General features: G+C 67.1%; 52 protein-coding genes and 6 pseudogenes (2 of these 58 running past the window's edge). 39 read left to right on the top strand and 19 right to left on the bottom strand.

Annotated elements, in window-relative coordinates; translation table 11 throughout:
* The 4 genes from OG241_RS09565 to OG241_RS09550 form a co-directional block, all read right to left on the bottom strand.
* Positions 1-946 carry the 5' portion of a hypothetical protein gene (locus tag OG241_RS09565; protein WP_405775403.1) on the bottom strand. It extends 29 nt beyond the left edge of the window, so the window shows 946 of its 975 coding nt (coding positions 1-946); the start codon lies at positions 944-946; the stop codon falls past the left edge of the window.
* A 317-nt stretch (positions 947-1,263) separates the two neighbouring features.
* Positions 1,264-2,577, bottom strand: coding sequence for an SMODS domain-containing nucleotidyltransferase (locus tag OG241_RS09560; protein WP_405775405.1), 1,314 nt, complete (start codon positions 2,575-2,577; stop codon positions 1,264-1,266).
* Between the two features lie 2 nt (positions 2,578-2,579).
* Positions 2,580-3,155 carry an SLATT domain-containing protein gene (locus OG241_RS09555; RefSeq protein WP_371658331.1) on the bottom strand — a complete coding sequence of 192 codons (576 nt, stop codon included), beginning with the start codon at positions 3,153-3,155 and terminating at the stop codon, positions 2,580-2,582.
* A 905-nt stretch (positions 3,156-4,060) separates the two neighbouring features.
* Positions 4,061-4,237 carry a hypothetical protein gene (locus OG241_RS09550; protein WP_405775407.1) on the bottom strand — a complete coding sequence of 59 codons (177 nt, stop codon included), beginning with the start codon at positions 4,235-4,237 and terminating at the stop codon, positions 4,061-4,063.
* A 239-nt stretch (positions 4,238-4,476) separates the two neighbouring features.
* On the opposite strand from OG241_RS09550, the gene OG241_RS09545 reads away from it, so the two are divergent.
* On the top strand, positions 4,477-5,574 hold the full coding sequence (locus OG241_RS09545; RefSeq protein ID WP_405775409.1) for an ImmA/IrrE family metallo-endopeptidase: 1,098 nt from the start codon (positions 4,477-4,479) through the stop codon (positions 5,572-5,574).
* An 11-nt stretch (positions 5,575-5,585) separates the two neighbouring features.
* The gene (locus OG241_RS09540) at positions 5,586-6,779 is read left to right on the top strand and encodes a hypothetical protein (protein WP_405775411.1); all 1,194 of its coding nucleotides are present in this window, start codon (positions 5,586-5,588) and stop codon (positions 6,777-6,779) included.
* Here the strand turns inward: OG241_RS09540 and OG241_RS09535 are convergent.
* The 3 genes from OG241_RS09535 to OG241_RS09525 all read right to left on the bottom strand — a co-directional run bounded on the left by OG241_RS09535 (position 6,764) and on the right by OG241_RS09525 (position 8,514).
* Positions 6,764-7,378: a hypothetical protein gene (locus OG241_RS09535; protein ID WP_405814767.1), complete on the bottom strand. Its 615-nt coding sequence runs from the start codon at positions 7,376-7,378 to the stop codon at positions 6,764-6,766. The genes OG241_RS09540 and OG241_RS09535 overlap by 16 nt on opposite strands.
* Positions 7,379-7,876: 498 nt before the next feature.
* On the bottom strand, positions 7,877-8,266 hold the full coding sequence (locus OG241_RS09530) for a hypothetical protein (protein ID WP_319097559.1): 390 nt from the start codon (positions 8,264-8,266) through the stop codon (positions 7,877-7,879).
* Entirely contained in the window at positions 8,263-8,514 is a 252-nt protein-coding gene (locus OG241_RS09525; protein WP_037756696.1) for a hypothetical protein, read from the bottom strand. Before OG241_RS09525 ends, OG241_RS09530 begins: the two co-directional genes overlap by 4 nt.
* Before the next feature lie 423 nt (positions 8,515-8,937).
* Here OG241_RS09525 and OG241_RS09520 point away from each other — a divergent pair, with 423 nt between their 5' ends.
* Both OG241_RS09520 and OG241_RS09515 read left to right on the top strand, forming a co-directional pair.
* On the top strand, positions 8,938-9,945 hold the full coding sequence (locus OG241_RS09520) for a hypothetical protein (RefSeq protein WP_405775415.1): 1,008 nt from the start codon (positions 8,938-8,940) through the stop codon (positions 9,943-9,945).
* Positions 9,946-10,100: 155 nt separating this feature from the next.
* Entirely contained in the window at positions 10,101-11,285 is a 1,185-nt protein-coding gene (locus OG241_RS09515; RefSeq protein WP_405775417.1) for a hypothetical protein, read from the top strand.
* 124 nt (positions 11,286-11,409) lie between these two features.
* Here OG241_RS09515 and OG241_RS09510 read toward each other — a convergent pair whose 3' ends face one another.
* Positions 11,410-11,976 (bottom strand): ImmA/IrrE family metallo-endopeptidase, encoded by a 567-nt coding sequence (locus OG241_RS09510; RefSeq protein WP_405775419.1) that lies wholly within the window; start codon positions 11,974-11,976, stop codon positions 11,410-11,412.
* A gap of 57 nt (positions 11,977-12,033) precedes the next feature.
* Between OG241_RS09510 and OG241_RS09505 the strand changes: the two genes are divergently transcribed.
* Together OG241_RS09505 and OG241_RS09500 are read left to right on the top strand one after the other, a co-directional pair.
* Complete coding sequence (locus tag OG241_RS09505; protein ID WP_405775421.1) at positions 12,034-13,119, top strand: integrase core domain-containing protein; 1,086 nt, start codon at positions 12,034-12,036, stop codon at positions 13,117-13,119.
* 668 nt (positions 13,120-13,787) lie between these two features.
* On the top strand, positions 13,788-14,576 hold the full coding sequence (locus tag OG241_RS09500) for an SDR family NAD(P)-dependent oxidoreductase (RefSeq protein WP_405775423.1): 789 nt from the start codon (positions 13,788-13,790) through the stop codon (positions 14,574-14,576).
* Between the two features lie 64 nt (positions 14,577-14,640).
* Here the strand turns inward: OG241_RS09500 and OG241_RS09495 are convergent.
* Positions 14,641-15,012, bottom strand: a pseudogene (locus OG241_RS09495) (transketolase-like TK C-terminal-containing protein); the annotation flags it as partial.
* Between the two features lie 284 nt (positions 15,013-15,296).
* Between OG241_RS09495 and OG241_RS09490 the strand changes: the two are divergent.
* On the top strand, positions 15,297-15,557 hold the full coding sequence (locus tag OG241_RS09490) for a transposase family protein (RefSeq protein WP_405814765.1): 261 nt from the start codon (positions 15,297-15,299) through the stop codon (positions 15,555-15,557).
* Positions 15,558-15,829: 272 nt separating this feature from the next.
* Complete coding sequence (locus tag OG241_RS09485) at positions 15,830-16,504, top strand: transposase (RefSeq protein WP_405775425.1); 675 nt, start codon at positions 15,830-15,832, stop codon at positions 16,502-16,504.
* 7 nt (positions 16,505-16,511) lie between these two features.
* Here the strand turns inward: OG241_RS09485 and OG241_RS09480 are convergent, their stop codons facing one another.
* Positions 16,512-17,774, bottom strand: a complete 1,263-nt coding sequence (locus OG241_RS09480) for an ISL3 family transposase (protein WP_405775427.1) — start codon at positions 17,772-17,774, stop codon at positions 16,512-16,514.
* Positions 17,775-19,044: 1,270 nt separating this feature from the next.
* Here OG241_RS09480 and OG241_RS09475 point away from each other — a divergent pair.
* The gene (locus tag OG241_RS09475) at positions 19,045-20,025 is read left to right on the top strand and encodes a ParB/RepB/Spo0J family partition protein (RefSeq protein ID WP_405775429.1); all 981 of its coding nucleotides are present in this window, start codon (positions 19,045-19,047) and stop codon (positions 20,023-20,025) included.
* 48 nt (positions 20,026-20,073) lie between these two features.
* Here the strand turns inward: OG241_RS09475 and OG241_RS09470 are convergent, their stop codons facing one another.
* A complete protein-coding gene (locus tag OG241_RS09470) occupies positions 20,074-21,495 on the bottom strand; it encodes an MATE family efflux transporter (protein WP_405775431.1) in 1,422 nt (473 codons plus the stop codon).
* A gap of 361 nt (positions 21,496-21,856) precedes the next feature.
* Between OG241_RS09470 and OG241_RS09465 the strand changes: the two genes are divergently transcribed.
* The 7 genes from OG241_RS09465 to OG241_RS09435 are packed head-to-tail and all read left to right on the top strand — an operon-like array spanning position 21,857 to position 28,687.
* Positions 21,857-23,053, top strand: a complete 1,197-nt coding sequence (locus tag OG241_RS09465) for a radical SAM protein (RefSeq protein WP_405775433.1) — start codon at positions 21,857-21,859, stop codon at positions 23,051-23,053.
* Between the two features lie 2 nt (positions 23,054-23,055).
* Positions 23,056-23,292, top strand: coding sequence for an acyl carrier protein (locus OG241_RS09460; protein ID WP_405775435.1), 237 nt, complete (start codon positions 23,056-23,058; stop codon positions 23,290-23,292).
* Positions 23,293-23,307: 15 nt separating this feature from the next.
* Positions 23,308-24,636, top strand: a complete 1,329-nt coding sequence (locus OG241_RS09455) for a hypothetical protein (protein ID WP_405775437.1) — start codon at positions 23,308-23,310, stop codon at positions 24,634-24,636.
* Positions 24,637-24,674: 38 nt separating this feature from the next.
* Positions 24,675-25,763 (top strand): SPASM domain-containing protein, encoded by a 1,089-nt coding sequence (locus OG241_RS09450; protein ID WP_405775439.1) that lies wholly within the window; start codon positions 24,675-24,677, stop codon positions 25,761-25,763.
* A 22-nt stretch (positions 25,764-25,785) separates the two neighbouring features.
* Complete coding sequence (locus OG241_RS09445; protein WP_405775441.1) at positions 25,786-26,862, top strand: hypothetical protein; 1,077 nt, start codon at positions 25,786-25,788, stop codon at positions 26,860-26,862.
* A gap of 52 nt (positions 26,863-26,914) precedes the next feature.
* Positions 26,915-28,261 (top strand): hypothetical protein, encoded by a 1,347-nt coding sequence (locus tag OG241_RS09440; protein ID WP_405775443.1) that lies wholly within the window; start codon positions 26,915-26,917, stop codon positions 28,259-28,261.
* A 45-nt stretch (positions 28,262-28,306) separates the two neighbouring features.
* Positions 28,307-28,687: a phosphomannose isomerase type II C-terminal cupin domain gene (locus tag OG241_RS09435; RefSeq protein WP_405775444.1), complete on the top strand. Its 381-nt coding sequence runs from the start codon at positions 28,307-28,309 to the stop codon at positions 28,685-28,687.
* Here the strand turns inward: OG241_RS09435 and OG241_RS09430 are convergent.
* Positions 28,657-29,748 carry a MupA/Atu3671 family FMN-dependent luciferase-like monooxygenase gene (locus OG241_RS09430; RefSeq protein WP_405775446.1) on the bottom strand — a complete coding sequence of 364 codons (1,092 nt, stop codon included), beginning with the start codon at positions 29,746-29,748 and terminating at the stop codon, positions 28,657-28,659. The two genes, OG241_RS09435 and OG241_RS09430, sit on opposite strands and share 31 nt — an antisense overlap.
* Before the next feature lie 187 nt (positions 29,749-29,935).
* On the opposite strand from OG241_RS09430, the gene OG241_RS09425 reads away from it, so the two are divergent.
* The 3 genes from OG241_RS09425 to OG241_RS09415 all read left to right on the top strand — a co-directional run bounded on the left by OG241_RS09425 (position 29,936) and on the right by OG241_RS09415 (position 32,532).
* Positions 29,936-30,916: a phosphotransferase family protein gene (locus OG241_RS09425; RefSeq protein WP_405775448.1), complete on the top strand. Its 981-nt coding sequence runs from the start codon at positions 29,936-29,938 to the stop codon at positions 30,914-30,916.
* A gap of 242 nt (positions 30,917-31,158) precedes the next feature.
* Positions 31,159-31,308, top strand: a complete 150-nt coding sequence (locus tag OG241_RS09420; RefSeq protein WP_405775450.1) for a hypothetical protein — start codon at positions 31,159-31,161, stop codon at positions 31,306-31,308.
* A gap of 102 nt (positions 31,309-31,410) precedes the next feature.
* Positions 31,411-32,532, top strand: coding sequence for an IS630 family transposase (locus OG241_RS09415; RefSeq protein ID WP_405775452.1), 1,122 nt, complete (start codon positions 31,411-31,413; stop codon positions 32,530-32,532).
* Positions 32,533-32,653: 121 nt separating this feature from the next.
* On the opposite strand, the gene OG241_RS09410 is transcribed toward OG241_RS09415, so the two are convergent.
* The 3 genes from OG241_RS09410 to OG241_RS09400 form a co-directional block, all read right to left on the bottom strand.
* A complete protein-coding gene (locus OG241_RS09410; protein WP_405775454.1) occupies positions 32,654-33,085 on the bottom strand; it encodes an O-methyltransferase in 432 nt (143 codons plus the stop codon).
* Between the two features lie 199 nt (positions 33,086-33,284).
* Positions 33,285-35,009, bottom strand: a complete 1,725-nt coding sequence (locus tag OG241_RS09405; protein WP_405814764.1) for an IS1182 family transposase — start codon at positions 35,007-35,009, stop codon at positions 33,285-33,287.
* A 209-nt stretch (positions 35,010-35,218) separates the two neighbouring features.
* On the bottom strand, positions 35,219-35,590 hold the full coding sequence (locus tag OG241_RS09400; RefSeq protein ID WP_403699037.1) for a VOC family protein: 372 nt from the start codon (positions 35,588-35,590) through the stop codon (positions 35,219-35,221).
* 498 nt (positions 35,591-36,088) lie between these two features.
* On the opposite strand from OG241_RS09400, the pseudogene OG241_RS09395 reads away from it, so the two are divergent.
* Positions 36,089-36,756: pseudogene (locus OG241_RS09395) on the top strand (response regulator).
* A gap of 332 nt (positions 36,757-37,088) precedes the next feature.
* Positions 37,089-37,244 (top strand): hypothetical protein, encoded by a 156-nt coding sequence (locus tag OG241_RS09390; RefSeq protein WP_405775456.1) that lies wholly within the window; start codon positions 37,089-37,091, stop codon positions 37,242-37,244.
* Positions 37,245-37,367: 123 nt separating this feature from the next.
* On the opposite strand, the gene OG241_RS09385 is transcribed toward OG241_RS09390, so the two are convergent.
* On the bottom strand, positions 37,368-38,267 hold the full coding sequence (locus OG241_RS09385; RefSeq protein ID WP_405775458.1) for a hypothetical protein: 900 nt from the start codon (positions 38,265-38,267) through the stop codon (positions 37,368-37,370).
* A 315-nt stretch (positions 38,268-38,582) separates the two neighbouring features.
* Between OG241_RS09385 and OG241_RS09380 the strand changes: the two are divergent.
* The 3 genes and pseudogenes from OG241_RS09380 to OG241_RS09370 form a co-directional block, all read left to right on the top strand.
* A pseudogene (locus OG241_RS09380) lies at positions 38,583-38,985 on the top strand (IS701 family transposase); the annotation flags it as partial.
* 558 nt (positions 38,986-39,543) lie between these two features.
* On the top strand, positions 39,544-40,254 hold the full coding sequence (locus OG241_RS09375; RefSeq protein ID WP_405775460.1) for an HAD family hydrolase: 711 nt from the start codon (positions 39,544-39,546) through the stop codon (positions 40,252-40,254).
* A gap of 264 nt (positions 40,255-40,518) precedes the next feature.
* A pseudogene (locus tag OG241_RS09370) lies at positions 40,519-40,563 on the top strand (hypothetical protein); the annotation flags it as partial.
* A gap of 59 nt (positions 40,564-40,622) precedes the next feature.
* Here OG241_RS09370 and OG241_RS09365 read toward each other — a convergent pair.
* A pseudogene (locus tag OG241_RS09365) lies at positions 40,623-40,973 on the bottom strand (helix-turn-helix domain-containing protein); the annotation flags it as partial.
* Between the two features lie 47 nt (positions 40,974-41,020).
* On the opposite strand from OG241_RS09365, the gene OG241_RS09360 reads away from it, so the two are divergent.
* The 12 genes and pseudogenes from OG241_RS09360 (at position 41,021) to OG241_RS09305 (ending at position 54,119) form a co-directional block, all read left to right on the top strand.
* Positions 41,021-41,917 (top strand): aminoglycoside phosphotransferase family protein, encoded by an 897-nt coding sequence (locus tag OG241_RS09360; RefSeq protein ID WP_405775462.1) that lies wholly within the window; start codon positions 41,021-41,023, stop codon positions 41,915-41,917.
* Between the two features lie 260 nt (positions 41,918-42,177).
* A pseudogene (locus OG241_RS09355) lies at positions 42,178-43,430 on the top strand (IS1380 family transposase).
* Between the two features lie 469 nt (positions 43,431-43,899).
* Complete coding sequence (locus tag OG241_RS09350; RefSeq protein WP_405775464.1) at positions 43,900-45,174, top strand: hypothetical protein; 1,275 nt, start codon at positions 43,900-43,902, stop codon at positions 45,172-45,174.
* Positions 45,175-45,285: 111 nt separating this feature from the next.
* A complete protein-coding gene (locus OG241_RS09345; RefSeq protein WP_405775466.1) occupies positions 45,286-46,284 on the top strand; it encodes a glycosyltransferase family 2 protein in 999 nt (332 codons plus the stop codon).
* Between the two features lie 26 nt (positions 46,285-46,310).
* On the top strand, positions 46,311-46,679 hold the full coding sequence (locus OG241_RS09340) for a phosphomannose isomerase type II C-terminal cupin domain (protein ID WP_405775468.1): 369 nt from the start codon (positions 46,311-46,313) through the stop codon (positions 46,677-46,679).
* A 15-nt stretch (positions 46,680-46,694) separates the two neighbouring features.
* On the top strand, positions 46,695-48,767 hold the full coding sequence (gene tkt / locus OG241_RS09335; protein WP_405775470.1) for a transketolase: 2,073 nt from the start codon (positions 46,695-46,697) through the stop codon (positions 48,765-48,767).
* Between the two features lie 93 nt (positions 48,768-48,860).
* The gene (locus tag OG241_RS09330) at positions 48,861-49,139 is read left to right on the top strand and encodes a LuxR C-terminal-related transcriptional regulator (RefSeq protein ID WP_405775472.1); all 279 of its coding nucleotides are present in this window, start codon (positions 48,861-48,863) and stop codon (positions 49,137-49,139) included.
* A 63-nt stretch (positions 49,140-49,202) separates the two neighbouring features.
* Positions 49,203-50,015 (top strand): ketosynthase, encoded by an 813-nt coding sequence (locus OG241_RS09325; protein WP_405775474.1) that lies wholly within the window; start codon positions 49,203-49,205, stop codon positions 50,013-50,015.
* 28 nt (positions 50,016-50,043) lie between these two features.
* Positions 50,044-50,322 (top strand): hypothetical protein, encoded by a 279-nt coding sequence (locus tag OG241_RS09320; RefSeq protein ID WP_405775476.1) that lies wholly within the window; start codon positions 50,044-50,046, stop codon positions 50,320-50,322.
* Between the two features lie 41 nt (positions 50,323-50,363).
* Positions 50,364-51,722 (top strand): class I adenylate-forming enzyme family protein, encoded by a 1,359-nt coding sequence (locus tag OG241_RS09315; protein WP_405775478.1) that lies wholly within the window; start codon positions 50,364-50,366, stop codon positions 51,720-51,722.
* Positions 51,703-53,775 (top strand): aminodeoxychorismate synthase component I, encoded by a 2,073-nt coding sequence (gene pabB / locus OG241_RS09310; RefSeq protein WP_405775480.1) that lies wholly within the window; start codon positions 51,703-51,705, stop codon positions 53,773-53,775. Before OG241_RS09315 ends, pabB begins: the two co-directional genes overlap by 20 nt.
* A gap of 128 nt (positions 53,776-53,903) precedes the next feature.
* Positions 53,904-54,119, top strand: coding sequence for a hypothetical protein (locus OG241_RS09305; protein ID WP_405777753.1), 216 nt, complete (start codon positions 53,904-53,906; stop codon positions 54,117-54,119).
* A gap of 230 nt (positions 54,120-54,349) precedes the next feature.
* Here the strand turns inward: OG241_RS09305 and OG241_RS09300 are convergent, their stop codons facing one another.
* Positions 54,350-54,721 carry an SDR family NAD(P)-dependent oxidoreductase gene (locus OG241_RS09300; RefSeq protein ID WP_405814763.1) on the bottom strand — a complete coding sequence of 124 codons (372 nt, stop codon included), beginning with the start codon at positions 54,719-54,721 and terminating at the stop codon, positions 54,350-54,352.
* Between the two features lie 138 nt (positions 54,722-54,859).
* Here OG241_RS09300 and OG241_RS09295 point away from each other — a divergent pair, with 138 nt between their 5' ends.
* A complete protein-coding gene (locus OG241_RS09295) occupies positions 54,860-56,017 on the top strand; it encodes a beta-ketoacyl-[acyl-carrier-protein] synthase family protein (RefSeq protein WP_405775484.1) in 1,158 nt (385 codons plus the stop codon).
* A 19-nt stretch (positions 56,018-56,036) separates the two neighbouring features.
* On the opposite strand, the gene OG241_RS09290 is transcribed toward OG241_RS09295, so the two are convergent.
* A complete protein-coding gene (locus tag OG241_RS09290) occupies positions 56,037-56,945 on the bottom strand; it encodes a hypothetical protein (protein WP_405775486.1) in 909 nt (302 codons plus the stop codon).
* Positions 56,946-57,251: 306 nt separating this feature from the next.
* Between OG241_RS09290 and OG241_RS09285 the strand changes: the two genes are divergently transcribed.
* Entirely contained in the window at positions 57,252-57,515 is a 264-nt protein-coding gene (locus OG241_RS09285) for a hypothetical protein (RefSeq protein WP_405775488.1), read from the top strand.
* A 5-nt stretch (positions 57,516-57,520) separates the two neighbouring features.
* Positions 57,521-57,671, top strand: the start of a protein-coding gene (locus OG241_RS09280) for a class I SAM-dependent methyltransferase (protein WP_405775490.1). Its footprint extends 656 nt past the window's final position; 151 of the gene's 807 nt are visible here — the first part of the coding sequence; its start codon is at positions 57,521-57,523; its stop codon lies beyond the right edge, outside the window.

The following is a 57,671-nucleotide window of genomic DNA, read 5'->3' as shown; positions in this document are numbered from 1 at the left end:
GCGCAGCCAGCACACGAGTCGGATCGTCGATCAGATCGAACAGGCCGCTGGTCCGCCGCGCCCACTCCTCTGGATCCTCTCCCTCCGCGAACGCCACGGCCGACGCGAACTGGTCCTGAAGGTTGGCCGGCAGTCTGCTGGCCAGGAACGCACCGAGCTTTCGGCCCAGGACGGCTTGCGACGAAGATGGCCGCATGAAGCGGGCCAGCTTGCCGGTTGCTGGGACGACGGTGCCGCACACGCCCTCGAGAGCCGCAACGGAATCGCGCACCCAGCCGCCGTCCCAGGTGTCGGAGAGCGGAACAGCGATCCGTTGAACGCTGGCGATCGCGTCCCTCCCCAGCGCGAGCGAGAGCCCTCCCGGATCCTCGTGGTAGTTCAGATAGCGGGCGACGTCGACGCCTGGCGGGCAGACCTCGTCGAGCACGACGTCGCCGACAAAGTTGCCGGGGTCGACGAGCCACCCCACCTGCACCACGACGGATGGCTCCAGACGGATCCGGTACAGATAGAACTGGCTGTGGTCGTCGGCCTGGTCGTGGATCCGACGCAGCATGTTGTGGACAGCAGCCTCGTACGTGCCGATGTGGAGCGCCTTCGCCCGCTGGCGTGCGGCCCAGGCGGCGACGAGCCTGTCGCCGCCCATCATCATGCGGGTCTCGGGCGTGAGGACGGCGGCCGGATCGAAGTACCTCGTCGGCCAGTCCGGCTGCGTGCTCGTGTGGTACCAGGAGAACTGCGCGACCCTGTCGTCGTCGAGCGCCGGGTCGCCGGGATCGACCGTCACCCGGGGCGCGTCCTCGTGCTCGCACGTCAGGCCGCAGCCGGGGCACTTCTCTCCGCCCTGCTCCCATCGGTCGATCCAGTCCAGGTCGACGACGAGGCGACGGCCGCAGCCGCCGCACAGCATCTGCCGCTCGCGCGAGAAGTCGATCCGCCGTTCCACGGCACCATTCTCCGGAAGCGTCCGACGGAGAACCAGCCTCAGCCGAGGTCTCGAAGCTGCCGGAACTCCGCTTCTGCGGTATCTGCTTCGCCGCGGAGCAGGCCGACGATCTGCTCTGCGAACCTGCTGGGATCCTCGGAGCGCAGCGCAGCGAACGCCGTACCACTTGCCCGCGAAGGCCATCTCGGCGTTGAGCAGGGACTCGGGCATGGCAGCGAGAGAACTGCTCATGCTGCAACCCTACGGGGGGATGCGCCTGATGCGACGAGACCCCGGCAGATTCGGCGGGGCCTCGTCGCGCTCCGAGGATCCGTTCCCTACAAGACGTTCGCCGTCTTGACGCTCGTGTTGCTGACCGGCACGTCGATCCGGTCCCGAGCGACGACGACCCCGTCCTTGACGACGTAGCACTCGACGACGTGCTCGCCCTTGAAGTCCGAGTGTTCGATGCGGACCCCGCGCTTGCTCGAGTCGACGATCTGGCCGCGGATCTTGTCCCGCTGCTCGGCTTCCGGACCACGATTGAGCACCTTCCACTTCAGCGTGTAGGGCTCCTCGACCGAGCAGTGGGTGACCACGAACCTTAGGCTCTTGTCGGCCTTGAGCAAGATCCCGCCGCGACGCATCGTGCGGAGCCAGGTCGGACGCCATCCGGCCTGCGTGACCTCGCAATCGATGGACACGGTCTCGGAGACGTCGACCGGGAACTCGTCCTCGATGAACTCCTCGGTGTCCCTGAACGACCGGGACGACTCGCTCGCGCTCTTCGCCAGCGGCACCGAGGTCCCGAACACCTCGCGCCACTTCTTGTTGGCGGACGTCTTGCCTTCGTCCGCGATCGCCTCAAGGCATCGGTTGTACGCCTTCTTCGCCCTCGGCTGGAACTTGGCCTTGACGTGGACCCGCTGCCGGCTGCCCAGCGCCAGGTAGTACTCCTGCTCCGGCTGATCTTTGAGAAATTCGAAGAAGTCGCGAACCATGAGGTCGAACGAGCCTGTGTCCGCTGCATCGTAGTCGTCGGTCTGGTCGAAGAAGTTGTAGACGAGGGTGTCGATGTGCAGGCCGCCCATGTTTACGCCGTTCGCGTTCTTCCATGCCCGTACCATCCGGGCGAGGTGGCGCATGTTCGTCGAGGTGCGGTCGTTGCACTCCTTGGTCGCGGCGATCTCCTCGCGCGGCTTGGTGACCTTCCAGCCCTCAGCCTTCGTGTCCGGGTAGTCGAAGCTGCCGTCGGCGTTCTCGAATGCCGGCTGGACCTCGAACTTGAAGGCGTTGGAAGTGAACCGCACTCGGACGACGCACTGGTCGACGCGGATCTCAGTGTTCTTGTACCGCGCCTTGAGGTCGCCGCGGACCCTCTCGAGAATCCTCCGCGGGCCGGTGTCCCCGTCGTAGCTCGACCGGATCCCGGGCGGGAGGATGAAGATCATGTCGAGGTCGGACACTCCCTTGATCGCGGTGTGCCGACCGAACGATCCGACCATCAGCTTGTAGTCGGTGCAGCCGTCCTTGTCGCGGAAGTCCTTGTTGAGCGCCTTCGTGATCTCGTCCCGGCGCGAGGCGACCGTCGTGGCCGTCTCCCCGACCTTCAGGTTCTTGAGCAGTGTTTCGAAGATCTCTGAGGTCTTCATCGTCATGCCTCGCCTTCGCCGAGCCGGAGCGCCTCCGGGAGGAAGAGGTCGATCTCGCGCGAGGTGAACGTCATCTCCTCGTTGTTCTGCAGCCCGCCCTGGGCGCGCGCGAACGCCCTGCTGCTCGTCCTGGGCGCGTCGGCATAGGCGTCGCGCGCGGCCTGCTGCAGCTCGTCCCGCCGCTCTCGGCCCTCCGCGTTGGAGACGGTGCCGGACATCAGGTCTGCGATGAGGGAGATGTAGGACTCCCGGACGTCCCACAGCCGAGAGGCGATGCCGCGGTGGGCCTCGGACTCCTCCTCGAACTTGAAGGTCTGCGCCCCAAGGCTCATCCAGCTGACCAGGAGCGCGATAGAAGAGGTCGTGAGGCTCGTCAGCACTGCGTTGCCGAGTAGGCCGACCACCGCGGCGAGGAAGGTGCCCGAGCTGATCGCGGTGAGAGCAATGAGGACGCCCTGCTGCCACCGGTGCTTGGTGAAGCAGATGTCCGCCTGCTTCTCATGGGTCTTGTGGCTGTAGACCACGCGCCCGAAGGCCTCTCGCATCTGCGCCAGAAGGTACGGGTCGCGGTCGGGCACCGCTTCGCCTTCGCGTGTCAATTCGTTCCCACTCGGTCGAGGACTCCTGGACATGCGCCTGAACGTCAGGTGCACATCTTCTGAGTATGGCGGCGACCACTGACACTCCGACCGACTCGAGCTACCTCCCGTTCAGGCCTCGCTCGATCCGGCCCGCCCCACGGCCCTCTCCTGCTTCGCGCGAGTAGCGGAGAGCGCTGGACACGATGCCGCGGAGCCACTCGCCCTCCTTCTTCGCGACGGCCCCGCGAAGCTGCTGGCTCCAGGCCCGGGCGAGAGCAAGGCTTAGAGCAACTGGTGCTGATCCGAGCGGACCAGGGCTGGCCCCGGTACCTCGCCGGCGCCTGTGCCGCGTGCGCGTTGGTGATTCCGTAGGCGGCGACCATCCCGAAGCCCCCTGCGTCGTGCGACGGTACGGCCCGCGAGTCGCCGGCGGCCGAACGTTGACCTCGATCACGCGGGGACCGCTCGCCGTCAGCCGCAGCTCGACGTGAAGCACCCCCAACTCAGGCCCAGAACACGGACCTCGGCGGCCACGACCCCTTCAACAGACCGCTCGACCTACGCGGCATCGCTTGCCCGACTGCCCGCTGCGCCTGGTCGGCCTTCCGCTGGCGCGGTCCTCCGCTGTTTCGCGTCGGGGACTGGATGCACTCGTGTGAGGCTGTCAGGGGTTTCGGCGATCAGCAGCGTTGTCGTGTCCGGCCGGTGGCAGCAGAGCGTCTCCCCAGGGGCGCCACCGGAACCCGGGGATGCTCATCACGAGACGCCGACGTATCAACCGGGTAGGAGGGCCGGGTGGCCGGCCCTCCTACCCGGTTGGTGCTCCGTCAGAAGAGCAGATCAGGCTCGACTTCTGAGAAGTATCAGGCGGTGATCCGGCGGTTGAGGGCGTCGCCGACGAGTCAGATCGGCCGGCGTCTGGTTGCTGGGGAGGCGCGGATCGCTGCGGGGCCGGGCCAGAGCTGGTGGTCGAGTGCGTCCTCCAGTCGTGTCAGGGTGCCGATGTCCGGCAGGACGTGGCTGTTGAGGACGCGGGCGATGGTGGCAACAAGGACAGCGGTGCCGTCGCCTGACAGCAATACGACCAGAACGGTCCGCCGTACGCGGGGGAGCCCCTGCTGCTCTCCAAGGTCGTCAGTCGAAGGGGCCTTGGCATGCCCGAGTGTGCCGCTGAGACGAAGTGCCGAGCTGGACTGGCAGACCGTCGGGCGGATTGCCCCGGGACAGGGCCGGTGGCGCACCGCACTAGATTTCGAGTGAGGAATATTTCGTGGTGCTATTCTGAGGTCTGATGCGAGGCTTCGAGGAGGTGTGAAGGATGGCCGATGTGCAGGCGAACCCTGGGATGCTCATGCTGTTGCGTGAGTCCCGCGGGATGACACAGGCGGAGGTCTCCACCGCCATGACGAAGGCCTCGGGGCCGGAACCGACGGTGGTCTCACAGGGATACGTGAGTCGTGCCGAGTCGGGCCGCCTGACGGTCACGGACGACCGCCTGGAGTGGTACGCGGCCGCTCTGGGCTACCCGTCCGGCCTGCTGTGCCTTGACCCGCAAGTGGGTGGGGTCGGCGTGGGGCTGGTCCACCACCGCAAGAAGGCCGCGCTCGCAGTCTCCGCGCTGCGGCGGGTGCATGCACAACTGGCTCTGACGCGTGTGCAGGTCCAGGAGATCGCCGCGGCTGCCGAGAAACCGCTCGAAGAGCACCGGTTCTTCCGCGTGAAGCTCTCCGCCCGCACGACCGCGAAGGATGCGGCGCGGCAGGTGCGCAAAGCCTGGGTGCTTCCGGCCGGCCCGATCCCCGACATGATCTCGGTCGTGGAGGCGGCCGGAGCGGTGGTGGCCGTCCGCGACCTCGGCGGCGACCTGCTCGATGCGGTCAGTCAGTGGGACGGCGTCGGCGCCCCGCTGCTCCTCGTCAACGACCTGGCGCCGGGGGATCGTTGCCGGTTCAGCGTTGCCCACGAACTGGGGCACCTCGTCATGCATGCGGAACCCGGCGCCGGTTCCCAGCAGGAGAAGCAGGCCGACGCCTTCGCGGCGGAGCTACTGATGCCCGCCGCAGACATCCGGGGCGCCTTCGCGGGCAGGGTGGACCTGCCGAAGCTGATGGAGTTGAAGCGGATCTGGCGGGTGTCGATGAGCGCACTACTGCGCCGGGCGCTCGATCTGGGCGCGCTGACCGAATGGCAGCACCGCACGGTCATCATCGAGATGTCCGCGCTCGGCTATCGCATGGCCGAGCCCGTAGAGATTCCCCGTGAGCAGCCCCGGGCCGTGCCCGCGCTCGTGCGCACCCTGTTCGACGAGCACGGTCTCACCCTCGAATCGGCGGCGGCCTGCGCACATTTGCTGCCCGAGGACTTTCAGCACCTGTATGTCGAAGGATCCCGCACCACGCCTCTGCCACCGTACTGAAGGAGCTGTCCATGACCGAGCCTTCCGCCGTCCCGCGTCCGCACCTCCCTTCAGCTGCGCATCTCCCCTTCTTCGGCCTGGCGGCTCTGCGCGGCCGGATGCTGATCCAGACCCGCCCCGAACGGGTCGGCCAGGTCCAGGAGCACCTCGCTTCCGCCTCCAGTGGGCTGATTCTGAGCGGGGGCAATGCCACGGCGAAGGCGCTGCAGCTGCGGGATGAGGGATACAGCGGGGTGCTGCTCGCCGACCCGGCCCTCTACGAGAAGACCGCCGCGACCGAAGACGCTCCCTTCCCGCAGACGGAGCCGGACGGCTTCTTCCTCAACGACCCCCTTGAGCGGTCTCTGGAGCAGCAACGTGCCGCGGGCGTCACGGCGCCACTCACGCCGACCGGCTACATCCAGGCCGAGGACTCGGATGCGCTCAGGGCCGCGGTCACCCGTATGACCGAACTCGACGATCCAGGCGTGACCTTCGTGGTGCCGATCGACGTGACCTGGCTGAGGAACGAGGAGTCCCTGCACCAGTTGATCGACTATTTGCAGGACGTCAATGGGCCGAAGGCGATCATCCTGGGCGGGCAGATGGACCCGTTGGCCCGGTATGCGAAGTCGGTACACCACCTCCGGCAGTTGATCACACAGGTACCGGACACCGCACTGCTGCGTACCGATCTCGCCGCCTTCGGAGCCCTGGCAGCCGGAGCAGCCTTCACCGCATTTGGTGCCACCAGCTCACTGCGGCACACCATCGTCCCCGGTGAGAAGGCCCAGACCGGGAAGAAGTCCGGCGGCCCCGGCTCGCCGCACGTCCTGCACCCCGAGCTCATGGACTTCTACCTTGGCGAGACGCTGGCGAAGAAGTACGCCGCAGCCGCCGCGCCGATCTGCGAGTGCTACGCCTGCGGACACAAGGCGCTCGACACGTTCACCAGCAACCAGTCCCCGCTCCCGGCAGAAGCCGCGGCGCACAACATCGCTGTACTCATGGGATGGCTGCGCGACCTCTGCGCGACGCCGCCGGGCATCGCGCGCCAGCGCTGGTGGTACGACCGCTGCCGCATCGCCGTCGACCGGTACCCGCTGCTCAACGCCGCCCTCGAACAGCCCAAGGCGTTCCGGGCACCCAAGCAGCTCGAATGTTGGGCCCTTGCCGACCCCGGCCCTGTCCCGGCCGAGCCCTCACCCGCTCAGCGCACCCGCTGATACAGCTCCTCGACGAACGCCCAGGCCGCCGCAGTGTGCCGCTGCGGCCGGTAGGCCCGGGACTCCAGCACCATCTCCACCCCGTCGCCCGACGGGACGAAGACGCCGATACCGTAGAAGTCCGCCTCCGCCAGTGATTCCTCCAGGCGTGCCGGGCGCCGGTCGAGCAGCATGGCCCTTCGGCAGAACGGGGCGAACCGGCCGGCCCGCTCCAGCCCCTGCCGCCAGCCGGACGCCCGCACGACGGCCAGATCGATCTGCAGCGGCCGCACCGCCCGCCGCGTCACCACCTTGCGGTCACGGTCCGCAGCCCCGGCCGGCAAGGCACGTACAGCACGACGTTCCCGCTGATCGAGTGAGGCCAGCGGCACAGGCAGACCCACCGGAAGGGCCAGAAGGGCTTCCAGCGGGGGCAGCTTGTCCAGGCGCGCCGCGGAAACCTCACGACGGCGCACGTCCTCGGCAGAGTCCACGCGGTAGAAGAACAGCGCCTCCGTCCCCAACACCGGGACCACCACAGACTGCCCGTCCCGCCCCAGCAGTGCCGCGGAAGCAGTCTGCACCGAACCGCCGGTCACGGAACTCGCCAAGGTCATCATGGGCTCCACCCTGTCTCATCGGGCGCCGTCCGAAAACAGCACCCCCGCCATTCATCCAACCCGGTCGGCTCCGGCTGCCTCTGCCAAACAGCCCAAGAGGTCCGCCAGACACCGCCACAGGTCGGCATCGTCACTGCGCCGATACCACTGACGCCGCTCGCCGGGCTCCCGCGGAACACGCACAACCAGACCCGCGTCCACCAGAGCCTGTACCGGCGCCTGGTACACGCTGGGCGCAACACTTCGCGAGACCGCGAGATCCCCCAGACAGACCCCTCGGGAATCCGACATCGCCAGCGCCAGCAGCACCTCGGCCCGATAACGATTCCCGAAGAGCTTTGCCGAGACCTCACGCAACCGTTCGGGCGCGCTTTGAACCATGATTCATGATTCGCGAATCATAAAGCAGATGTCAACCACTCTGATGAATTCCGTGCACTGGGGGAAGCGCTGGGATCACATCCACTGGTGAAGTCCGCCCCGACCCGGGCGGACCGCTCAGGGAGTGAGGTCGAGCACCCGGACGTCGGCCCCGTCCCAGGCCTTGGGCTGGACGGTGGCGACGCGTGCCCCATCCAGGCGTTCGGGGCCGGGCATGGCCACATGGTGGGTGTGGCACCAGCCCAGGGGCCGCTCGTGGCCCGAGGCGGCCAGGACGGCGGCGAGATCGAGTGGATGAAAGACCACCTGGTCGAGCATGCCGAGGTGGCCGGCGAGTCCGGTGCGTACCCGGTCCGCTTCGGCGAGTGCGGCCAGCGCGACGTGGACGCGCCAGGCCCCGGTCTCGGCGGCCTGGTACAGAAGGCGGGAGGCCAGGACGTTGCCCGAGCCCAGAGCGAGCAGCGCGCTGTCGTCGAGGACTACATCGACAGGGGCGACAGGGTTCACGCGGCGCTGCCGAGCCGGCGCGTGAGCTCATCGTCCGCTGCGCGGTCCTGCTCGGGATCCGGGGCGTAGCCGGAGAGCGTGTGCAGGACTTCGAGGGTCTTCGCGACCTGCTCGTCCCGCTCGCTCTGCGTGAGGGTGTGGGTGGCGAATTCGCCGACGAGTCCCGCGATCGTGGTGTCCTTCTCGGCGGCCAGGATCGCCAGCCTGTCCCGGATGCTGCTCTCGACCTTGATCGTTGTGTGCGCCATGCCCGACAGAATACATCGGGTATACCCGCCCGGGCGAGGCGATTGAGGTAGCTGCTTGCGCCTCCTCGGCCGGGGGCCGAGGGGGCAGCCGGTAGGTGTGTTTTCGCCAGCGAGAGCTCGGTAAGGAGTCGGTGGGGCGCACTGTTCGCTGGCGTATGTGCCGACCTGTGAAGTCGTGAAATCCGTTCCGGGATGCAACCCTGTCCGTTTTGTGCGCCCGGGAGGGAAGTCCTCTGACCTGCGGCGACGGAGTTTTCTACAAGCCTCGCGGATGGTCGCCCGACCCGCTGCCTTACCCGGCCAGGACCGGCGAGAGTCATGGGCGAGTGCCCGCTCTGGACCGGCCGCGCAGCGCCCGACCCGCAACCTCTGATCTGTCTCAAGTCCCCACCTCCTACCGGATGGTGATCCGACGATGAGGCCATGTCGCTCACACATCAGATGACCGCAGGGGTACGTATCCACTGGCGGCTGGTCATCCTCCCCGTCGGATTCGTCCTCAACGTCTGGGGAAACACCCTCTTTGACACCTCACCCGACGGCACCAACAGGGCTGTCAGCCTCCTCCTGTTCACCGTCGGACTGTTCCTCGCCCTGTACGGATGCCGGTTCTGGCGGAGCGGAGCAGAAAAGTGGTACGCCCTCCAGCGGGTGAGTCGCTGGATGTCCGGGAAGCGGAACGACACAGCGTGGCAGCATCGCTGGTGGCGCGTGAAAGTGACCGTGTGGGGCGTGGGCGTGTGCGGTGTCGTCCTGTACGCGGTGCGGCTGGTCAACGGTGTCGCCCAGCATCCGGACCAGGTGACCGAGCATGCAGCCTCCGCCATGACGTTCATGTACGTGTGGGGTCTTCTCCCGATGTGGACGCAGGCGGTCGAACCGAAAGGCGCTTCCACACAGCAGTTGCTGGAGGACACCGGCAGGCGTATCGGACGGGCAGCGATCGGCCGGACCGTCGCCAACACCGCCGGCATCTACTTCGCCGGAGCCGTCGTCTACATGCTGGTTTTCCCCAGTCGGCCCGCGCTGCTGGTACCTGCCGCAGTGACGCTCGGCGCAGCCATGATCGCGACGGGGCATAAGACCTGGACCAGGTTGCGCAAGCTGTCCACACAACTGCAGACGCACATCCAGACCTTGGAACGGGACCTGGCGATGATTCCCTCCAGCCAGGACGCAACCCGCGAGAAGCAGGACGCGGCGCGCCGGAGCTGGGACGCCGTGCAGCGGGACCTGTGGACGTCTGTTGACACCGGCTATGGCATCTTCGGCATCCCGTTCGTGCCTCGCGAGACGGTTCGTGACCTCGGGGTCCGCACGGAGCAGGCGATCGAGGCGCTGGAACACGACCAGGACGCGGCGCGGGACGTGCTGATCGATCTTGCCACGATCAAGGAGGCGTGCAGTGACCGGATCGACTCCGTGGCGTGAATCGGCCAGAAGACAGACGGACCTCCCCGACGGCTAACGGGATGTGCCCCGTGCGCTCGCGTGGCAGGCGGGGAGATCACGTCGCAGACAGCCACCACACTGCAGGGATGTGAAAGGGACGGGAACGTCGGGAAGTCGGTCGCTAGGGTCGCTGTATGAGCCTGCACGACGCGGACGGTTCCTGGCTGCCCGACCACCAACTCCACGTGGTGGAGACACTGGCCCACGTCGACCACACGATCGAGCGGCTGCTGCGCCTGACGCACGACTACACGGAACGCGGGACGATCACATTCGCCGAAGTGAGTAACGGTGACCGTGTGGATGTCGTGGTCCGGGAGGTCGCCCCGCTCCCGCAGGCGATTCCCCGGCTCGTGGCCGATGCCCTCACCCAGCTGCGCGCCGCGCTGGAACACACCCTGTATGCCGAGGTCGAGGCCGCTCTCGGACGCCCCCTGACGGAAGAGGAGGCGAAGGGCGTAGAGATGCCGGCCGTGTGTGACGTCGCCGCCCTCACCCGGTGGTTCGGCGACCGCAGGCGACGGCAGCTTCCGCCGCTGAACGCCGGCACGCCGCTTGCGCAGCGTATCGAGCGGCTGCAGCCGCTCCAGCGCCCTACTCCCGACGAGCATCCGCTGCGGCTCCTGGCCGTGTACACCAACGTGGCCAAGCACCGCGCCCCCGCTGTCGCGGCGACCCGGCTCGGCGCCGTGCACCCCGACGATCCGCACAGTGACCTGACTGTCGCCCTTCCCCTCAAGCACGGGCCCCAGCCGGGCGACGGGCTGCCCTTGCGGGAAGGAGACATCCTCGCTAGCGCGCCGCGCGGCGCCCGCATCCCCTTCTCCGTATGGCCGACGGTGTCCCTGCAACGGCCACACACCGGTGTGTGGGCCATCGCCGCCGACGAGTTGAAGCTTCTCGAAGAGTGGGTTCGCACCGTGGCCATCCCCGTTCTGGTCACCGGACGTCACGACGTGAGCCCGCTGCCGCCGCAACTCGACATCACCGTCGGACACCGGGACGTACGCGACGCCCTGGCGACGGCGGGCCGCACACCTGCGGTCGTCCGGAGCCGGGACAGGATCGCAGCCATCACCGGCCGCGACGGTCTCGCCGATTTCCTGACTTTCTTCCCGGAACGGCCAGAGGCGGAATCAGTCCGGGCATGGCTCGACTCGCTGGACGACACACAGGTCATCGAGCACGTCCTGCACCTGCGCACTGTAAGCGGCCGGCCACGTGAACTGGTCGAGGCGGGAAGCGAATTGGTCAGCGAAGCCCGCAGGTACAAGGAACACATCGGGAAGCCGTCCCGCACGAGTGGGGCAGGTGCGTAGGGCAAGGCATCCAGGCTGCCGGTACGACCTCGGCGCACGGGTCTGGCACCGGGCCCGCAAGGCCCGGTGCGGCGGGCCGCCTGCCGATTCCTCGCGATTCGCCGGAAGCGCGGGGGAGCGCGGGTCACGTAGCCGAGGCGGTCTGCAGGCTCTCCACGATCTGGGGCGGGAGGACGGAGCGGGCGGGGGCACTGGCGGTGGAGGCGAGGTAGGCCAGAAGCCGCGTGGGCTGCTCCGGCCGGCCGAGGGGGACCGGCTCGACGCGGCGCCACCCGCGGGCGGAGGCCGCTTTGATGGCGTTGAGATAGACGTTCTCGCTCATGCGTCCGAGCGTCCGCGCCCTCATGAGCAGGGCGGCGAGCGAGACCTGCCAGTGCTGTTTGAGATGGAACAGGGCCGGCCAGTCCACCGTGGTCGGCAGCTGGTCGTGGATGTCGTCGGCGGGCATGAGGAAGGCCGCCGCGAACTGGTGAGCCTGCGTCTCGACCTCTTTGACACCCCAGATCTGCTCGCCGTGCAGGACGAGGTGGGCGAGTTCGTGCGCGCCGTCGAACCGGGAGCGGGCGCGGTCGTTCTTGTTGTTGCCCAGGACGACGACAGGGTGGTCGGGAAACGGCAGCGAGAAGGCGTCCACATCGCGGTTGTCCAAAGGCAGCCGGGTCACGGCAACCTGTGCCGTTCGGAAACTCATCGCTGCTGCTCGGAGGCGGTCTGGCGCGGCATCGCGGTCTGCTGGAACCCTGCCTGGGTGATCGTTTCACTGGTCTATCGGGTGGTACGCAAGCTGCTCGCGGTCCCGGCGGTGCTGCTGCGCCGGGACATGGCCAAGGACGCGGAATTGCTGGTGTTGCGCCACGAGAATGCGGTGCTGCGCAGACAGCTATCGGCACCGGTGCGGTACGAGCCGGCGGATCGGCTGTGGTTCGCGGCACTGTCCTCACTGATCCCGCGGCGCCGGTGGGCGCAGGTGCTCCCGGTGACGCCCGCGACGCTGTTGGCGTGGCACCGCAGGCTGATCGCCCGGAAGTGGGACTACAGCAAGCGCCGGACCCGGTCTGGCAGACCGTCGACGGCGAGAGCGGTGAAGGCGCTGGTGGTGCGGCTGGCCATGGAGAATCCGCGGTGGGGCTGCCGACGGATCCAGGGCGAACTCATCCGGCTCGGACACCCGGTCGGCTCGACGACGGTCTGGGAAATCCTCACAGCGGCGGGCATCGATCCAGCCCCGCGCCGGGGAGGCCCGACGTGGCGCGAGTTCCTGACCGCGCAGGCCGAGTCCATCATCGCCTGCGACTTCCTATACGTCGACCTGATCGACCTGCGCCGCGTGTACGCGCTGGTGTTCCTCGAGCACGACACACGCCGACTGCACATCGCCGGCGTGACAGCCCATCCCACCGGGCCCTGGGCGGTACAACAGGCGAGAAACCTCGCCATCGAGTTAGGTGTGCGGGTGGACTCGCTGCGCTTCCTGATTCGCGACCGGGACGCGAAGTACACCGAGTCCTTCGACGCAGTCTTCGCGGCCGACGACATCGAGGTCGTGCCGACAGCGCCTCGAACGCCCCGGATGAACGCGCACTGCGAACGGGTCATCGGAACCCTGCGGCGCGAGGTCCTCGACCACCTGCTCATATGGAACGAAACCCATGCCCGACAGATCCTCGACGCCTACGCCCAGCACTACAACCGTCATCGCCCACACCAGGCCCGGGCACAGCTCCCTCCCCTCGCCCACGAACACCCGAAGCCCATGAGCGCTCCGACTACTCACCGGCTCCTGCACACCCGAATACTCGGCGGCGTGATCAACGAGTACAGATACGCCGCCTGACCAGCAGCGACGAGTTTCCGAACGGCACAGGGTCCGTCGTCACCAAGGCGGAGTACGGACGGATTCAGCGTTTCGCCCGGCTGTGGCGGGCACTCGGTTGGACCGTCCCCGAGACGGACCAGGCACTGGCCGGACTGGGCACCGGCGACGGCCCCGCGAAGGAAGATCCGGACGAGACCGAGGACGGCGACAAGACCGGCTCGACCGCATGGGATCTCGAGGACGATTGCGGATGCTCGACCGGAGGATGCGGCGAGCACGACGCCGGATGCCCGCCGTTCCCCGGACGGGCCCGGATCGGCACGGGCTTCCCGCACACGGCGTGACCCTCACGACAGAGACCGCAGCAACGTGTTGATTCTTTACGGGCCCTAACTACCCGGCCTTGGGGAAACTTCAAGGAACGGCTGCACCCCGGCGCCCAACTCCTCATCACCAGCCGCCGCAGCCTCCGTCTGGCAAAGCACCGGCCCTCATGCAAGATAGAGGTCAGTCCCTGTGCACCGCGAGGATACGATGACAGTATCGGCCAGGCGATGTTCTCCACCCTCAGGCGGCGTCGCCGAATCCGATAAGCGCAGAGCCGAGTTGTACGCGCGGGAATGTGCAATCGCCAATTTCGGTCGCGGATTCGGAATGCCGTCGGGCAGTCAGGATGGGTTGGTTTCATGTCACTTCCACCACCGTCTCCGCAGGGAACCGCGCTGATCACCGGAGCGTCATCGGGCATCGGCGCGGCCATGGCGCGCGCGCTCGCGGCGCGTGGTTACGGCACCACTTTGGTGGCGCGCGACGGGAACAGGTTGCGGCGCACTGCGGATGAGCTGCGCGAGCACGGTGCCCGTGTCGAGACCATCGAAGCCGATCTCACCAGTCGGACGGACAGAGCAGAGCTTGAAGCGCGCGTCGGACGGGCCGGGCTTACCGTCGACATCCTGGTCAACGCCGCCGGCGCGGCCACCCGCGGCAGCATCGCGGAGTGCGACCTCAACGCAGAGCTCGGACACATGGAGCTGAACGTGGTCAGCGTCGTGGATCTGTGCCGCACGTTCGTCGACGGAATGATCGCCCGGAAATCCGGCGCGATTCTCAACATAGCCTCGACGGCGGCATTCAAGCCGATGGGTGGACAGGGCACTTACGCGGCATCGAAGGCGTTCGTGCTGTCCTTCACCCGCACGCTCAAGCTCGAACTCTGGGAATCCCCGGTGACCGTGACAGCGCTGTGCCCCGGCCCGGTTCCCACCGATTTCGACCGGCGTGCGGGATTCACCGACGAGGAGATCTCGGCGATTCCGGCGATCATGTGGAAATCCGCCGACGATGTGGCGGCCGTCGCGGTGGACGCGCTGGAGCGCGGAGCGGAACTGTGCATCCCGGGCCGGGCGAACGTGGTCGACGCGACGATGTCGCTGCTGAAGGCGAAGCAGCAGGCGTCGCAGGCGGTCAGTCGGTGATCCGCCCCGGTGGCCAGGAGTGCCCAGGCCGGGGGTCTCGGAGGGCTCCGCCCTGCCGAGTCGATCAGGGGCCGGCGTGCGACTCCGCTCTCGCGAGGCTGGTTCGGGCGGCGGCCACAACCCGATCCACGGTGAGGCCGAACTTCTCGTAGAGGACTTCGTAGGGCGCGCTGGCACCGTAGTGCGGCAGGGCGACGATCTCCCCGTGCTCGCCGACGAATTCACGCCAGCCGAGGGCGATCCCGGCTTCCACCGACACACGTGCCCCGACCTCCGGCGGCAGGACGCAGCGGCGGTAGGCCGGGGCCTGCTCGACGAACCACTCCACGCAGGGCATCGACACCACACGGGTCGCGATCTCCTCCGCTTCGAGCAGTTCGGCCGCCCGAACCACGAGCTGCACCTCGGATCCGGTGCCGATCAGAATGACCCGGGGCGTCGGAGCCGAGGATTCGGGGTCTTCAAAGTTGAGCGGGCGGAGGTGTCCGCGGGCTCGGCGGGTGGTGACGCAGCGTGTGCGTAGCCGCTGGTTCTCGGCGTTGCGGAAGCCAAACGCGGCTCGTGCGACGAGCTTGATCACGCGGTTGATGCCCTTGTCGACGTACGGCCTTAGCTGGCCCTGGCAAGATTTCCGTGAAGCTGGGGTGTGCCACCGTGCGCCGGTGACGCTCCGTCACAGGGCGTGGCATTGTCGGCGAGTGTGATGACCTGGTACGGATCGTGTCTCCGCACCTCGATGCGGTGCGGGTGGAACAGGTGTGGGTGGCGGGCGGCGTGGTGCGTATCGCGGCCTGCACCCGGGAGTTGACGGTCGCGTGTCCGGACTGCGGCCGCGGTTCCGCGCGGACGCACAGTCGCTATAGCCGCACGCTGGCCGATGTCGCTGTCGGCGGCCGCCCGGTCGTTATCGGGCTGTCGGTACGGCGACTGTTCTGTGACGGCCCGGGCTGTGGTCGGCGGACGTTCGTTGAGCAGGTGTAGGGGCTGACGGTGCGCTATCAGCGCCGCAGTCCGCTGCTGCAGCACCTGGTGCAGATGGCCGGGGGCGCGTCGGGGACACTGCCGCGGCACACCGCAGCTGCCTGCCCGCAGCAGTTCCCGATCCTGAAGCGGCATCGCCGCCACCGAGCCCAACGGCATCGTCCGACCAGGCCGACACCCGTGCCCGCCGCCACGCGAAGAACCTCTTTGATGCGGTGCACGCGGTGACCGACACCGGCATCTCACTTCACGCTGCAGCCCACCGGCTGGGCTTGAACAGGCGAACAGTGGGCAAATACGCGCGAGCCGCCACTTGGCAGGAGTGCGTACGCCGCACGCCTTCCCGCCGGCCCACCAGCCTCGATCCGTACCTGGAGTACCTGCGGCAGCGGTGGGAGGAGGGCGAGCACACCGCGACGGTGCTGCACCAGGAGATCGTCGCCAAGGGTTACCGGGGCCACTATCAACGAGTCAAGATGGCCATCGCGCCGCTGCGCCAGGGGCTGCCGATCGACACACCGCGCGAGCGACCGCCCTCGCCCCGGCAAGTCGCCCGCTGGATCACCACTGCGCCATCCCGGCGCGGTCTGCACGCCACCGAGGCACTCAGGCAGCTGTTTGAGCACTGCCCGGAACTGGACCAAACCCATGACCTGGTGCGTCAGTTCGCCGCCATGCTCGATTCCCGCGACGCGGCCTTGCTGGCGAACTGGCTCGAGCAACTCGCGACCTCCCGCTTCCCCGCCCTGGTCGGCCTGGCCAACGCCATCCGCGAGGACCAGCCCGCAGTCGTCCAGGGCATCACCACCCCGTTCAGCTCCGGCGTCAACGAAGGCCGCATCACTGATCTGAAGCTCCAGAAGCGGATCATGGCCGGACGTACGGGGGTCCCGCTGCTCCGTCACCGCGTCATTCTCATGGCCCTGCTCCGACGCCGCTATGTGTGACGGAGCGTCACCGGCGCACGGTGGCACACCCCAGCTTCACGGAAATCTTGCCAGGGCCACGTTCATGTGTACGCCGACAGCTCTCGCTTTTCGCGTTGTGGTGCCCGGTGGCGATGAACGCCTCGATCTCGGGCCACCAGCGGTCGACGGTGACGGCGAGCTGCCGCACTTCGGGGATGTCGGCGTCAGCGCACCAGGTGAGGAACTTCCAGCGGGCGTGGCTGACTTGGTGGCGGTCGGCCCCGGTGCGGGCCAGGGCGAGGAGGTTACGCAGGTTCTCCTTGGCAATCCACGCCGTCAGCAGCGTCTGCCCGATCTTCCCCTCGCCGAGCAGCGTGTTCCACATGGTGGCGAACTGGTCGTCGGTGAGATCCTCACGGTTGCGCAGGAGCCGTCGTCTGGCCTTCCACTCCGGGTCACTGGCGCGTCCACGTCGGCCCCGGATCTCGGCAGTGGTGCGGCGCCGGACCATGGACAGCATCTTGTTGGCGAGCTGGACGACGTGGAAGTGGTCGACCACGACCATCGCGTGCGGCAGGCCGGTGCGGACCGCCGCGCGGTAGGTGGCCGACATGTCGATGGCGACGTGCCGGATGCTCTTTCGCCAGGTCAGCGGTGTGGTGGCGAGCCAGGCCAGGACGTCGGCGACAGTGCGGCCCTCGACCTGGCCGAGCAGCCCGCCGGTGCCGAGCGCGTCGACGAAGCCGGTGTGGCACCGGTCCCGGGTCAGGTGCCACTTGCCGCTGTCGGGGTCCTGCTCCCACTTCGTCTTGCCCCGCCGGGTCTCGTCGATGCCCAGCACCTTCACCTCGGGCAGCGGGGCGCCCGTGACCTCGCATGCCGATGTGCGGAAGGCGCCCATCACCGTCGGCCAGGACAGATGCAGGTCGCGGGCGGCCTGGATGACCGTGGAGCCGGCATCGCGCACGCGGCGGCCGGCCGCCTGGCGCAGCCGGGCGGTGACCCGCGCCCCGGTCGGTATCTGGGCAATGCTCTCTGTGAATGACTTCCTCGGGCACTTCGCCTCGCGGGACCACCAGCGGCGCTTGTGCCAGAAGAACTCCAACCTCAGCTGTCCGTAGGGTAGATCACGTGGCCGGGTCACCGCCGGCCCCTTCACCCTCGAGGCGATGACCCCGCAGGACGGGCAGGCCCGCGCCGCCTCGTCGGCGGTGATCAGGTGCACCCGACGCGTCCCGTCGGCCAGTGACTCGACCCGCACGACGGATACCCCGTCGAGACCGAGCAACAACGTCGTATCGTTGACCAAGCCCGTGGCTCCCCAATGATCCTTCTGCGTAGAGAACAGAAATGATCAACCAGGACCACGGGCGTCCTGCGTCCGGGGGCCAGTCCCGCCATGCACATCACACACCGTGACGGACAGTCAACGCGCCTGACGAGACGCACCGCTCAAGTTCGAAGACCCAGGATTCGACGAGCACGTAGCCGCCCCTGGCGGCCTCGGCGTCCGTCGTCCGGTCGAGCACCGGCAGATCCTGCCGCGACAGGAGCAGGCCGGCGCCGGCATTGGAGATGGATCACCCGCACCTACGGCAGCCCCCACCACCGGTGGGGCTTCACCGCCTACGGCGTGGAACTGTTCAACCCCGCGAAGGGTACCCATCCGGCGATACCGCTACCGGGGCAACACCATCCCCGCCCCGTGGTCCGCACGACCAGCCCACACCACCACCTGAGGGACTCGTGGAGAGCCCGGTGCCGGGTAACTGGCACGCCGGGTCCGGACGAGCGGCCAGGGGAAACGCCCTCCAGAAGCGACGGAAACGCGCCCCTGGCCGACTCGTACAATCGTGAGCACCACGTCAGGGATGTGACGTTCGGGGAGGATGCCTCACGGGTGCGGACCGGCAGCGCACCGCGGGCGATGGCCTCCCTGCGGAACCTGGCCATCGGCGCACTCCGCCTCGCGGGGCGGAACGACATCGCCGAGGGCCTACGCCATCAACGGCCGGGACATGACCCGACCGCCGGCCACCCTCGGACTCACGTGATCAATCCCAGCCAATCGCGAGAACGACGGAGCCCTGCCAGCTTCGCAGGCTCGACGGTACCGCAGCCCATAGCGCGTGAGGTGCCCACCCATTCACCAGCGCAACGCATCACCGGACGGACCCCTCGGGGCCCCGTGCGCAGCATGCGCTTTCCGTCACCATCGCCAAACATCCGACACGTGCCGTCACCACCAGGCGGTGAGAATCGGCCAATCAGCGAAGGAGGAAGGTCCTTCGCCATAAATGTGCAGATCGGCACGGACAGAGCCCACCCCCAAGTGACTGCGGAGCCGCCTCGAATCCGACGCGTACCTCGGTCGCGGAGTGGACCACTGACGCAAGGTATGCGTATCAGCCAAACCCACTATTGATCTCGCCAGGAGAAAGCGCATACTTATTTTATTGACAACGGTACTAACGTTCGACATTTCAAACATGCTGCCATGGAGCTGCTGCTCCCTCGGATCAGCCGCGCAGTACATCAGATCGCGTGCCGTCCCAGAGTCGAGAGGTGCGATGGTGTCAGTGCTTTCCGTTTCCGGCGAGAACGACCTGGTCTCCCAGGATGACTTCATCGGTCGGGTCACCACAGTGGAGATCGATCAGCTGCTTCCCACCGACCTGACCCGGCTCGACGGCATCAGCGAGGAGCACGTCGCCCTCATCGCCGATTCCGAACTGTGCATCCCCCCCATCATCGTGCACAAGGCCACGATGCGCGTTATCGACGGTATGCACCGGCTGAGGGCGGCCAGCATCAGGGGGGACAAGAGCATCCGGGCTAAGTTCTTCGACGGCAGCCAGGAAGCGGCGTTCGTCCTCTCGGTGACAGCCAACAATGCGCACGGCCTGCCGCTGACCGCCGCGGACAGGCGCGCGGCGGCCGGCCGACTGCTCGCCCTGCGCCCGGACTCGTCGGACCGCGCAATCGCCGCGATCGTGGGCATCTCGGCGCGCACCGTCGCCGCCGTGCGCTGTACGACTGAGCAGACTGCGCAGTTGAACACCCGCGTGGGCAGAGACGGCCGGGTGCGGCCGGTCAGTACCGTGGAGGGGCGCCTGAAGGCCGCGGAACTCATGGCGGCACGGCCTGACGTCACCCTGCGCGAGGTCGCCAAGGAGACCGGGCTCTCGCTCGGCACCGTCGCCGACGTACGACGCCGCGTGCGGCGCGGTGACTCCCCCGTTCCGGCCAGCCGGTCGGGACACGCGGTCGCGGTGCACTCGCTCGAAGCGAGTGCCGCGGACGGTGCCGACTCGGGCATCGACGTGATCGCCTCCTGGCAGCAGCTCACTCGCGATCCCTCACTGCGGTACACCAGTCACGGCCGACAGTTGCTGCGCTTGCTCAGAGCGCACTCCTCCGTCGCGCAGATAGCCCACTCGGTTCCGAGCCACTGTTCGCAGAACGTCGCGCTGCTGGCGCGGGAGTGCGCCCAGGCATGGGGGCAGCTCGCGCAGCGGCTCGAAGGACCGGAGCGCATCCCGGTCGACAGCCTCGGCTGAGCCGTGGCGCTCGGAGCCCCACAGCCAGAATCCCGTTCGCCCGACGCGTCACCGGACATCTCGGGACGCGGCGAGGCGGTCCGGTGCCGGGGGTGGCGTACGCCGGTCGACGCGGTGCAACAGCAGCAGCGCGCTCGCCGCGGTGACGAACTCTCCGGCGGCGAGACCGAACCACACACCGCGCGTTCCCCAGACCAGGCCGCACACCACCACGAGGGGCGCCTTCAGCAGGATCAGGGACCCGATGGTCAGGACGTAGGCGGGCAGCGGGCGTCCCAGAGCCTGGAAGTAGCCCGCGATCAGTGGGGCTATACCGATAACGATCCCGCCGACCGCGATGACGCACAGCGCGAACCTGGCCTCCTCGGCGGCTTCACCACCGCTGACGAAGATGCCGACGAGCGGTTCCGCGAGCACCGTCAGCAGGATCGCGGTGGCCGCGCCGTAGACGAGCGAGGCCCGCAGCGCGAGCGCTCGCGTTCGCGCCACTCGGGTGTCCAGGCCGCGCCCGGCGTTGTAGCTGACGATGGGCTGCAAGCCCTGGCTCATGCCGGTGTGCGGCATCACGGCGAAGGTCTGAAGGCGAGAGCAGACGACGTAGGCGGTCAGCGCCATCGCTCCCCCGGTCACTGCGAGGGTGCTGTTGACCAGCACGGCGAGCGCGGTGAGACCGATGTTGGCCAGGAAGGAGGGCAGCCCGATGCCAACCAGCTTGCGCAGGGTCATGGCGTGTGGGCGCAGGTCGGCGAGGCGGACGCGGTACGGCCGTTGGCGTCGCGCGAAGAAGAACCACCAGCTCATCACTGCGGATACGGTCTGCCCGCCGACGGTGCCCCAGGCGGCACCGCTCACCCCGAGGCCGAGGCCGAAGATCAGCAGCGGGTCGAGGACGATCTGCACCACGATGGCGCCGATCCACATCCGGGTGGAGAACCCGACCCGGCCCTCGGCACGCACCAGGGCGGAGAACCCGGTGTAGGACAGTGACCCGCACAGCAGGATCACCGCGTACTGCCGGGCGTCCTCGTGCAGTGAGCCGGTCGCGCCGAGCACGTTGAGAAGCGGGTCGATGAAGACCAGCCCGGCCACGGTGGTGACGGCGGCGGTGACCCAGAACAGTGTGAAGGCGTTGCCCGCCGCGCGGGAGGCTGCGCGCTCGTCGCCGGTGCCCAGCGCGCGGGAGACCAGCGTCGCGCCGCCGGCGCCCACGGTGGTGGACACGGCTCCGAGCAGGAGCAGTAGCGGGGCGACGAGGTTGACCGCGGCCATCGCCTGATCACCGACCCCGTGGCTGACGAACCAGGCGTTCGTCAGGGCGTAGAAGCCGAACATGCCGACGGACGCGATGGTCTGTACGCAGTTCTCCCACAGCAGCCTGCCCACGGGGCGGGTCGCCATACGGCCTACGGCGTCCTCGGCCGCGGCCGGCGCGGCCTCCAGCGTTTTCGAGCGCTTCGAGTGGCTCTTCACGTCCAGCAGGAAACCACGCGCGTGATCGGTTCAACCACCGCGCGTGGCACCCCGGATCCACCGCGCCCGGCACCGCCGATCGCGACGAGTCTGCCCCTCCGGTGCGTCCGTCGACCTCCCGGATCGCAGGTCGGGGGACTCGGGGGATTTCGTGGGTCCGGGCGGTCCATTGAATCCAACTCCTGCTCACCGTAGCCAGGTTGGATCTGTTTGACGCCCGGCAAGGCGTCGACCACAGTGGAGATCCCGTACTTCTCGGCCCAGGCTCAATCCATACGGAGCACATCCCAGTCCATCGATACCGCCCGTTGGGGAATGCGCGCGGCGGCGGTCAATAGCGCAGGGAAGAGCAGGTCGCGGCATGGCAGAACTCGGCATGGGGGCCGAACCCCAGACTTCACGCAACCTCGACAACCGCGAGTTCCTCGATCTGCGTAGGACGGTCGCGGTTCGGTCGAAGACCCTTCACGCACTCGCGGAAGATCCGCACTATGCGTCGGAAGTGCCGGACGAGGTAAGCCTTCAGCTCACCTACAAGTGCAATCTCCGCTGTCTGCACTGCTATCAGTGGAGCGAACAGGGTTTCTTCCACGAATTCAGCGCCGCCGAGCAGAAGACCGAACTCGGCATCGACATCGTGCGGCGGGTGCTCGCGGCGACCTCCGAGCGGAAGTCGAAGCTCTTCGTCTGGGGCGGCGAGCCGCTCATGTACTCGAAGTTCGGCGAGTTCGCCGACCTGTTGGCCGCCGATCCGCGCCCCGTGACGATGTGCACGAACGGCCTGCTCATGCGGCGCCACGCGGATGATCTGCTGCGGATCGGGAAGAGTCTCAGCCTCCTGATCAGCCTCGACGGGCTCAAGGAGCACCACGAGGCGCTGCGCGGGGCGCGCAGCTTCGACCGGACGATGCGCGACATCCGGTACATGATCGACCTCCAGCGCTCCGGTCGCTTCGAGGGCACCATCTCGCTGTCCTGCATGGTCAGCAACGAGACCGTCGGACAGATGTACGAGTTCATGGAGTGGGCCGAGGAACTCGGCGTCGACAGCGTCTATTTCCAGTTCCCCTGGTACATCAACGAGGACGTCGCCAACGAGATGGACGACCTGTATCGCGAGGAGTTCTCCTGGCTCAATCCGCCTGAACCGGGAAAGCCCGCGACCTGGCACTCGTACACATACCGCCTCAAGCCGGAGGCCATACCGACCCTGCTGGATTCGATGACCAAGCTGTCCGAGCGGCGATGGAAGTCGCGGATCCGGTATCAGCCGCAGGTCGGCATGGACGAAGTGGACGACTTCATCCGGGGCACCTCGAAGCCGGCCCAGGGTCGGCGGCGCTGCCTCGCGGTGTCGAACCGCATGGAGGTCCACGCTGATGGAAACGTCAGCTCCTGCAAGTTCTTTCCCGAGTTCGTGGTGGGAAATCTGAAGGAGACGGACGTCCTTGATCTCTGGCACAGCGAGCGTTTCCGACGTGTGCGAGAAATTTTGCGGAGCAGGGGCCTCATGCCGGTGTGTTCGAAGTGCGTACTTCTGTATCTGAATGGAGTCTAGGCGTGGACCCGATCTTCAGCACCGTAGTGACGTGCCTGCACAAGGTTCTGGCGCGCGAGGTGCCCATCGAGCCGGAGACGAGCATCATCTCCGATCTCGGCCTCGACTCCCTACAGATGATCGAGTTGCTGCTCACAGTCGAGGACGCGCTCCAGGTCGAGCTGGACTTCGAAAACATGGACATGGATTGCCTTGAGTCCGTGGACGCCTTCTGCCGTTTCGTGTCCACCAAGGGCTGAGGGCAGGGAGAACGCATGCGAGCCGCAGAACCGCGGAAGAGCTCCCTGCACGTCGGCCCGGTGGGGGTCGAGGATTCCTGGCGACCCGCCGACCTCGCCCTGCTGCCCCGCTTCGGGTCCGCCCACGGCTCCGCCATCGCGCAGGCCTTGGACGAGGTCCTTTCCGCGCTGAGCGAGGAAGGGGACCGGTTGATCACGGCCTTCGAGCTTCCACCCGACTTCGTCGACGCGATGCGGTCAGCGGGCTTCCCCGTGGACCCCCTGCCCCACGCCGAAGGCGTCGGCGACGTCGTCGCGCGGACGCTGGCCCAAGCGGACGTGATCCGTCCCCAGGTCAAGGGGATGACCCTACGGCCGTACGCCGCGCGCCGGGAGTACGAGGATCTCGCTTCCGCGCTGGAACTGTCCTACACCTCGCCCACCACCGAATGCGCGAGGCGGGTCAACTCGAAGACGTGGTCCAACGAGGTCGTCCTGACGCACGGATGGAACGGAGCCGCGTGGCCCGTCACCTCGTTCGCCGAACTGGAGCGCAGGGTCGGGCAGGCCGGCTCCGTCGTGCTGCTGAAGGACCCTTACGGTGTGTCCGGCCTGGGCACCCTGGCGATCCGCTCGACGACCGCGTACCGCTCTGTGGTACGGCACCTCGCCCGGCAGGTCGACCGGGGCAAGCGGCTCGAACTGCTCGTCCAGCCCCTGTTCGAGAAGCACCGGGACTTCTCGTCCCACTGGCACATCTTGCCTGACGGCTCCGTACGGAGTGCCGGGCTCCTGGAGAACGACGTCGAGGGCTTCCGCTACCGGGGCTCGTCCCCGGTGGGCCCGGAATCCTTTCGCCAGGAGGAGTTCGAGCACATCGACACGGCGGGTAGGACCCTGTGCAAGGAACTCTTCGCGGCCGGATATTTCGGCCCGGTGGACATCGACGGGCTCATCACGACGGACGGAACGGTCGTACCCTGCCTGGAGGTGAACGCCCGCGTATCCATGGGCACCGTCGGGCTGGCGTTGATGCGCCACGCCGCGCGGCTCGGCCTGCACGCGACGCTCGAATTCATAAACGTGCGACTGGACTCCGGGGCTCGTCCCTTCCCCTCGTTGGTGAACAGGCTGGACGACGCGGGCCTGCTGTACCGGCAGCAGCGGGCGGGGGTCTTGCCCATCGCGGCCAACACACTCACCCGGGGCGAGCGCGGCCGCCTCGTCCTCGGCGTGTTCCACCCGCCCGGCGACGCGGCGCGCGTGCTGCGTGAGGCCATCGGGATCGCGTGCACGTGCGGAATCCACCCAGAGGATCAGCGCCACCCCTGTCACGCACGGCCCGTCGGCGATCCGGAGCGATGACGGCCATCGGCCGTCCACTTCCTTGGAGAGAAAAGCCCATGTCCAACACGCTTGTCCGCTCCCCCAAAGCAGGCCCGTCCTGGCTGGTGCTGCAACTGCTCGAACGATGCAACCTGCGCTGCCACATGTGCTACGAGTGGGGCGACGGGGGGTCCTTCCACATCCTGCCGGAACTCGCCGAGCTCGACATCGATCTCGTTCTGCGCACCCTTGAGGAGTGCCGGCCGAACCGGCCGTATGTCGAGCTGTTCGGCGGGGAGCCGCTGCTCTACAAGGGAGTCTGGCGGGTCATCGACGCGATCCACGCCGGCGGGAGCCAGCTCGTCTTTCCCACCAACGGGACGACGCTGCGCAGCCACGCGGACCGGCTGGTGGCCGACCGACACATCAGGGTGTGGGTATCCCTGGACGGCCCGCGCGAGGTCAACGACGTGCAGCGCGGCGCCGGGGTCTACGACAAGGCCATGGCCGGGATCGACGCGATCGACAGTCTCAAACGCCGCCGCGGCGTGCGGTTCCCCGAGATCGGTGTCACCTACCTGGTCACGCCGGACAACGCCGCTCACATCTCGGAGTTCTTCAAGGAGATCGACCTGAGCAAACTCGGCGCCGTGAGCCTTGAGCTGCAGAGCTTCGCGACGGCCGAGATGCACCGGCACTACGGTCGAGTGGCCCGCGACAGCTTTGGTATTCCGGCGGTGCGGCACTCGGCCGCCTTCATCCGCAGTCCCCAGTTCTTCGAGTCGATCGACGTCGAGGATCTCGTCCGGCAGATGGTCGACGCGCGGGACGCGTGCGAGCAGGCTGGCGTGAAGTTCTTCTCCCGGCCGGCGGCGCTGGAGGTCGAGACGGTCGGGGCTTATCTGCGCGCCGACTGGACCGCGATGAAGGACTTCCACGAGCGGTGCGCCGTCCCGTGGCGCTACGCGGAGATCTCGGCGCGCGGCGAGGTCACGACCTGCCACACGTTCTACGACATACCGCTCGGGAACATCCACGAATCGTCGCTGCTGGACATCTGGCAAGGCGAACAGGCCACGAAGATCCGTAAGCACCTGCGCTCCTCGTTGTGGCCCATCTGCCCCACCTGCACGCGGTACTACTCGCTGGAAACCCACCCGGTCTGACGAGGGCGAAGCAACGAGGGCCATGAATATTGCATTGACGTCCGGAGTGGCACTGGGGACGCACATACCCGGGCTGCTGCTCGACCGGGCCCTGTCGGCCCGGGAGTTGCCGAGCAGGGTGTACGTGTTGGAGAAGTACTTCCCCCACGAGGTCCGGCAGCGCATTCAGATCGCGAAGGGCCGGTACAGCCGCGACTACCGGCTGGCAAAGGCGGCCCACGCGCTGGCCACCGACCACGCGGAGCTGATCGCGCCGGAGACGCTCACCGCGCTCCTCGACGAGTGGGACGCGGCCCACGTGGGCTCGATCACCGTCTTCTCCGGATTCTGGACGGAGATCGTCGCGGCCTACGTAGGCCGGCGTCCGGACGTCCTCGTCGACGTATGCCATGTCGACGCGGTGCCCTCGCCGTCGCATCGCCACGCGGCGGAGCTCACTGGCATCACGCACACATGGCTGCTCGACGCGCGGACGAACACGTTGAACGAGACGATCCCGGTGACGAGGCCCGGGGCGCTGCTCCCCTGGGAATCGCGGTCGATCAGCTTCCTCGCCCACGGCGGCGGCTGGGGCATGGGCACCCATACGGCCGCAGCCGCACGGCTCGTCGAGGAGGGGGAGTCGGTGAGCCTGATCCTGCCGGAACCCTGGAGCGATCCGCCGGCAGGGCTGAGCGCCTACCACCAGGACCCCAGCTGGGAGCCCGGCCTGGGAACGGCCTTTCCGCGACTGGTCGCGGGCGTGGGTGCGGGCGCCCCCTCGTTCGACTCCCGGGAACACTGGGCCGACACGTTCGAGCTGACCCGGCGCAGCCGCGCGGTGGTCAGCAAGCCGGGCGCGGGCACGCTCATCGACTCGCTCAATGCCGCGACGCCCGTTCTCTTCACGGAGGCGCTGGGCGGCTGGGAGCTCGCCAACGAAAGGGTCTGGTGCGCGCTCGGGTTCGGGATGCGCCTGTCGGAGTGGCTGGACCAGCGTGATCCAGCGCTGCTCAAGGCCATGCACGAGCGCCTTGGCGCGGCCCGCGACGGGGCCGCGTCCTATCCGGACAGCATCGTCGCCCGAGGATTCGGGGGCGCGGCGACGATCGCGCGCTGAGCTCTCCGTATCCGTACGGGTCAGGAAATCGATGATCCAGCGAGGGGAATTGATGGCCGTCGGCGACAGTGAATCGCACAGCGTCTCGATCCGGGGGGCCGAGCAGGGCTCGCTGCCCCTCACCTGGGGTCAGGGAAACATGTGGAACAGTATGACCGCACTCGGTCCGTTGTCGGACCGTCTGAATATGTCGTGGCCCATTTCCTCGTTGAAGGATGGCATCAGCGTGTCCGAGGCGCTCGACCGTCTCAGGGGGCTGCTGTCCTCCCTCGACATCTTTCGCGTGTCGTTCGATACGGAACGCGTGCGGCAGACCTTTCAGGGCGAGGCCCGTATCGAGGTCCGCGTGAGCGAGGCCCCGACCGACACGGTTCCCGTCCACCACGGGTACAACACCCGCAAGGACCCGGCCTGCGCGGAGTTGGCGAGCGGGGCGTTCGGCATGGACGAACCCCAGATCCGCCTGGGACTTCAGCACGTCGGCGGGTTCGTCACCCAGATCAACGTCGCGATGTCGCATCTCGCGTTCGACGGCGGCGCCTGCCGTCCAGTGGACCGCCTGATCCGCGACGCGGTCGAACAGCGCGAAACCCGCGCGCTGGGGATGCAGACCGCGGAATTGGTCGGATACGAGCAGTCGGCCGGCCCGGGCCGCAGAAGCGACGCCGTGATCGACGGCTGGTTGGCCTCGGCCCTGAGGCTGCCGCCCGGCCGCGGCCTGATGCCGATGGCGCCCGGCGCGTTCTCGGTGTCGATTCTCCGGTCGCGGGCAGCCGCGGTCGCCGTCGAGGCGCTCGCCCTGCGGCACCGGGTGAGCGTGAGCGGCGTCGTCGTCTCCGCGCTGACGAGCACCATCCGCCGACACGTCAACAGCGACCTCTCCGCTCTTTTGCTCGTCTGCAATAACCGGTCGCAGCCAGAGCTCACGGACTTCGTCGGCCAGACGATCGGGAACGGGCTGCTCGTCCTGCCGAGCCAGAATCGCGGCGGGGACCGCTTCGCCGAATACACGAAAAACATCTACGCCCGCACGATCACCACCTACAGCCGCGCGCGATACGACTGCATCAAGTGGCGAGACGCGCTCACCGATCTCACGGCGAAGGGGCTCGCGCCCGACTTCTCGTACTACTTCAACGACGTGCGGAGCGATCGGGGCGTATGGGCGGGTCTGGAGAGCGGGCTGCCGGATCTCAAGGCACTGCTCGAAGAGTCGTCCATCATCACTGTCGGTCGACGCGACATGGGCGACGCCACCCTCTTCGCCGATCTCGGCAGCGACGGCGACGAACTGATCCTGCAAGTGGTCTGCGACGACACACGGATTCCGCCGGCCACCGCCACTGCGGCGCTCGCTGCGCTGGAGAGCCTTCTCGTCACCGAGGCCTTGGAAGCCTGAACCGAGCGCGACCTACCGGTTGAGTTCGAGCTAGGAGCTGAGAGCATGCGCAACGAAGCCACCGAGCCGGAGATCCACTACTATCCGCGGCCCTACGGCGTTCAGGAGCGGCTGACGCTGAACACCGAATCGACCGTCAAGTTCATCACCATTGATCCGGGGCAGCGGGTGAGCATGCACCGGCACGCGAAACGCGACGAGTGGTGGACTGTTCTGGACGGCCCGCTCGACGTGCGGGTCGACGATCGCATGTGGACGGCGGCCACCGGCGAGCGCATCTGGATTCCGCGCGGCCTCGCCCACCGCGTCCACAACCCGGGCGATGTGCCGCGCAGATTCCTCGAACTGTCCCTGGGCTTCTTCGACGAAGAGGACATCGAACGCCTTGAGGACAACTACCGTCTGCTCACCTCCACGGACCGCTGAGCCTCCCTCCCGTCCACCACGGCACGCAACTCGTCGAGCCGCGCCAGTCCACTCAGCGCCGCGTCGATCGGCACGCCGAAGTCGATGAGGCACGCGATCTCGTCGACGCCCGCCTTTCGCACGCGCTCCACGACGGGAAGCACGTCCGAAACCGCGCCGAACAGGCCGTCCGAGGTGAGATAGCGCTGGTAGGCGCCATCGACGGCCGCTGGAGCGAAGGTGGATCTGGCCCAGGCCCGGGCCCGCTCCTCCGCGGACGGCCGCCCCGTGCCGGTCCCCTTGCCCGCGGCCGACTCGGTCGAGCCCAGGTTCAGATCCAGCGCGGACATCAGATAGCGCCGCAGCGGCTCGCGCACGACGTGCTCCACCGACTCGAGATCCTCGCCGAGGCAGGTGTGCAGCATCAGGACGACGTGTCCGCGACCGTCGCGCCCCGAGCCCGCGTAGGCGCGCCGATATGCCGCGACGTTCTCCGCCAACGACTCCATGCTCTGCGTGAGCAGGTTCGTCAGCACACCGGCGCCTACGTGCCCGGCAGTTTCGAACGTGCCCGGATTGCCGCTGCTGGTGAGCCACAGCGGAATCTCCGCCTGCACCGGCGGCGGGTAGACCCGGCACTCCGGTTCGGCGTCGAAGGTCTCGCCCCGCCAGAGCCGGCGAAGGGTCTCGACGGCGGCAACCGTGCGCTCCCGGCGGTCGGCGTACGCGTCCGGGTTGAAGAGGAAGTCCCGGAGGTTCCAGCCGGAGGCGAGCGCGACGCCGGCCCGGCCGTGCGAGAGGTTGTCCACCATGGCCCACTCCTCGGCCACCCGCACCGGATGGTGCAGCGGCAGCACCACACTGCCCGCCCGCACCTGCACCCGCGAGGTCACGGCCGCCACCGCCGCGGCCGTGACCGACGGGTTCGGGAACAGGCCGCCGAAGCGGTGGAAGTGCCGCTCGGGTGTCCAGACGGCGGCGAGCCCGTGCTCGTCCGCGAAGCGGGCGCCCTCCATCAGCAGGCGATAGCGATCGCCCGCGGCTTCCCCGTCGTCCGCGAAATAGAACAGGCTGAAATCCACGGTTTCCCCCGTCAGTTGTCTGACGCCAAGGCTCCGACACATCACGCATAACATGCGCCCGAACAATCGCCACGCTAGCAATCGACGATGCCGAGAGACCAGCAGTGGCAAGGCGTCCCAGGAGGCCCGAGTGCACAACTCCGTCCTGGTGCTACCGTCCGATCATGCTTGGGGCGGAGGATTACTGATGGAGAGCATCACAAAGAACCGGCAGCCCGTTGAGGTGCTTCGCACCATGGTCGCCCGCGCCTACGGCCCGGAGGAGGTGTGCGACGCGGGCGAGGACTGGGTCGGCGAACTGAGCGAAGGCTGGTTCAACGTGGCCTACCGGATTCGGCTGCGATCCGGCGCGCAAGTCGTCCTCAAGATCGCGCCGCCGCCGGGTGTCGAGGTCATGACCTACGAGCGTGGAGCCATGGCCACCGAGTTGGAGGCGCTGCGGCTGATCCGGGAGCACACGAAGGTTCCCGTGCCGGAGGTCGACTTCGCCGATCAGACCCATGAGGTGTGCGACGCCGACTACTTCTTCATGACGTACATCGATGCGGACAACCTCCACGTCATCAGGGACACCCTGACCGAAACGGAGGTCGGCGCGTACGACGAGGCGCTCGGCGCGATCACCCGCGAGCTCAACACCATCCCCGGCACCGCCTTCGGCCCGCTGGCCGGACCGGGCGAGAGCACGTGGCGTGCGACCTTCCTGCGGATGGTCGGGGAACTGCTGGGCGACGGCGAGCGACGCGACGTCGTCCTCCCCCACGGCTACGGCGCGATCCGCGACGTCGTGGCCGCCCACGCAGATTCGCTGGACGAGGTGACCGAGCCTCGGTTCGTCGAGTGGGACCTGTGGCCAGGCAACTGCATGGTGCGTGACGGCCAGATCGTCGCAATCGTCGACCACGAGCGGGCGTTCTACGGTGATCCGCTGATGGAGTTCGGCTTCACCGGGAGTGAGTCGGGCGCGTTCGGAGACGCCACAGCTTTCATCCGCGGCTACGGCCACCGGCCGCTCACCACCACCGAGCGGACCCGTCGGCGGCTGTATAACCTCCACCTCTCCCTGATCCAGATCATCGAGACGAACTTCCGCGCGCACACCGGCACCGAGCAGTACGACTGGGCGTGCGAGCGCCTACGGGAGACCGTGGCCCTGCTTGGCGAGTAGGCACTGGCCTCGGTGTTTCACCGGGAATTCCAAGAGCTGTGACGTTTTGTCACCGCATGTAAAAGGTGCTCCGTGGCCTGCGATGAACCGGTTTGTTGAGGACTGGATCATGAGCGGGTGGGGGCACCTTTCACGTGTAGGAAGGACGTTTGGCTCCCTCGTGCACTGCTGGTTCGTACGGGCCGATGACGGTACTCCCGTCGGCGTATGAGCTGGGGCACTCCCGCTCGTACGGTGTGGAGGTGACGACCTTCGACCGTCTGTCCGCTCGGTTGCGGGCGTTGCCGCCGGGTGCCAGGGATGTGCTGGTGGTGGCCGTGGTCGGGATGTTCACCGGAGCGGACGCGGCGGTGAACGAGCCGGATTACCGGCAGGCGGACTGGTTCACCTAGTGCTCCGACCGCATTGGTTCACCGGGTTGCTTAGTCGCGGCCGGGACCGGTGAGCCAGCTGGATGTGGTGACACATTCGAACCGGCACCGTGGAGGCGCGTGGTGGCAGAGCCGGTCAAGGTCCGCAGGCTGACCGACCAGGAGGGGCAGCAGTTACAGCAGATCGTGCGCCGGGGCAGCACCAGCTCGGTGCGCTACCGGCGGGCGATGATGCTGCTGGCCTCGGCCGGCGGGAACCGCGTGCCGGTCATCGCACAGCTGGTGCAGGCCGACGAGGACACGGTGCGGGACGTGATCCACAGGTTCAACGAGATCGGCCTGGCCTGCTTGGACCCTCGGTGGGCGGGAGGCCGTCCCCGCCAACTCAGCCCTGACGACGAGGACTTCGTCGTCGCGACGGCCACTACCCGCCCGGCCAAGCTCGGCCAGCCCTTCACCCGCTGGTCCATCCGCAAACTCGCCGCCTACCTGCGCCGCGTCCACGGTCGGGCCATCCGCATAGGCCGCGAGGCCCTGCGCTGCCTGCTGGCCCGCCGCGGCATCACCTTCCAGCGGACCAAGACCTGGAAGGAGTCCACCGACCCCGAGTACGACACCAAACTCGACCGGATCGAACAGGTCCTGGAGCACTTCCCCGACCGGGTTTTCGCCTTCGACGAGTTCGGGCCGCTGGGCATCCGTCCCACCGGCGGATCCTGCTGGGCCGTGCAGGGCCGCCCCGACCGGGTTCCGGCGACCTACCATCGCACTCACGGGGTGACCTACTTCCACGGCTGCTACTCGGTCGGCGACGACACCCTGTGGGGCGTCAACCGCCGCCACAAAGGCGCCGCGAACTCCCTGGCCGCGCTGAAGTCGATCCGGGCTGCCCGCCCAGACGGCGCCCCGATCTACGTGATCATGGACAACCTCTCCGCACACAAGGGCACCAAGATCCGCGCCTGGGCGAAGAAGAACAAGGTGGAGCTGTGCTTCACCCCGACCAACGCCTCCTGGGCCAATCCCGTCGAGGCGCACTTCGGACCGTTACGGCAGTTCACCCTCGCCAACTCCCATCACCCCAACCACACCGTCCAGACCCGGGAACTGCACGCCTACCTGCGCTGGCGCAACGCCAACGCCCGCCACCCCGACCTCCTGGCCGCCCAACGCAAAGAGCGCGCCCGCATCCGCAGCGAGAAAGGCATCCGCTGGGGAGGTCGGCCACTCCCCGCCACAGCCTGACCGCCGCCCCCTGGCGAACCATCCCGGTCGCAGAACCGCAGGCAGTACCACTCGGGACTCTTGACGGGTCGGATGCGGCGGCCGTGCGTTGGCGCAGGTGATGCCCGCATGGAGGCAGCGGCTACGAGCGGCGTACGGCCAGGACAGCTGACTCGGTGGATGTGGTCAGTACTTCGGTTGCGTGCAGTGCCGGATGGGTGAGGTAGAACATCCGCAGCTCGTCCACTGCACCGGCGAACCGGGGCGGCCAGCCAGACGAGGGCGTGAAGTCGTCCAGCACGAGAACACCTCCAGGAGCGAGCAACTCGACAACCAGTTGAGGGTTGTCGCGTTTGCCTCCGCCGTCGCAGAAGAAGACGTCGAAGGGCGCGTGCTTTTCGAGCAGTCGCCAGTCCCCAGTGAGGACACGTACGCGGTCGTCATCAGCGAAGACATCGGCCGCCCTACGTGCCAGGTCCTGGTCGCGTTCCACGGTGAACAGGCGGGCGTCGCCACTCAGCCCGCTGTGCAACCAGGCGGTTCCCACCCCGCATCCGGTTCCGCTCTCCGCCATGACACCGCCCGGTTTCGAGGCAGCAGCCAGCCTGAGCAACCGGCCTACCTCAGGGGCACAGCTGAACCCGAAACCCGCATCTGCCGCGCCACGCTCAGCAGCCGCAACACGCCCTGGCACGTCAGGTCCTGCGTTCCCCACGGCATCCCCTCCATCGCCGAAGCAGCCATCCTGTCACCGATCCTGCTGGCTTATTCGGTCAAGCGGTGAGGGAGAGGTCGAGGCGGGCAAGGTGGCTGACGCGGGTGCGGTCGAGCGGGTGGCCGTTCCACCAGGCATCGAGGCGTATGAGGTTGAGTGCGACGGCGGAGAAGACGTGCTCCAGGTGGGTCTTCTGGAGACCGAGGTAGCGGGCACGTCTCATCCCGGTGACCGCGACGGCCTGGTGGATGGTTCCTTCGATGCCGGCGCGGGTTGCGTACTTGGCTCGCCACTGCTCGTCGCCCTGCTGGAGGCGGGCATGGTCGAGGACTTCTTGCAGCTCGCGGGGTTGCAGGGAGAGGGTCCGGCCGCCGGTCTGCGAGCTGGTGCACTGGTCGCGCACCGGGCAGGGGCGGCATGTCTCCTTGTTGAACTTGATGACGATGGCCTTGGTGCCGCGCAGGGTGGCGGGGCTCCACCAGGTGCTGGTGTCCCCGCGTGGGCAGGTGGCCTGCCGCTTGTCCCAGTCGATGGTGAACGCGGTGCGGTCGAACCCGGCGCCGGCACGCGCCTGGGGTGAGCTGTTCATCAGGACCGGGGTGACCAGGGTGACTCCGAAGTTCTTCTTGATGCCCACGATCAACTCGGCGGAGGCGTAACCGGAGTCGAGGAAGTGGTCGGCGGGCAGGAGATCGCGGGCGGCGAGCATGTGATGGACCGGTTCGGTCATTTCCGCGTCGGTCACTGTGGCGTCGGTGGTCGCGATGCCGGTGATCAAGCGCGGCGGCGGTTCGTCGGCTCCGGGGATCAGCGCCTGGCCGTCGGCAGCCGGGTCCTGATCATCGGCATCGTCGCAGGACTCGCTGATGTGGATCTTGTAGCCGGTCCACCAGGAGCCCTGTTTGAGGCCGTAGCGGGCGTCGGTGTCGTACGGAGAGGCCAGCCTCAGTCTGCCGGGCGGGAGGTCTTTGCTCTCCCGCCGCTTCACCTCCGCTCCGGCCTCGGACACGGTGCGGTGGTAGTTCTGCACCCACATCGTGCGCAGGACCTGCACCGCCGGCAGTTCGCGCAGCCAGGCCGGAGCATCAGGGGCGTGCACCGCCTCCAGCAGCGCGAACCCGTCCCGGCCGTAGACCAGGGCCATCTCCTCGCGCTTGCTCGTGGAAGCCGGCGGATGCCAGGAGTGAATCCGCGGGCCGTAGCGTTCGGCCCATTCCCGAACGGGCACCGCCTGGGTCAGCCACTCCGGGGCCGCGCAGGCCAGCGCCTCCAGCGCGGCCCGCAGCGTCTCCCCCGCCAGCTCCAGCCTGTTCAGATCGCGTACTGCCGCCAGCACGCGGGTGGAATCGGTGCGCTGCTTGCCTCCCGCCTTCACCAGGCCCCGGTCCTTGAGCGCGGTCAGCAGCAGGTCGAGCACCTTCTCCTCCATCCCGTGCTCGACCAACCGCGTGCGGAACTCGGACAGCACCGAGGCGTCGAACCCGGGATCATCCAGCTCCAGGCCGAGCGCGTATTTCAGGTCCATGCCGTACCGAACCCGATGCGCCGCCGCCCGGTCGGTGAGATTCTCGGCGAACTGCAACACCGTCACCAGCGCGAGCTGGCCCGGTGACCAGCCCGGCCGCCCTCTGACTCCGAACGCCTCGGCGAACTCGGCGTCCGCGAACAACTCGCCCAGTTCGTCACGGACCCGCATCGCCAACGGGTACGGGCCCCGTGCCGCCACCGCCCGCGCCACCTGCGCGGTCAGCTCAGGCACCGTCGGCCACGGCCTCGGCTGCATCGACATTCCACACCCCACCCGCGACCGGGAACGCCAAGACGGCCGCTGCTGTCCTGACCAACGAGCCGCCAGCCCCACTGGGCACGTGTCCTGTTTCTGCGATGTATCGGCAGTCCCGCCGTTCTGGAGGCATGTACGGCTGGGTCCCGGTCATGTGTTGGCAAGTTCCGGTGCCCGATAGGTCGAGGGCGCCCTCGTGAATCCGGCAGTCAGCGCAAGCTGATGCAGAAGGGATGCCCAGCCGGATCGGTGAGGACCCGCGCCTTGTCGCCATGCGGCTGGTGATCCGGCTTGCCCGCGCCCAGCTCCAGCAGCCGGGCCTCGGCCACGGCCAAGTCCTCATCTACCTTGAAGCAGATGTGAAGCTGCTGGGGAACGACTTGGCCGGGCCAGCTCGGAGCCCGGTAGTCGTCGACCCGCTGAAAACCGATGAGGAGTCCGTGCTCACCGTTGAGGCCCGCGAAGTCGGCGTCCGACTTCGGGTGCAGTTCAAGGCCGGTGGCCTGCCGATAGAACGCCGCCAAGGCCAGCGGATCAGGGCAGTCGAGCGTTATCGCAACCAGCTTCATCTGCAGGGACATGGCACCTCCGGGCCGACCAGTGAACTTCCGCCACGAGCACCCTAGGAGACAACTACCTACGGTTGAGCGGGAAACCGACCGCCAACGTGTCCCACTCAACCGTAAGCGCCGCTGGTCACAGCCTTGCCCTACCCACCGTTATCTGCGGAATAGGCCAGCAGGATCGTCACCTGACGCAAACTGCGGCTCTCGTGCCGACGAGGGCCCCACCCGAACCCGGTGAACCAATGCGGTCGGAGCACTAGCTGCTGCTTGCGGTGTCACTGCTGGCGCTGGTGTGGCGGTCTCCGTCGTCTGCCGGGACGGCATGCTGGCGGTGGAGGTCGTCGACGACGGACCGCCGTCCCAACCGCCTGCGGACGGTGGCTTCGGGCTGGTTGGGATGAGGGAGCGGGTTGCGGCAGCCGGGGGCAGGATCGGCTACGGGCCGCTGCCCACCGGGGGTTTCCGGGTCCGGGCGGTGCTCCCGGCCGGCGAGGACAGCCGAGCGGAGCGACCGTGGCCGTACGCGTGGTCCTCGCGGACGACCAGACCATCGTACGCGCGGGCTTCCGGGCCCTGCTGGACCTGACCGACGACCTGGTCGTGGTCGCGGAGGCGGCCGACGGGGCGCGGGCCGTCGAGGCGGTGCGGCTGGCCCGGCCCGACGTCGTCCTGATGGACATCCGCATGCCCGGCGTCGACGCATCGAGGCCACCCGCCGCATCGCCGCCGACCCCGCGCTGGACGCCGTACGAGTGGTCATGCTCACCACGTACCAGGTCGACTCGTACGTCTTCGAGGCGCTGCGGCACGGCGCGGCAGGTTTCCTGCTCAAGGACATCGAGCCGGACGAACTGCGGACGGCGATCCGCACGGTCGCGGCCGGGCAGAGTCTCCTCGCGCCCGCCGTCACGCGCTTGGTGGTGGAGGAGTTCGCCCGGCTCAGGGGCCCGGAAGCGATGGGCGCCGAGCGGCTGGCCGTACTCACGCATCGGGAGCGGGAGGTGATGGCGCTGGTCGCGGCCGGGCTGAGCAACGAGGAGATCGGCCAGGAGCTGGTCATGAGGCCGCTGACCGCGAAGACCCATGTGAGCCGGGCGATGATCAAGCTGGGGTCGCGGGACCGGGCGCAGCTGGTGGTGCTGGTGTACGAGACGGGGCTGGTGAGGGCGGGGGAGCGGTGACCGTACTCCCGCGGGGGTGGGTCTTGACCGTTCACCTGGACACAGATCCACAAGGACGCGCTGCAGACGCTCGCCTCCGACTTCTATGCCGACCTCCTGCGCCGCTCCCAGGAAGCCGGGCGCATGGCTGAGCAGTTCTACCGTGCCGCCCGTCTGCAGCCCGGATCGAGCTGCCGCTCCTGGCCGCCGCAGGCAGGACCGACCGCCAGGCCGCGAAGGACCTTGCCAACCGGCTCCTCGCCGATCACCAGCTCGTTTACGTCGTCTACCGCAACGGAGCCCGGGTCCCCGTCCGGGCCTGGCCGGAGGAGGCAACCCTCGCGAAGAGCGCCGTGGCGTACAACGCCGGAACCCTCAACCGCACCGCCGAGGCGGGCGTTCGGCACGTTGAGGTCTTCGACAGGTTCGACTGCGATTGGCTCACTGACACCGACCTCGACAAAGCGAACGGCACAATACGGGCGTGCAGGAAGCTGCTGGCGCTCTGATCTCTCATCCCCGTTGTCGGAGGGCGTTCGGCCCGCGGCCAGATCTGGCTTCTGCCTGATGTGGGGGAAGGCACTCTGGGCACCTTCCGAGCGGCAGTGGTCTACGTGCCAGCTGGCGAGAGGTCACCGCCGCCGATGCGGCGCCTGGTCCAACTTCCCGTCCACGGCGGCGTTGATTAGTAGAGGTGCCTGGCGCTCGACTCCGGGGGGCTGGTTTTTGAGGTTCTCCTCGACCTTGCTCGCAGGAATTTGGAGGACACGCCGGATATCTGCTGCAAGGTCCGGAAAGGGCTCCAGGGCGGTCGCGATCATGTGCAGGTTCTCCTGCCAACCGGCACGGATCATCCCGATGACTATCGCCACCAGCAGCAGGGCGAACTCCGGCAGTTCATCGAGGCTCCCGATACCTTCCATACCCGCGTAGTTGCTGTCGTCGGACACCGCGCAGATCGTCCTGGCGACGAGCGGCAGGAATTTGAACAGCATCGCCACCAGATGTCTGGCCGACTCAAGTTCCCTGGCCGTCGTCTCTGCGATGCGCGCCATCGTGGGCAAGGAAAGGAACTGTGCCGCGTCCAGAAGGTCCTGTGCTGGGCCGACCAGCCATGGCCCAGCACCGTTCACGCGCTGGCTACGCCCTGGGGAAACTCCGAGTACCTGCTCGACCGTTCTGGCTGCCTCCTCGGTCGTGTCCAGCGTCTCGCCGAAGGCAAACAGTCGCAGCAGCACTTCGACTGCACTGGTCCGCTCGGAGGCCCTCATTCGTACCCGGCGCGGCAGGGCGGGCCCGCGCTTGGCGGCGAGGGTTGAAGCGATGGAACTCACGGCGGCCTCGCGCTCCGCTGCCGGGTTCAAGCCTCGGCGCGAAGCCTCAGCTACGAGCTCGCTCTCCAGGGTCCGCGTCATGACGCTCAGGCTGTTGCTCACGGAGTCCCGGACTGCGGCCGTAGTGATCGGGAAACCGTCGAGCCACAGCAGCACCCGCAGCACGTCGGGGTCATTGGTGTGCTCGCGCCAGCGCATGAGGCTTACCAGCTGGCGGTCGGCACCGGGTGCGTACAGCCACACTGGGCTGCGTCCCCGATTCGCCGCCCGCTGGAGGCGGGGGAGCAGTCCCTGAGCACGGAACGTCTCCAGGCGCCGCCCATCTACGGCGTACCCCGCCGCCGCTGCGGCCCGGAAGAGATCTCCCCTCTCGATCCTGATCGACGGCTGCCTCGCCGGGACCGGCCCGATCATCGAACCCTGGTGATCGCTCGGGCAGACACTACGAGTTCAACCTGAGTAGCTCAGAGCGGCTTTGCCCCCTGCCCACCTTCCGCCAGGCCGGTGCTGTGACGGGAAGGCTCCCGACCGGGCAGCGGCCGCGCGGCTTGAAGCGCATGTACTCACGGTTCGTGGCCCTGCGGATCAGGCCCGCCGGACGCGAGATCCGCAAAAACACTGACGGCCCCGAACTGCCCGTGCGCTGGCTGCTGGCCGAATGGCCCGCCAACGAGAGCGAACCCGTCCAGTTGTGGCTGTCCAACCTGCCCGCCGACACCCCGCTGACCACCCTGGTGCGCACCGCGAAGCTGCGCTGGCGCATCGAGCGCGACTACCGCGAGATGAAACAGGCCCTGGGCCCGGCCCACTTCGAGGGCCGCACCTGGCACCACCAGTCACCCTCGTCGCCGTCGCCCATGCCTTCTGCACCCTCCAAAGACTGACCCGGTCCCCAAAAGGGACGGCGCCGGCCTGAGCCTTTACCACGTCGCCCGCGAACTGCAGATACTCCTCACGATCTGGACCGGCGCCTGCCCCACCGGTCACCGCAACATGCCAGAGCCAATACCAACCTGACCAAGCCCCACTAGGGAGTACAACCCGGTGGGGGCTCGTGCCGTCAATCCGCTCGGCCCCGCCCTCGATATCGACTGGCCCCTGCCACCTTTGGTGTCCGAGCAGGACCAAAACACCCTCACTCTGGCAGACGACTGTTCTGACTCTGTTGGTGATCTTCAGGGGTGCTGGCAGCTGCTCCGGGCGTTGCTTCCGTGGGGACAGTGAGGCGGTGCCAAGGTCGAGGCGAGCCCGATGTCGTTGCAGCCGAGAGAATCCCAGCGGATTCCGGCGTGTACCGTGCGCACGGCCTGGACGGCGTGCCTGAAGGGGACGCCCGCGATGCTGGTGCGGGATCGTCTTGATTTACTGCGGACGGCTCGGCGAGCCGACGGCCTCGATGGCCACAGGGGTGATGTTGGGCTTGCCGAAGGTGAGAGTGAAGGGAGCGACGTCGGCGACGCGCGAGTATGTCAGGATGGCCGACGTGATAACAGGAGTTTTGTTCGACGCCTCCGGCACGCTGATCCGGATCGAGAACACTGCCGCGTGGCTCGACGTGGGTCTGGCCGAGCTCGAGCTCGAGCTCGACGACAAAGAACATGCGGCGCTGGTGGCGCGCCTGGAAGCACTAGGCGCACTGCCGGGGACCCCTGCGCCTGCGTTTGTGCCGGAGGCGCTGGCCGGGGCGTGGGCTCTGCGGGAACTGGACCAAGAGGCGCACCGGACCGCGCACATCGGTCTCGCGTTGGCGGCGCGGCTGCCGGATGAGCGGCTAGCGCAGGTGCTTTACGACCGCCACCTGCGCCCCGAGGCGTGGCAGGCGTATCCGGACGCGCTACCCACCCTCAAGGAGCTGCGGCGCCGCAGGGTGCCAGTGGCGGTAGTGAGTAACATCGCGTGGGACCTGCGGCCAGTCTTCCAGCAGCATGGGCTAGACGAGTTCATCAACGTGTACGTGTTCTCCTTCGAACGCTCAGCACAGAAACCCGATCCGAGCATGTTCCACATGGCGCTCGCCGAAATTGGGCGGGCACCGGAGCAGGTACTGATGGTCGGGGACGATGCCTCCACAGACGGTGGGGCTGTCGCCATCGGCTGTACCTTCCACCAAGTCGCGCACCGGCCGGTTGACGAACGTCCGGACGCGCTCCACGCCGTCCTCAGCCTCATCTCTGCCGCTTCCTGAACGAATCACCGGTGTTGAACACGCCGGACGCCTCGTGCGCTTCCGAAAGCGCTCTGCCGCGGCAGCACCGCAGAGGAAGAACAGGAAGCACCATGCCACCGATCCTGAGCATGGTCGTACCCGTATTCGACGCCGAGCTCTACTTCTCCGCCTGCCTCGATTCGCTGACCAACCAGCGAATCGCCGACATTGAGATCGACGACGACGGCTCGGCGGACGGCAGTCGCCCGAATTGCCGACGCGTGGGCGCGCAAGAACTCCCGAGTGCGGGTCATCGAGCAACGCAACTCCGGCTTGAGCGCCGCCCGCAACACCGGCGTGGAATCGGCGCGCGGGACGTACCTCGCCTTCTGCGATGGCGACGACGTGTCCGGGATCTGGATGGTGCCGGACAGCCGGTCCTGGACGTATTCGCGCAGTCGATGGTTCTGGACCAGCTTCGCCGTCTTCGGCCGTCGGCCCCGGCGCTCTGCGTGCCACTGCGCCACCGAGGCCCGGTACTCCAAGTGGTACGTCCGTGTGGACGCGTTGCGCCGCGCCTCTCGGGTGACCGTCGAAGGCGAACGCCCCAGGCGCCGCGTTATCTCGCGCACGCCGACATTCGGAGCACGCCACAGCGCGATCTCTTCTCGCTCCGCGATCGCCGCCGGACTCCGCCACCACGCCCGCGACACCAACCGCCCGCTCATCTCCCTTGGTATTGCGTGATCCACCCGGCCATACCCCTTGGACGACGCCGCCGCGCGCGCTGCTACTGTGACTTCACATGGCTGACACCGAGATCGAGATCACCGCAGACCTGGTCCGCGACCTGCTGCAGGAGCAACATCCAGACCTTGCAGGGCTGGACATCCGCGAGGTGGCGGGCGGCTGGGGCAACCAAATGTGGCGTCTCGGGGACGAGTTGGCCGTGCGCATGCAGCGCATGGACCCCACCCCGGAGCTCCAGCTCAAGGAGCGCCGGTGGCTACCCGTGCTGGCCCCGCGTCTGCCGCTCCCGGTGCCGACCCCGGTGCGGTTGGGCGAACCGTCCGAGCGCTTCCCCAAGCACTGGACCGTGATGACGTGGGTTCCCGGTGAGCCGCTGGACCACGGCTCGATCAGCCGCGGCGTCCACGCGGCCGACACGTTGGCGGGTTTCCTCCGGGCGCTCCATGTGGAGGCGCCCGCCGAGGCGCCGATCGCTACGGACCGCGGTGCGCATCCCAGGGACTGCACGGGCGGCTTCGACTACTTCTTCCACGCCGTTGCTCTCGACGACCTCGCCGACGATGTCCGTGCCGTCTGGGACGACGCCGTTGCAGCGCCCGAGTGGGAGGGGCCACCGCTCTGGGTGCATGGCGACCTCCATCCCGCGAACGTAGTGGTCTCGGGCGGAACGCTCTCGGGCATTGTCGACTTCGGTGACATGTTCGCCGGCGATCCGGCATTGGACCTCGCTGCCGCATGGGTGTTGCTACCCGCGGGCACGGCTTCACGGTTCTTCGACACGTACGCGCGTGCAGACGAGGCGGCGATCCGGCGCGCCCGCGGGCTGGCCGCTATGAAGAGCCTCTTCCTGATGCTCATGGGGCAGAACGGAGATCGGGGCCTTCCCGGCGGCAAGCCGAACTGGGGGCCTGTCGGCCGGGCGGCACTTGATCGTGTTCTGAAGGGCGTCTAGTGTGCTGCGCCAGAAATCCTGATGGTTAGCCTCGCGCTTTCACGTTGCAGGGCGTCCGGTAGGTGATCAAAAACGCGGAGAGTGCTCCTGACCTACAACGATGAGACTCGTCTAGGGTCCAGGTCGTCGCGTGAAAGAAGCACTCTCCAGGTGAAGAAGCGTATCGGGTCGTACCCGCGTGTCCGCATCGAGGGCGGCGGCCGGACGGTGGTCTCGCAGGCCGGGGTGTACTGCTGGTCGAGACCGTCCGCAAGGCCGGCTTGGACACCGCGATATCAGCGGCGCTGACGCCGTGGCGGAAAACTCGGGCGGTGCACGATCCGGGCAAGATCCTGCTGGACGTGGCCCTGGCGGTCGCGCTGGGCGCGGACTGCCTCGCGGATGTCGCCATGCTGCGGGCCGAGCCGGCCGTGTTCGGGCCGGTGGCCTCCGACCCGACGGTCTCCCGTCTCATCGACACCCTCGCAGCCTCCGGGGAGCAGGCCCTGCGGGCCATCCGTTCCGCGCGGGCTGAAGTCCGCCAGCATGTCTGGCGGTTGGCCGACCGGGAAGCGCCTGATGTGGGCGGGACGGTGACCGTGGACCTCGACGGGGTGCTGGTGATCGCGCACTCGGACAAGGAGGACGCCGCACCCACGTGGAAGCGAACCTACGGCCACCACCCGCTGATGGGGTTCGTCGACCACGGAAGCGGCGGCACGGGTGAACCGGTCGCGGCGGCAACGCGGGATCGAACACGGCCACCGACCACATCAGCGTCGCCCAACTGGCCCTGGCCCAGCTGCCGAAGAAGTACCGGCGCGGGCGCCGGACCCTGACTTGCACCGACTCCGCGGGCGGCACCCACGACTTCGTCGCCTGGCTCGCTCAGCGGGGACGGTGGCTGTCCTACTCGGTCGGCACGGTGATCACCGAGCAGGTCCACCAGCATGTGCTGAAGGTTCCGGCATTTGCCTGGACGGCGGCCGTCGAGGCAGACGGCGGGATCCGCGACGGCGCCTGGGTCGCTGAACTCACCGGCGACGTTCTGGACGGCTGGCCCAAGGGCATGCGGCTGATCGTCAGGAAGGAACGACCGCACCCCGGGGCCCAGTTGCGGCTCACGGATGCGGACGGCATGCGGCTGACCTGTTTCGCCACCAACACGCCCGGCCGGCCGATCGCCGAACTCGAGTTCCGTCACCGGCTGCGGGCCCGGGCCGAGGACCGCATCCGCGCCGCCCGGACCCCCGGCCTGCGCAACCGGCCCCTGCACCGCACGGCCCAGAATCGGATCTGGCTGGAGATCGTGCAGATCGCTCTCGACCTGCTGGCCTGGATGCCGATACTCGCCCTGACCGGCAAGGCCAGGCTCTGGGAGCCCCGCCGACTACGCCTCCGCCTGTTCACCGCGGCCGGACAGCTCGTGACCCCCGGCCGTCGGCGAATGCTCCGCTTGGCCCGGCACTGGCCCTGGACCGGTCACATCACCGCAGCCCTCGACCGGCTCACCCAACTGCCCGACCCAGGCTGACCAGCACGTTCCCCATCCCTTCGGCAGCACCTCAACACCTCAACACCCGGAACAGTGGAATCCGGCGCCACCCCGAGGCGACACTCGGGCCCTCGGCCTGCACAGCCTCAGCCCACAGCACGAAAACGGCCCACCGACTCGGTCAGCGGACCGTCACGAAACTTCGAGGCTAATCACGAGTCGTACGGTTCGCAACTCTTGGCAGTTACTTACCATCCCCCAAACCGCCCTGAACAATCATGAATCAACCACTCCACCTCTTGACGAAAAAGATTGGAGCATCCCCCGCAGCCGTCGACGATCAATAAAGGGTTGACACCGGAAGGCGGACTGATGGAGAATTCCAAATGATCACTGTTGCGTTCACGGCAACGTCCACCCCGGAAACGGATGGAACATCAGCGTGGGTAGTGAAACTGGGGAATTCCGCGAATTGTTGCTCCGTGGTCACACTGAAGGACCTTTCCCGTTGACCTGGGGGCAGGGCAACATGTGGGACGGAGTCGTCGCGTTGGGGTCGGCGGCGAGCCGGTTGAATATATGCTTCGCCTTCCCGATTCAAGGCTCCCCGCGTATTGATGATGCACTTTTACGCATCAAAGCCCTGCTGAGCTTGTTCGACATATTTAGTGTCGTCTTCTCGGTGGAAGGTGTAACACAGACATTTCGCGGCGAAGTGGTTGTACCGGTACACGTGGGCGAGACGCCGCCCGACCGGGTACTGGCGGAGAGTGCGTTCCATGTGCGCCCGGAGCCCCTTCACCGTGACTTCCTGCACCAAGCGTTCGGCATGCACGAGGCCCCGATACGCATCGAACTGCTGCAACGCGGCGGATCCGTCACGCATGTGGTCCTGACGCTTTCTCATCTGGCGTTCGACGGCGGCGTCCATCGCCCTCTGGTACGCCAGCTGCGGAGCGCCGTCGAAGGTCTCGGGCTGCCCCCCTCCGTGATGCGGACGACGGATCTGCTCGCCTACGAACGGTCACCGGAAGGACTTCGGCAGAGTGACACGGCCATCAACCACTGGCTGCGCGCGGCGACGAGGCTGCCAGAAGGCCGCGGCCTCATGTCGATGGCACCGGGCGACTTCTCGGTCACCACGATGCGCTCTCACAAGGCGGCGGTCGCAGCTCAGACCCTGTCCGTCAGGAGTGGGGTGAGCCCGAGTGGCATTTTTCTGGCTGCCTTGTCGAAACTCATTCGCCGGCATCTTGCACGCGACCTCTCGGCCATGCTTCTGGTTTGCAACAACCGCCGACAGCGGGGGCTCATGGACTTCGTAGGCCAGACCCTCGGGAACGGTCTGATGGTCATTCCCCGGGACGAACTCGATGGCGCTTTCGTTCCCTACGCACAGAACGTCTACGCGCAGGCGATCTCCGCCTACCGTCGAGCCCGGTTCGACACCCTGAGATGGCGCGGCGTGCTTACCGAGCTTTCCGCGCGAGGCCTTGCTACTGATCTGTCGTACTACTTCAACGATGTGCGGACGGACCACCGCTCGTGGTCAGGTCTGGAAAACCGGGTGGCGGAGCTGAGCGGCAGCGGATCAACCACATCGATCGCGACCACGTCCCGACGGAGCATGGGTGACGCCACCTTGTTCGCCAGTCTGGGAAGTATCGGACAGGACTGCGTGATCGATCTGGCCTGCGACGACAGATGTGTCATGCCGGGCGAAGCAAGCGCCCTGCTGGAAGCGCTGGAGACATTTCTCGTCGAAGCCGCGCTGGCCCTCTGACCGAATCGCCCGGCAGCCGGGCGGGGTCGACAGCGGCGGACCCCGCTTCGTACGTGCTCACTCAAGCTCCGTTCCGTATCGGTCCTATCCATAGGGGAGATCGTGCGAACCATGTCGCCGTCACTCAGTGTTGTCGTGCCCGTTTTCAACGTCGAGCACTATGTTTCCGCATGCCTGGAATCCCTGCTCGACCAGCATCTCACCGACGTCGAGATCGTCGTAGTCGACGACAGCAGTACGGATTCCAGCGGACGGATCGCCGAACGATGGGCGGGGAGAGACTCGCGTATTCGCGTGCTCACTCAGCCTCACGGCGGACTGAGCGCCGCCCGCAACACCGGCGTCCAGGCAGCGCAGGGGCGGTATCTGGCGTTCTGTGACGGTGACGACGTCGTACCCGCCACGGGCTACGCCTCGCTCGTCGCCTCCCTCCAGTCCACAGGATCCGCGATCGCCTCGGGGGACGTTCGCCGGCTCGACAGCAGCGGTGTACGACCACACCCGGGATACCAGGACGTGTTCGCTCGCCACCTGCGGCGCACTCACATACGTCGGCACACCGCGCTCGTACGCGACCGCATGGTGTGGAACAAGGTCTTCCGTCGCTCGTTCTGGGACGAGCACGAGCTCACGTTCGCCTTGCCCGCTTACGAAGACGCCCCGGTGATGCTGCGTGCGCACATCGAGGCCTCCGCCGTGGACGTGCTGCCGGAGGTGGTCTACTTCTGGCGCATCCGGGAGAACGGCGCACCTTCCATCACGCAGCGGCGCCACGAGGCGTCGAACATCACTGCCTGCATGCGCATGGTGGTGGACACCTTCGACGTCATCCGGACGAGCGCGGCCGAACTCGTGGCCCCGTACGCCGACGACATGTGCCGCAACGACGTGCGGGACATGCTCCGCGCTCTGCATCTGCACGATGACGACGCGCTGAGTGACGCCCTGTCCCTCGCGCGCACCTTCGTGACGAGCCTTCCTGCCGATGTCGTCGACGCGCTGCCGGCGAAGGACCGCCAGCTCATGATCCTGCTGATCCAAGGCGATCTGTCGCGGCTAAGGAATCTCGTGGACGCGCCTTCGAAGTCGGCCACCCGAACCAGTGTGTGACCTCACCACGTCATGAGAGAGCGTCCATGAATTCTGCATCCGCCGAACCTGCCGTTCAATTCTACCAGCGGCCGTACGGCACTCAGGAACTGCTGACGCTGAACACGGAATGCACTGTCAAATTCATCACCGTCGACCCGAGGCAGCACATCGGTCTTCACCGCCACGAGAAACGCGACGAGTGGTGGACCGTTTTCGACGGCCCGCTCGACGTGAGGGTCGACGGACGAGAGTGGACGGCCGCCCCCGGTGAGCGGATCTGGATTCCCCGCGGCCTGACACACCGCATCGCCAACAACGGCCGGTCTCCAGCCCGATTCCTGGAACTGGCGTTGGGCTTCTTCGACGAGAACGACATCGAACGCCTGCCCGACGAGTGCTGCACGCAGAGCTGAAGGAGAAGAATCCCAGTGAGAGCTGTCCCAACCCTCGAATGGTCCGCCCTCGACGACAGAGCGGTCAGCGTGAGCCGTGTGCTCGCGGCCGACGCTGTCGAGCGCTCAGGCGGCGGTCATGCGGGGACCGCGATGTCGCTCGCGCCGGCGGCGTACCTGCTGTTCCACCGTCTCCTGCGGCACGATCCGTCGGAACCGGCCTGGATCGGCCGCGACCGGTTCGTCCTGTCCTGCGGCCATTCCAGTCTCACGCTCTACATCCAGTTGTTGCTGTCGGGATACGGACTGACCATCGAGGACCTGGCGGCGCTGCGCCGGTGGGGATCGCGCACGCCGGCGCACCCAGAGTTCGGCCACACTGCCGGAGTGGAGATGACCACCGGGCCGCTGGGCCAGGGCCTCGCCACTGCGGTGGGTATGGCCATCGCAGCGCGCAAGCAGCGCGGACTTTTCGATCCGGACACGTCGGCTGGCGAATCCGTCTTCGACCACACCGTGTGGGTCTTCGCCGGGGACGGTGACCTGGAGGAAGGCGTGACCGGGGAGGCGTCCTCCTTCGCCGGTCACCAGAGACTCGGCAACCTCGTCGTGCTGTACGACGACAACCACATCTCAATGGAGGGCGACACGAACGTTGCCTTCAGCGAGGACGTCTTGGCGCGCTATGCGGCGTACGGCTGGCACACGCAGCGCGTCGAGAACATCAACGACGTGCACGCGCTGCATGCCGCCATGGTCGCGGCACGCGAGGAGACCGGCCGACCGTCCATCATCGCCGCCAACTCGGTGATCGGGTGGCCCGCCCCGAACGCCCGGGGTACCGCGAAGGTGCACGGCTCGCCCTTGGGAGACAGCGAGATCGCGGCGACCAAGCGTGTGCTGTGCCTGCCGGAAGACCAGGAGCTTCACGTCCCGCAGGACGTCGCCGCGCACACCCGTCAGCTCGCCGAACGCAGCGGCAAGGTGCGACGGGAGTGGGACCGCCGGTTCGAGAAGTGGCGCGGCGAGCGGCCCGACGCGGCGGAGCTCCTCGATCGCATGCTGGCGCGTCGGCTGCCCGACGGATGGGCTGCGGAGCTTCCGTCGTTCCCGGCCGGCCACGCTGTCGCGACCCGCAGGGCATCGGGTGTCGTACTGAACGCGCTGGCGGAGTCGCTGCCCGAACTCTGGGGCGGATCGGCGGACCTGGGCCCTTCCAACTTTACGGACATCAAGGGCGCCGACAGCTTCCTGCCGCAGGAGTACGGCGGGTCGCCCTACGGCCGCAACCTGCACTTCGGTATCCGTGAACACGCGATGGGCTCCATTCTGAACGGAATGGCGCTCTACGGGTTCCGCGCCTACGGCGGCACCTTCCTCGTCTTCTCCGACTACATGCGTCCCGCCGTCCGCCTCGCGGCGCTCATGAAGCTCCCGGTGACGTACGTCTGGACACACGATTCCATCGGCCTCGGCGAGGACGGTCCCACCCACCAGCCGATCGAGCACGCAGCCTCGCTGCGCGTCGTACCGAACCTCGATGTCGTCCGTCCGGCCGACGCGAACGAAACAGTTGTCGCCTGGCGCACCATCCTGGAGCGGCCCGACCGCCCTGCTGGACTGCTGCTGTCCCGGCAGGATCTGCCTGTCGTCGACCGCAACGCCCACGGAAGCGCCGAGGGTGCCGCGAAGGGCGCTTATGTGCTCGTCGAAGCGTCTACGGGTTCGCCGGACGTGATCCTCATCGGCACCGGGTCCGAGGTTCACCTCGCGATGAGGGCCGCCGAACTGCTTGAGGCCGAGGGCATTCCCACCCGTGTCGTCTCGATGCCATGCGTCGAGTGGTTCAACGAGCAGGAGGCCGTCTACCGAATGACGATCCTGCCGCCCGGCGTCAAGGCCCGGGTCTCGGTCGAGGCCGGCGCCGCGATGGGCTGGCGTGAGTTCGTCGGCGAGTACGGCGAAGTCATCGGCATCGACCACTACGGCGCCAGCGCGCCGGGCGAGGTCCTCTACGAGCAGTACGGCTTCACCCCGGACCGCGTCGTTGCGGCGGCCCACGCCAGTCTTGCTAAACCACGCATGGTGGCACACGGCGCCACTGACTGATGAGCAGGCCGGCGTGAACCAGTCCAATAAGAGCCGGACTAAACGCATTGTGCCCTGCATTCGGCGCACACGGTATTTCCATGACGGAGAGATATGATAGCTGAGAACGGTATCGGACTGATTGACGAGATCGATGAGATGAACTCGAGGATATCCACTCTGAGTGCGCGAGAATTCGAAGTGTTTCGCCTGGTCGCTACCGGCATGACAAATTACAGTATTGGCGCGAAGCTGAAGATTTCTGAGAGGACAGCCAGGGAGCACATCGCGCGCATCATGCTCAAGCTCAGGGTGGGCTCCCGGGTTGAAATAGCTGTCATCGCCACCAAATGGGACCTGCTCAAAGTGATCGCGGCGAACGCGAGCGGGTGATCACATACACCCTCGACGATCCAGACCGGCCGACCAGGAGGCCCGTAGCCGCAAGGGAGACCCATGCCGTCAGTGCTCGCGTCCGACCGCGCCATCGTCAGTGCCGCATGTCTGACGCCGTGGGGAGAGGAGGCATCCGGTGTCCCGGGGGCGGCTCCCAAGGAGTTGCCCAAGATCTCCGGGTTTGCGATCTCACGCTTCGGTCCGCTGGTGCACGCGGCGGCGTCGGCGTGCCTGGGACCTGCGGACGCCTCGGACGGCCACGTCGGACGCTTCGGAGCGAGGACCGCGATCGTGCTCGCGACCATGTACGGCGACGTGGTGACTGTGGACACCGCGACCCAATGGACGGTCGCGGGCAAACTGTCCAATCCCCTGATGTTCTTCCAGTCGGTCAGTACATCGATCCTCAGCCATCTGACCCGGCGTTACGGCATTTACGGGCCGCTCACCTGCATCTCGGCGGTTCCTGACCCGGCCGGAGACGCCCTCAGAGTTGCCGACGCGCTCCTGGACGACCCAGAACTACACCAAGTGCTCGTGATCGGGGTGGAGATCGAGCCCAACGAACGGGTCCGCCGCGTGAACGAGTTGACGGCGGCGGCGGGCTGGAGGTTGCGGCTGCCCGCCGGAGACGCCGCGGCCGCGATCCTGCTCCGTCGGATCGAGACCGACACGGGAGCAGCACGGCTCACGCTCTCGGAGAAACCCCTCGCGACGACCTGCGGCATCAGCGGGAAGCCGGCTGTGCCGCTCGGCTGGCTCAGCAACCTCATGGAGTTGTGCGCAGATGCGGGCACTGGGCGACAGGAGGCCTACACCTACGAACTCTCCTCCGTGCACCGAGATCACTCGGTCACGACCCCTCACGCCTGACCCGGCCTATCAGACAGGGAGAACCAAGATGATCACTCTTGAGAACGTCCAGGACATAGTGGCTGAATGTATGAGGATGCAGGACGGGGCGGGACCCGACGAGCCCGACGAGCCCGCGGAGTTCGACGTCGACAGCCCTCTCGCACTCGATTCCTTCACGCTGGTCTGGATCCTGCACCTGCTGGAAGAGCGCCATGACTTCGAGATCCCGCCCGAGCGGTTGGACAGCTCCTCCTTCAGGTCGGTGAGGGCGTTTCACGGGTATCTGGCCAAGGAGTTCCCCGATCGCGTCTCCCTGGAGGGCTGATGGCCGTCACCGGCTCGCCCTCCTGGTGGGGGGAAGGGCTTGTGGGACGACGGCGTGACGACGAGGTGTGGGCTCTGGCCGATCGCTCCGTCACCTACGGGGAGTTGCGTGAGAGAGTCGGAGTCCTGGCGGCGAGGATGGCCGCCGAGGGGGTCGGCAGGCGTTCCTCCGTGGCCTTGTACATGCCGCCCAGTGCCACCCTCCTGTACGCCATGCTCGCCGCATGGACCCGCGGGGCGCAGGTCATGCTCATCGATGTCCGGTCGACGGCCTTTGAAGTCGATCGCCTGTTGCGTATCTGCGAACCTGAGTTCCTGCTCTCCGCGCGGCCCGTGAATCCGATGACCAGATATCTGGTCGAGGATGTGCCGTTCACCCTGGAGCGTCGCCCGACAGGTGCGTCGGCCGTGTCGGATGTCTGTCTCATCCAGGTGAGTTCAGGGTCCACCGGCGAACCGAAGATCATCGGCCGTACCGCCGCCTCCCTGCTTGCCGAACTTGAGCGATACGCCGTGCTGGAGGGCATGCCGGGGGCCGGGGAGCGCGTACTTCTGCTGAACTCCGTCATCCACACCATGGGCCTGGTCGGAGGCATACTGCACGGTCTGAACTCCGGGGCGCAGATGGTGTTTCCGTCCCATATGCGGGCCGACACTCTGGTGGAGACCGCACGGGCGACGGAATCGAGCGCGATCTTCGGCGTACCGGTTCACTTCGCCCTGCTCGCCCGCTCCTCACCGGGCGCCGTCCCGTCGCTGCGCCTGGCGGTCTCTGCCGGTGAACTGCTGCCCCTGGGCATCTGGACCCGGTTCCGTGAGCGGTACGGGCTGCCGATCAGCCCGGTGTACGGCACGACCGAGACCGGCATCATCGCCGCGGATCTCACCACGGGTTCGGAACCTCCCGTGGTGGGAAAGCCGACGGCCGGCATGGAGGTTGATGTCGTGAAGGGAGAGCTCCGCGTTCGCATGGAATCCACGCCGTACCTCTGGTCGGACCGTGCTGACCGATTCCGGGACGGATGGCTCCGGACGTTCGACCGGTGTGACCGGGATTCAGCGAGCGGAGTTCTGACGTATCGCGGCAGGGCCGACTCCGTGGTCGCGATCGGCGGACTGAAAGTCGACTTGACGGAGGTTGAGCAGACGCTTCTCCTGCACCCGCGTGTACAGGAAGCTGTGGTCGTCTTCGGTGACGTCATCGAAGCGTATCTCGGAGGCGACGCCGAACTCACCGCAGGCGACGTCGCGGACTGGTGTCGACTCCGTCTCGCCGAATTCAAGATACCCAAGGTCTTCCGGCTCTCCGGAGCGGTGCCTCGCAACGCGAACGGCAAGGTGATCCGCAACCGGGAAGTCCTTCTACGGCAAAGGGATAGCGGTGCGAACGCTCGTCATTGACAACTATGACTCCTTTACCCACAACCTCGCCCATTGCATAGGAACCATCAACGCGGCCGCTCCGACCGTCATCAAGAACGATGACGTGGGCTGGGACCGTTCGTTGCTCGACGACTTCGACAACGTCGTCATCTCTCCGGGCCCGGGCAATCCTTCGGAGGCCGAGGACTTCGGCATCTGCGCGGATGTCATTCGCCACGCACAGATTCCGGTGCTGGGTGTCTGCCTCGGCCACCAAGGGATATGTCACGTCCATGGTGCCCGGGTCATCCCGGCCCCGGAGATCTTCCACGGCCGTGAGTCCCTGGTGAGGCATGACGGAGACGACCTCTTCAGGGGTGTGCCCTCGCCGTTCACAGCGGTCCGCTACCACTCCCTGGCGGTGTCGGACCTGCCAGACGACCTCGAGGCCATCGCCTGGACGGAGGACGGGGTCCTCATGGGGGTCCGGCACCGGAGCCGCCCGCTGTGGGGGGTGCAGTTCCATCCCGAATCGATCGGCACGGTTCATGGGCCGCGCATACTGCGCAACTTCATGCGGCTGACCCATGCGGCGAGCCGGCCGCACGGGACCGGAGTCCAGCGGCACCGCACCGGCCGGCGCGTGGCAGTGCGGAGACTTCCGTTCGCGGTTTCGGCCGAGCGGGCGTTCGCCACGCTCTATGCCGAGAGCCGGCAGGCCTTCTGGCTCGACAGCAGCGGTACTGGTGAACGAGGGGGGCGGTTCTCCTTCATGGGAGACGCCGGCGGACCGCTGGCCCGGGTCGCCGAGGCTGAGGCCGACTGCAGACGTACGGTCGTGACCTCCGCTGTGGGCCGAGAGGTTGTCGAGGGTCCGTTCCTCGACTGGCTTGACAACGACCTGCGCGCTCACCGGGCCGAAGCGCCCGAGCTTCCGTTCAACTTTGCCTTGGGCTGGGTCGGATACCTCGGGTACGAACTCAAAGCGCAGTGCGGCGGGGAACCAGCGCACCGCTCCCCCCACCCCGACGCGGGCATGATCTTCGCAGACCGTGCCGTCGCGTTCGACCACGAGTTGGATGAAATCCATCTTCTGGCCCTGGTGGACGACAATGAGGCCGCGGCGACGGAGTGGTTCGAACGAACCCACCGCAGCCTGGAAGAACTGGCCGCGCCAGCGTGCGCCCACTCCGACGACACGGCCACGCTCTCCGGATCGCCGGGCACGCTCGACGAAAGCAGGCTACGGCACGGTAAAGAGCGCTATCTGGAGTTGATCAGCGCGTGTCACAAGGAGATCTCCGCCGGTGAGTCGTACGAGATCTGCCTGACGAACATGCTGTACGGCTCTGGCACATTCAGCCCCTGGACCGCCTACCAGCGTCTGCGCCGTCAGAATCCCGTACCTTTCGGCGCCCTGCTCCGGTTCGGGCCGCTGTCGGTGCTGAGTTCCTCACCCGAGCAGTTCCTGCGAGTCGGCGCTGACGGTGCTGTGTCATCCAAGCCGATCAAGGGCACGCGCCCGCGGTCACCGTTCGCTCCCGAAGACGAGCGGCTGCGCATCGAACTCGCGAACGATCCCAAGGACCGCGCGGAGAACCTGATGATCGTGGACCTGGTCCGCCACGATCTCAGTCAGTGCGCTGAGGCCGACTCGGTGAGGGTCGATCGACTCTTCGAGATCGAAAGCTTCGCAACCGTGCACCAGTTGGTCAGTACGGTGCATGCGCAGCTCCGGCCGGACCGCACCGCTGTGGACTGCGTTCGCGCGGCGTTCCCGCCCGGGTCCATGACGGGCGCGCCGAAGATTCGCACCATGCAGATCATCGACAGGCTGGAAGAAGGGCCCCGCGGGATCTACTCGGGTGCCTTGGGCTACTTCTCGCTGAACGGGGCCGCGGACCTCAGCGTCGTGATCAGGACGATCGTCATGACCGAGAACGCGGTCTCCTTCGGAACGGGAGGAGCCATCACCACGCTCTCCGACGCTGACGCTGAGTTCGAGGAGACCGCGGTGAAGGCGGCGGCCCTGCTCAACCTCTTCGGCGTGGAGTTTCCCGCGACCGCATGTGACGCAGGGCCCGACAGATGATCGAGACGATCCTGCCCACCGTGGTGGCCGCCGAGGAGGCGTTCACCAATCTCCTCGGTGTGACGCTGTTCCCCGAGGGGTAAGCGGTCTTAGCCTGAGCCGCCGAGGGGCGACGGCGTGAGTTCGCCATCGTCCGTGCCTGTGCGCGAGCCGCACTGGCCCGGATCGACGTGCCGCCCGGGCCCGATCCTGCCCGGGCGGCACGTCGCCCCCCGGTGACCGGCTGGCGTGGTCGGAAGCATGACTCACTGTGGGGTCTGTCAAAAGAGCGTGTAACTGCGGTAGTTGGGGCTACTCGGCGCTGGGCCAAGCTGAAGAACAGGTCGTCGAACCGGGCCGCGTAGTCCTCCAACGGTCCCGGCGCAGGCGGACACGGATGGCGAGAGGTCATCTTCAGCCCCCAGCAAGCGAGTTGACTCCTGCCACCGACCTACGACCAACCCGACCTGCCGTCAGCCCACGCCACCACCGAATTTAACGAACTACCGGTAGCGATCGTGCCGTCCGGTCGGCGAACCGCTCGCACCCTGCTGAATAGATACGACGGATCGTCATGAAACCGGACGACAAGCGACTACACCGAAGCCCTGCCCCGGCCCATTCTCGCCATGTGTGGATATGCGCACCAAGTGGCGCAGAAGGAACCATCGAGATTCGTCTCCAGGACGCGGAAGAACCGCTCGTCCCGCATTCCCGTGAGGAGTGTGCTGCCCGCGATCCCCGCATTGTTTACCAGGACCTCGACGGGACCATAGAGGTCGCGAGCCTCCTTGAATGCGGCGGCTATCTCCTGAGGATTGAAAACGTCCACTTGATCGCATGAGCACCTGGCGGAACATCGGAGCCGCGCTGGACGACAGCGACCCGGCCCCCCTGCTTGAGAAACGCTCTGGAAATGGTGGCGCCTATGCCTGCGACTGCCGCCAGTTACGAGTACCAATCGCATGCTTGCAGCTGCCTCTCCGGATGCCAACTGATTCATGGGAATCCTGAGACTCTGGCGCCGTGTCGGGTCGGTCGTCTACAGTGCAATTGATTCTGCCCGTTGTCGAGGTCATTGGCGTAGCTATCGGAGGTTATCAGCGTGCAAGAGGTCGTTGTCACGGGGTACGGCGTGTTCACGGCGTTCGGATTCGGCAGCCAGACGCTCAAGGAGAATATATTCTCCGGAGAACCGGCCTTCACGAAGGTCCAGCGGTTCGACGCGTCCCCCTATCGGGCGCAGTACGCCGCCGAGTACCCCGGCCCATTGTCCCAATTGACCGCACTGCGCGAGTGTGTTGACGAAGCGCTTTCCAAGGCAGGTCAGAACGGGGCGGACGCACCCGTTTTGCTGGGCACCAGTGGCGAGCATGCGGCAAGCATGGACTTCTGGTCCGTTCACGCCGCGGGCAATCCAGCTGGCGGAGCCGGATTGATGCATACCTTGCCGGGGCTGCTGCCAGAGATCATCGGGGATGAATTCGGTCTCGGCCGGCCCCGTTTGGCGTACGTGAACGCCTGCGTGGCGGCAACCAACGCGATCGCGTACGGAGCGCATCTCATCAGCACTGGAAGGGCCCATTCCGTGATCTGCGGAGGGGCGTACGTGGTCAACGAAGACATTTTCGCCAAATTTGACTCGGGTCAAGCCCTCACCCCCGAGGCCCTGATGCGGCCTTTCTCCGTGGGTAGGAAGGGGCTCCTGCACGGCGATGGCGCCGCGGTCCTCGTGCTGGAGTCCGCGGAGCACGCACGGCGGCGTAATGCCGTCTCGTACGGCACGATCCTGGGCTGGGGCCTCGCTGCTGAGGCCCACCATCCCGTACAGCCGCACCCCCAGGGTCGCGGCCTTGCCGCCGCCGCACAAACCGCCCTCCGGCGCGCTGGTGTCACCGCCGAGGAGATCGGATACGTCAATGCGCACGGTACCGGCACACCGCGCAACGACCCTGCCGAGTCACTGGCACTGCACCAGGTATTCGGTGACGGTGCCAGTACAGTCCCGGTCAGCTCGACCAAGAGCATCACCGGCCACATGCTGGAGGCGACCGGAGCCGTCGAGGCCGTCATCACGCTCCTGGCGCTGGAGGAGGGACTGTTGCCCCCCACCGCGGGCTTCCTCGAAGCGGACCCCGAATGCCCCGTCGACTGCATTCCCCACACCGCGAGGCCCTTGCGGGTCTCCCGAGCCCTGTCGCTTAACGCCGCGTTCGGCGGCGCCACCGCGGCCCTTGTACTGGGCGCTCCGCAGCCCCTTTGACCGCTTGGCCGAGTCATCGTCAGCCGGGGTGACGGGTTCGGCTCACCCGCATGAGGCTGGTGAGCGCGGGACGGACTCCTCGGTGCAGGACCAGGGGCGCGGGCATGGAGTCCGATGATCCCAAGCGCCAGAAAATCTTTCGTGGCGAGGAATTGGTGGGCCATTTCTCCTCGTCCACGAGCCCCCACCGCCGCAAGGTGGTGAGGAAGAAGGGGTCTGCGGCCACCCACCTTTCCTCCTGTTTGAGCTCCAGCCAATTGTGTACGGTGGGGAAAGGCGTACCGACGAAGTATCCCGAAGCGGGGCGTGCCTCAAAACCCGTCGAGTCGGCAATCCGGATCAGGTGCCTGGTGGCAGACCTGCAGTCGGCGAGCAGTGTTTCGGTGAGGAATCCGTCATCCCGTGCCAGCTCGGGTGAGATGCGGTGATATGTGAGTGTCCGGGCCGCGTCGGCGACCACATGGAAGGGATCCCCGAACACGTATTCATCGTCCTCGAGCGGGACTTCGATCTCCAGCGATCCGGCGTCGGGAATGTCTCGCGCACAGTCTCCGGAGACCGTCTGCAGCTGTGGGCTGGCGGAGAAGGAACAAACCCCCTCGTGGCCTAGTTCTGGGCACCGCCAGGACACGTGGATTTTACAGACTGATTCTTCCTCGGTTCGGGGCCTCGTGAGGTGGCGAGGCCACATACGCATGGCCAGCCAGTGCTTCGAGGGAAGACGGAGCGCCACGCTGATGTTTTCCAGGTCCAAGCGGTCGAAGCGGGCAGCCTCGCTGGCCCCTTTATGTGGCAGACCCAAATCAAGCAAGATATCGAGAAGGTCGGGGGAGATTCCGTGGATACGCTGTGCGTCCACGCTCGTGCTGTCCAGTCGGCGAAATGAGTTCGGGACTTTGAGTACCCTCTCCATGACGGTCTTGGTCACAGATGAATCCACTATGGCTTACTCCAACGTTTTAGGCCGGGCACCTGATGACAGAAATCCAACGCAGAGTTAACGGCGGCAGGTGCCGTGCAGTCAACCCTGGCGGGGCGCCGGCGATCCACCCGCCGACCGCAGGCTCAAGCGCGACGACTGGAACGTGCCGCGCACCGCGCGGATTCGGCGGGCAGGGCACCTGACCCGGCTGTTGTCCCGTGGCCGAACGGCCAGTAGGCACGGCGACGGCGGGAGGGAAGTATTGCCGCGTATGCCGACGAGTACGAGAGCGCCCCGCTACGGGAGGACACCATGGACCTAGGTTCCCTACAGCGAATCGCCTGGGACAACAAGGTACTGAAGGGCTACAACACCACCGACGTGCCCGTGGAGTTCTGCATGCTCCAGGAAAAGGCGGCCGCGGCCTTCACTGCCTGGCGGAAGGAGCAGGAGCCTCTCGGGGAGCAACTGGCCGACGTCGTGCTCTACGTGGCGAGCATCGCCGAGATGACCGGCCTTGATCTGCAGCACGAGGTCAAGACCAAGGTCGACAAGAACGCGGCACGTTCCGACTGAGAAACATGTGCGACGAGAAGGTGATGGGCGTGGCCGACAGCGGAACACGAGGACTGTCCTTCGGCGAGATCGCCGATCGTTACGACCGGTTTCGGCCCGGTGTGCCGACAGCCGCTCTGGACTGGCTCCTCCCCGACGGCTGTGAGACGGTGATCG

The organism is Streptomyces sp. NBC_01390 (assembly GCF_045040105.1).
Classification (GTDB): domain Bacteria; phylum Actinomycetota; class Actinomycetes; order Streptomycetales; family Streptomycetaceae; genus Streptomyces.
This window is presented reverse-complemented; position numbering and strand designations above follow the sequence as displayed.

Bases quoted from the DNA above. Each gene is read 5' to 3' on its own strand.
- OG241_RS09560 (WP_405775405.1), bottom strand. From the start codon at position 2,577: ATGAAGACCTCAGAGATCTTCGAAACACTGCTCAAGAACCTGAAGGTC.
- OG241_RS09545 (WP_405775409.1), top strand. From the start codon at position 4,477: ATGGCCGATGTGCAGGCGAACCCTGGGATGCTCATGCTGTTGCGTGAG.
- OG241_RS09540 (WP_405775411.1), top strand. From the start codon at position 5,586: ATGACCGAGCCTTCCGCCGTCCCGCGTCCGCACCTCCCTTCAGCTGCG.
- OG241_RS09535 (WP_405814767.1), bottom strand. From the start codon at position 7,378: ATGATGACCTTGGCGAGTTCCGTGACCGGCGGTTCGGTGCAGACTGCT.
- OG241_RS09525 (WP_037756696.1), bottom strand. From the start codon at position 8,514: ATGGCGCACACAACGATCAAGGTCGAGAGCAGCATCCGGGACAGGCTG.
- OG241_RS09520 (WP_405775415.1), top strand. From the start codon at position 8,938: ATGTCGCTCACACATCAGATGACCGCAGGGGTACGTATCCACTGGCGG.
- OG241_RS09515 (WP_405775417.1), top strand. From the start codon at position 10,101: ATGAGCCTGCACGACGCGGACGGTTCCTGGCTGCCCGACCACCAACTC.
- OG241_RS09510 (WP_405775419.1), bottom strand. From the start codon at position 11,976: ATGAGTTTCCGAACGGCACAGGTTGCCGTGACCCGGCTGCCTTTGGAC.
- OG241_RS09500 (WP_405775423.1), top strand. From the start codon at position 13,788: ATGTCACTTCCACCACCGTCTCCGCAGGGAACCGCGCTGATCACCGGA.
- OG241_RS09465 (WP_405775433.1), top strand. From the start codon at position 21,857: ATGGCAGAACTCGGCATGGGGGCCGAACCCCAGACTTCACGCAACCTC.
- OG241_RS09455 (WP_405775437.1), top strand. From the start codon at position 23,308: ATGCGAGCCGCAGAACCGCGGAAGAGCTCCCTGCACGTCGGCCCGGTG.
- OG241_RS09450 (WP_405775439.1), top strand. From the start codon at position 24,675: ATGTCCAACACGCTTGTCCGCTCCCCCAAAGCAGGCCCGTCCTGGCTG.
- OG241_RS09445 (WP_405775441.1), top strand. From the start codon at position 25,786: ATGAATATTGCATTGACGTCCGGAGTGGCACTGGGGACGCACATACCC.
- OG241_RS09440 (WP_405775443.1), top strand. From the start codon at position 26,915: ATGGCCGTCGGCGACAGTGAATCGCACAGCGTCTCGATCCGGGGGGCC.
- OG241_RS09435 (WP_405775444.1), top strand. From the start codon at position 28,307: ATGCGCAACGAAGCCACCGAGCCGGAGATCCACTACTATCCGCGGCCC.
- OG241_RS09425 (WP_405775448.1), top strand. From the start codon at position 29,936: ATGGAGAGCATCACAAAGAACCGGCAGCCCGTTGAGGTGCTTCGCACC.
- OG241_RS09410 (WP_405775454.1), bottom strand. From the start codon at position 33,085: ATGGCGGAGAGCGGAACCGGATGCGGGGTGGGAACCGCCTGGTTGCAC.
- OG241_RS09405 (WP_405814764.1), bottom strand. From the start codon at position 35,009: ATGCAGCCGAGGCCGTGGCCGACGGTGCCTGAGCTGACCGCGCAGGTG.
- OG241_RS09400 (WP_403699037.1), bottom strand. From the start codon at position 35,590: ATGTCCCTGCAGATGAAGCTGGTTGCGATAACGCTCGACTGCCCTGAT.
- OG241_RS09385 (WP_405775458.1), bottom strand. From the start codon at position 38,267: ATGCGCTGGCGCGAGCACACCAATGACCCCGACGTGCTGCGGGTGCTG.
- OG241_RS09375 (WP_405775460.1), top strand. From the start codon at position 39,544: ATGGCCGACGTGATAACAGGAGTTTTGTTCGACGCCTCCGGCACGCTG.
- OG241_RS09360 (WP_405775462.1), top strand. From the start codon at position 41,021: ATGGCTGACACCGAGATCGAGATCACCGCAGACCTGGTCCGCGACCTG.
- OG241_RS09345 (WP_405775466.1), top strand. From the start codon at position 45,286: ATGTCGCCGTCACTCAGTGTTGTCGTGCCCGTTTTCAACGTCGAGCAC.
- OG241_RS09340 (WP_405775468.1), top strand. From the start codon at position 46,311: ATGAATTCTGCATCCGCCGAACCTGCCGTTCAATTCTACCAGCGGCCG.
- OG241_RS09330 (WP_405775472.1), top strand. From the start codon at position 48,861: ATGATAGCTGAGAACGGTATCGGACTGATTGACGAGATCGATGAGATG.
- OG241_RS09325 (WP_405775474.1), top strand. From the start codon at position 49,203: ATGCCGTCAGTGCTCGCGTCCGACCGCGCCATCGTCAGTGCCGCATGT.
- OG241_RS09320 (WP_405775476.1), top strand. From the start codon at position 50,044: ATGATCACTCTTGAGAACGTCCAGGACATAGTGGCTGAATGTATGAGG.
- OG241_RS09300 (WP_405814763.1), bottom strand. From the start codon at position 54,721: ATGCGATTGGTACTCGTAACTGGCGGCAGTCGCAGGCATAGGCGCCAC.
- OG241_RS09285 (WP_405775488.1), top strand. From the start codon at position 57,252: ATGGACCTAGGTTCCCTACAGCGAATCGCCTGGGACAACAAGGTACTG.